Origin of the sequence: Bacillus cereus group sp. MYBKT14-1, assembly GCF_051915185.1 — a bacterium.
GTDB lineage: Bacteria > Bacillota > Bacilli > Bacillales > Bacillaceae_G > Bacillus_A > Bacillus_A cereus.
Window position 1 is genome coordinate 1 of record NZ_JBQAEF010000020.1, and the last position, 56,203, is coordinate 56,203.

The window sequence follows — 56,203 nt, forward strand, 5'->3', positions numbered from 1 at the left end:
ATGATTGTCCTTTTCTTGCCATAAAAAAATCCCCTCCAGATAAAACAGTATTGAGTCCATCATATCAGATGGACTCTTTTTTTACTGTCTACCTATAGGGGATAATACCAACTCCTTTTAAAAGGAGTCCTCTTTTTTATATTCACCTAACGGGAAAGTAACATATACTGGATGAAAGCCCTACCTCTCTCTCATCATTACGGTTCCACTGACCGCTCCTTGATTCACTAGTATACATATATAGCTTACAAATACAATTTATAGGGTTTGTTCACAAAAGTTGTTGATAAAATTACCCGATCTTTCGCAAACTTTTCGTATTGCATTCATAAGAGATATTTACTTTACACTAGCTGTAACCGAGACACGAATTAAAATTCTAACACCAATACAATAACTTGTCAATATTTTTCCGCAAATTAAAAACAGACATTAACGGTTTGTCTGTTTTAGAATGGAGCTTTTTCTTTTATTACATATACAACAAAGCCGCTTACTAACATAAATAAGCCAACTACTAAGTTTTTGATATTAATCATAAATTCCTCTCCCTTATTCCACACATCATATATATTTACATTTCAATTATTCCGATCATCCTAAAGCGCACTTTTTCTAATATATCATAATTCCTAAAAAATGCAAGTTCACTTTTGACGACCATTCACAAATTTATCTACAGTGCTTGGTACAGTATTTAAAGCCTTTTCAATTAAATGTGTACTGCTGTTGAGATGTAATACTTGCACTCCATTAGAACCAACTACTAAAAAAGCTACTGGACTAATGGAAACCCCAGCCCCGCTTCCTCCTCCAAATGGATGCCCTTGTTTGTTCTCTTTATGCTGATTTTGCCCACCGTTATGTTTTTCAGTAATAAAATCCCCTTTAAAATCACTTCCACCAGCTCCAAAACCAAAAGCCACTTGAGATACTGTTAATACTACATTTCCGTCAGCTGTTGAAACCGGGCTCCCAACAATTGTATTTACATCTACCATTTCTTTTAAATTTGTCATTGCCGTTTTCATTAAATTTTCAATTGGATGTTCCATTATGTATTGCACCCTTTCCTCATTATTCCTTTTTATATTTTCCAAAATAGAGGAAGTCATACTAACTTTTCCTATTTCAAGAAAACATTTTCCTCCTTTTAAAAGATACTACTCCCTGTACATGCTCCGGTATAGTGAAACTTTAATCAGTGGGATGTGTACGTAGCTCGACTCTCACAAATAGCGGGATAAAAAAGAAAAAGAGATACATACTACTATTGAACCTTGTTATGAAAGGAGTCATGACTTTGACTGAGAAATTTGATGATTATAAAAGAAAAGATAGAATAGATAGTGATTATAGTGACTATAAAGAAGAGTACGCCGCTGAGGTTGCACCACAACGCATTGATTATGATTACAATGATAAAGACGATAAAGATGTTGTAAAATCGTCCGCTGCTGGATCAACTGCTGGTTTTATTGCTCTTGCGCTATCTATCTTATCGCTATTTACATTTCCAACACTATTTGGTCTTGTTTCTGTTTTACTCGGTATTTACGCTTATAATCGCGGAGCTACTGTAACTGGCGGTATCGCTGCAGTTGTCGGTGGGATTGCTGCACTTATCGCAATTTTATTCCGAGTAGCACTTATTGGTCTATTGTTCTCCCTGTTCTAAAAAAGAAAAAGGTATCTCGCTTAACGCGGGATACCTTATCCTGTAAACACATCTTCCGATGGATATTTTATTTTTTGTTTTGCTGGTCGCGCTAAAGAGAACACAAGTGTTAATGGTCCGATTAATCCGCAGAACATAACAAACATAATAATACATTTTCCGAATGCCGATAGCTTTGCAGTAATTCCCATCGTTAATCCGACTGTGCCAAACGCTGATATTGTCTCAAATAATAATTGAATAAAGCTGAAGTTTTCTGTAAGCATTAATATAAATACCGCTGCAAAAATAAGTATTTGACTGGCAACAGCAATCGCTAAGGCCCTCGTTACTGTAGATATTTTAATTGTACGCTGAAATAAAACAATTTCCTCCTTTTTTCTAAAGAAAGAAAGGACAGATGTAATTAAGATAACAAACGTTGTTAATTTAATTCCTCCACCTGTCGATACACTTCCTGCACCAATAAACATTAAAATCATCGTAAACAATATAGATGATTCTTCCATACCTCCATAGTCAACCGTATTAAATCCAGCTGTCCGCGGGGTAATACCTTGAAAGAAGGAAGCCCATAGTTTTTCATTTAAAGATAAATTCCCTAACGTCTTCACATTATTATATTCCAATACAAAAATCACAATCATTGCTATAACATTTAGCACTACTGTTCCAATAATCATTATTTTTGAGTGAAGTGATAATTTTCGAAAACTGCGACTATACCATATATCAATTAATACGGTAAAACCGAGTCCACCTATTACAATTAAAGAGCAAATCCCGATATTAATAATGGGATCCCCTACATATCTTGTTAAATTATCTGGCCATAAAGCAAATCCTGCATTATTATAAGATGCAATTACATGAAAAATACTATAGTATAAACCTTTTCCAAAACCAAACTCTGGAATAAAGCGAAATGATAAAAAGATGACCCCAATAAGTTCAATACAAATCGAAAATATAAAGACACGTTTTACTAATTTTACAAGACCACCTATATTTGTTTGATTAAATGCTTCTCCAATTAACAAACGATGGCGTAATCCGATTTTTTTACCTAGTACCCAAACAATTAAAATGGCAATTGTCATAAGACCTAGACCACCTGTTTGAATTAAAAACATAATAACAATTTCGCCAAACATCGTAAATGTACTTGCTGTATCCACTACTCCCAAACCAGTTACGGTCGCTGCTGACGTTGCTGTAAAGAAAGCATCTACCCAACTAATATGTACTTTCGTTGCAAATGGTAATTTTAATAACAAACCGCCAACCACAATTAAGCAGAAAAATCCTAATGCTAATATTTGTGGTGGGTTTAATCGTATAAGACGATTATACAGCCCTTGTTTTTTTGTTACGTCCATATCACTAACTCCCTTATTAAAGTGAAGCTTTCCCCTCATAAATAAAAAGCTTTTTAAAAGCCCTTAAATAATTGGGACAAACCTTATATTCTCATAATATAGTTGAGCATAATCCTTTTTTTCATAGATTACAACTTTTATTTATATTCAGATTCCTTTTCATTTTATGCTGGAAAACTCTATACCCTAACTCAATATTGCTAGCAATAACAATTTCATATGTACTATTTTTCAAATCCCCATATCTTTCACTCTATGTTCACATAGAGGTCACATCCACCTTTTATAGTATATGTATCGAAGCTGTTCCTCCCTAATTTATAAGACATTCCCCAGTGTCTTTGAATAGCTTCCATCCCTAATTAAATTGACATAAATTGTCCCCTTCCCTTGACCATCTTATATATGATGGTCTTATTTTTTGTTTGCTCTATCTTTTATTCCGCTATTTGTGGGCAATAAACGCCCGATTGGTTAAGTTTAATAATTAACAGGGGATGAACAAAAAACACTCATTAAATTTTCATTTTATTTAAAACTCCCTCTCTCTTTCACTCTATATTCACACAGAGGTCACATCTACCTTTTATAGTATATGTATCGAAGTTGTTCCTCCCTAATTTATGAGACATTCCCCAGTGTCTTTGAACAGCTTCCATCCCTAATTAAATTGACATAAATTGTCCCCTTCCTTGACCATCTTATATATGATGGTCTTATTTTTTTGTCTTTCTATCTTTTATTTAAAACTTCCTCTCTCTTTCACCCTATGTTCACACAGAGGTCACATCTACCTTTTATAGTATATGTATCGAAGTTGTTCCTCCCTAATTTATAAGACATTCCCCAGTGTCTTTGAACAGCTTCCATCCCTAATTAAATTGACATAAATTGTCCCCTTCCTTGACCATCTTATAAATGATGGTCTTATTTTTTGTCTTTCTATCTTTTATTTAAAACTCCCTCTCTCTTTCACCCTATGTTCACATGAGAGTCACACCTATCTTTTATAGTATATGTATCGAAGTTGTTCCTCCCTAATTTATAAGACATTCCCCAGTGTCTTAAAGCAACTTCCATCCCTAATTAAATTGACATAAATTGTCCCCTTCCCTAGACCATCCTATGTGATGGTCTATTTTATTTTCCAAACACAAAATCAGTCTATCTACACTTAAACAAAAACGAAAAATTCAGAAAATATTGTCAAATCAGGTATTTTTTCGGTATAATTACTTTAGAAAGAAATTTCGCAAAAACAAAAGGGGGGATTTTATTGAAACAAACAAAAGCAATCTTAATCGCATTATTTCTAGGTCTAGTTGTTGGACTCACTCTAAATTTAGCTGCTCCATCTATCTTTGAGCCACTAAATCAATTTGTGTTCAACCCAATTGGTCAATTGTTTATTCGACTTATTAAAATGCTAGTTGTTCCTGTTGTGTTCATTTCTATCGTACTTGGTGCTGCCGGCCTTGGAGATCCGAAACAACTTGGAAGAATCGGTTTAAAATCAATTTCATTCTTTCTCGTAACAACTGCGGTTGCCATCTCTATAGCGGTTACATTTGCACTTATTATAAAACCAGGAGCTGGCGGTAATTTTAAAACAGAAGGTCTTAAGTATGAAGGTGCAAAAACTGAAACATCTTTCGTCGACACATTGCTAAATATCGTACCAGATAACCCAGCAAAAGCGATGGCTGACGGAAACATGTTACAAATCATTGCCTTTGCCGTATTGATTGGACTCGGTATAGCTATTTTAGGAAAACGAGTTCAAGGTATCCATTCATTACTTGAACAGGGCAACGAATTAATGATGTATCTTGTTAATCTCGTTATGAAATTAGCCCCAATTGGAACATTCGGTTTGCTCGCTTCATCCGTTGGTAAAATGGGGCTTGCAGGCGTCGCTGCGATGTTCAAGTATATGATTGTCGTTATGTTAGTACTCATTATTCACGGGGTCTTTGTATATGGCGGCTTATTAAAGGTATTAGCAAAAGAAAGTATTGTTCGTTTCTTTAAACATTTCGGACCAGTAATGGCAATTGGATTTAGTACATCTAGCTCTAATGCATCGCTTCCATTTGCAATGAAAACAGCACAAGATAAGCTTGGCGTTCCAAAAGCGATAAGCTCATTTGTACAACCACTAGGGGCAACTATTAATATGGATGGTACTGCCATTATGCAAGGGGTAGCCACTGTATTTATCGCTCAAGTATACGGAGTTGAACTTACATTACCGCAATTAGCTATGGTCGTATTAACTGCTGTACTAGCTAGTATCGGTACTGCTGGTGTACCTGGTGTTGGACTTGTAATGCTTACAATGGTTTTAAATCAAGTAAATCTACCAGTAGAAGGTATCGCTTTAATTATCGGTATTGACCGTATTTTAGATATGTCTAGAACGGCTGTAAACATTTCTGGTGATGCAATTTGCGCAATGATTGTCGCAAAATCAGAAGAAAAATATAATACGGATCAATCGGCAGCATCTTAAATCAAAAAAGGAGTGATGAATTTCACTCCTTTTTTGATTTACTCCCTTTTTTAGAACGATATTCTTTCCCTTTATTATCATTACCAGTTTCAAATTCAGTGCTAAATTCCTGATTAAACTGGCCGGACTTTGGTGATCCTTGATTACCGCTCCCTTTACTACCGTTACGATTCGTCATATTTCTCCCTCCCTTCCTTGTATTAGTAGTATGGCGCTCTATCTTTTTTCATACACATTTTATTTTTTAACATCTATTACACATGAAAGAAGACCTCCCATATATAAGGAAGATCTTCTATTTCATCACGTAAGCGTTTTCTTGTTTATAATCACTTAAATAAGTTTTTTGGAAATTGAAATCATTACATTCATTTCATCTTCTGAAAGTGCAGAGAATCTTTCTTGTAAATATTGTTTTTTCGCATCTTCCATTTTCGCAACTAAATCTTTCCCTTGTTCTGTAATCTCTAAATACACAACTCGGCGATCTGATGTAGAACGTGAACGAGTTACAAAACCTTTATTAATTAATTTTTCTGTAACAGCTGTAATATGACTATTCGACACATTTAATTCATTTGCTACACGCGATACCATTTCTTTATTCGTACGATTTAATATTCTCAGGACGATGAATTCATTCCACGGTATGTAACCACCAAATATTTTTCCGATATCGTTACGCAATGTGCGAAACATAGCAAACACATTTGTCGATAGTTCTTCCATTAATTGCTCTCGATTTTGAGACAACTTTGACAGCTCCTTTTATTTCATTTAGTTAAATAAAAACCTTATTAATAATTTTACATGAAATCTTACTTTTTGTCACCTTATTTTCCCATAATTCGTAGTTTTTTAATATGTATTTCATGATAAAATGAAGTTAACTTCCAGAAAAAGGGGGTATCTTAATGCATGAGGAGGAGAAATTCTCAGATCTCAGCCTAAAAGATAAAACGATTATCATTAGTATTATTGCTCTTTTTCTCATTATAATTTTTGCATTTATATTTTTTGTATATGTAGGAATCTTTCAAATTACAGGTATAGAGTATAGTTCACGTATTGCGTTACTTCTCTTTTTTTTATTAATCACTTTCTTAGACAGTATTACATTTTTCATCTTCAGTTTCTTCAAAGCGCTGCTATATCCACTGACACAAAACATGCCAAATTGGATTTCTATTACTCTTTTCTCATTCATTGAAATTACACTAGATTGGTTCGTCATTCATACTGCTGATGATTGGATAGAAAGCGTACAAATGTCCAACATAGCTGAATTATGTGTCGTACTATTCTTTTTCCTCTTAAATAAGTTATTAAGTGACGAGAAAGAGTAAGAATACAAGCTTTTCTATATAAAAATTGGTACAATGAAAGCAAATCTTACTAAAGAGGTGTTAATTATGAACTTACAACAATGGGCTGATAAAGGTATGTCCTTTGATACATATGTGAATGAAATGCAAGTAAACCAATACGAGCTACTACACATTTACAATAACTTTTTAATTCCAAATGAATTACTTCCTGTATTAGAAGAACGTCAAAATGACGGCTGGCGTGTTATCGTATTAACTGCTGATTGGTGTGGCGATGCTCTTTTATGCGTACCTGTTATGAAACGAATTTCTGAAGTTGCAAATATTGAAATGAGTTTATTAATTCGCGACGAAAACTTAGAATTAATGGATCAATATTTAACAAATGGAACAGCACGTGCGATTCCAATCTTTATTTTCATTGATAAAGATGGAAATGAACAAGCCGTCTTTGGACCACGCGCTCCAAAAGTACAAGAATTAGTAACTTCAATGCGCGCTACATTACCTGAAAAAGAAGATCCAACATTCGAAGAAAAACAAAAAGAAATGTATGCTAATTTCCGTGCTACATTAGCTGATGATACTTCTCTTTGGGAACATGTAATGGAAAATATGGTGGAAAAAATAGTAAAATAAAAAAACCTGCCGAGCTCGGCAGGTTTTTTTATTACATAATGAAGAAATAGAATACCGCAGCTAAAATGAAACGATAATAAGCAAACGGTGTTAGTTTCACACGAGATAATAATTTCAAGAATGAAACAATTGCAAGCATCGCAACAACGAATGCAGTTACAAATCCTGTTACAAATAGCGTTATATCTGCTGAGCTTAATACATCCCAGCTTTTAATTAAATCTAATCCACTTGCAGCTACCATCATCGGTACCGCTAAAATGAACGTATATTCAGCTGCCGCTGTATGCGACACGCGAGCTAATAAACCACCACTGATTGTAGAACCAGAACGAGAAAATCCTGGCCAAAGAGCTAAACATTGAAACATTCCAATTGTAAATGCCTGTTTATATGTGATTTCATCTAACGTTCTTGCTGTACTTGGTTTCGAAAACTTCTCAGCAACAATCATTAAAATACCACCGGCTACTAAGCTAATAACAACTGGTCCTGGACCAAATAAAACCTCTTTAATAGTGCTATGGAATAACACGCCAAATATCCCAGCAGGAATCATCCCGATAATAATATGTAATAAATTTAACGATGGTCCGTCTGTTACTTTACCTATTCCAACTAACGACCATAGACGCTTCCAAAATATAACAACAACTGCTAAAATCGATCCCAATTGGATAACAACTTCAAAAACTTTCGCTCTCTCATCGTCAAATCCAATTAAATGTCCTGTTAAAATCATATGTCCTGTTGATGATACTGGTAGAAACTCTGTTAACCCTTCAACAGCACCCATGATTAAACCAATTAACCAATCAGCCACAAGTAGTGCCTCCTTAATAACAAATAATATGTAATTTTTTCACACCTTATCATAATACCTTATCCCTTTTCAAAGTGCATCCTTTTTTTATTGGTTTCATATGTTATAGGCGCGTATTTCTTTTCTAATCTTTGATTAAATTGTATGATAGTAAGAGTTTGTTTTTTTATACGGAAAGGGGATTTTATGAAAGAAACTACTTCATTCTCACAAAAGTTAAAGCAATTTGTATTACTATTTTTTCCGATTTTCGTAACACAAATGTCATTATTTGCGATGAGTTTTTTTGATACAACGATGTCAGGACATGCAAGTCCAACTGATTTAGCAGGTGTTGCAATTGGAACAAGTATATGGATTCCAGTTAGTACGGGGTTAACAGGAATTTTAATGGCTACTACTCCCATTGTTGCACAGCTCGTTGGATCCAAGAAAAAAGAGGACGTTCCCCACGTTGTCATACAAGCAGTTTATTTAGCAATTTGTGCTAGCTTCGTTGTTATCCTCATCGGTTTTTTCGTCGTTTCACCTATTTTAAATGGCATGCGCTTAGAAGAACCTGTGGAACGTATTGCAGCGCAATTTTTAAGTATTATCGCAATAGGAATTATACCTTTATTCACTTACACTGTTTTACGTGGATTTATTGATGCATTAGGAAAAACTCGAACAACGATGATTATTACATTATTATCATTACCAATTAACGTAATATTAAATTACATATTAATTTTTGGTAACTTCGGTTTCCCAAAGCTTGGTGGTGTCGGAGCAGCAATTGCTTCCACTGCAACATATTGGTGCATTTTAATTATTACAGTCATTATTATTCAGACGAAAGAGCCTTTTGCCTCTTTCAACATTTTCAAACAATTATACCGACCTTCTCTTTCGAGTTGGAAAGCATTCTTAAAACTTGGCGTCCCTATCGGATTTGCTATCTTTTTTGAAACGAGTATTTTCGCTGCGGTAACGCTCATGATGAGTAATTTTAGTACGACAACTATTGCAGCTCACCAAGCAGCTATGAACTTTGCTTCCTTGTTATATATGACTCCGCTAAGTTTAGCAATGGCAATGACTATTGCGGTCGGATTCGAAGTTGGAGCAAAACGTTACGATAATGCAAAACAATACGGATTGATTGGAATTGGATTAGCCCTTGCCTTTGCTTTATTATATTCGATTCTTCTCTACTTCTTTGATGATCAAATTGCTTCTATTTATACGACAGATGCAAAAGTTCATCATTTAGCAAAAGAATTTCTTATCTTTGCAATTTTATTTCAAATTTCAGATGCAATTGCAACCCCTGTACAAGGAGCTTTGCGTGGTTATAAAGATGTAAATGTTGCTCTAATTATGACTTTAATTGCTTATTGGATAATAGGTCTACCACTAGGTTACATATTAGCGACGTATACAGAATGGGCCGCGAAAGGCTATTGGATCGGTCTTATTATCGGTCTAGCATTTGGCGCTGCCTTCCTACTTATCCGTCTCTTTCAAGTACAACGAAAATATACAACACAAAACAGCCGCTAATAATAAAGCGGCTGTTTTCTTTATGCATATTTTTTCTTGTAACGTATAATATAATGAAAAGAAAGGTGGGTACATATGGACGACAAAGAAAAAAAGCAATCATTCGATGAAGAATTTGCCCCTGAAATTTCACCTGGATATCGGCAAGATGTACATAAGCCACCTAAATATAAAAACACTTCGTTTTTAATGGGCATTACCATTTTCGCTGCTGTATTACTCATACTTATCATTTTCGTTTATTTTTGATGAAAGGTGGCCTATTATATGAAGAAACAAGATTCCAATCGTTCAAAAAGAACTGTTAAAACACAAAAAGGATATGCAGGAGATTCTGTTCATACTCTTAAACAAGTCGAGCAAGGGAATTTATATATTGCTCAAAAAGAACTTGGTCAACAAAATGAAAATCTGTAAAGGCCCTTTATTCCTTGAGGGCCTTTTTATTCCGCATTAAGTAATACACCCTCAAATGTTCTATTGAGCAATGAATTTCCTTTATTGTACGCGCTGCTTTTGTTCTAGCACCATAAAAATATTATTAACCTTTACAATTTTCACTTCATAATTCAATTTCATTTCGCTTCTCTTACCATTTTCAGTACCCTCAACGTACGCTACAGCTTGATAAAGAAAACTCTCATCGGTCTCTTCACGTATCTCCTCGCTTGTAAATTTATGCTCTAAATCTCGAAAACGATTTGGATAATAATTTTCCATTAATTGTTCATACCCTCTATTTAAAAATATTTCTTCACCTTTTCGTTTCACATCTTCTTTATTATTAAACTCAAACACTGATAGTTGTTCAGTCACAAAATGCTCTCCTACCTTTTTCATTTCATTATGAGTTAAATTTTCTATACTTTTGTTCTTTAATTCCTTATTTAACTCGTACTGATCAATCGGTTTAAAGGTAGCAAAAACCTCCTCTTTATATGACCAAAACAATACAAAAGCGATACATAGAGAAATGATTAACAGTCTTTTTTTCGTAATACTCCCGCCCTTCTTCATAATAATAGATATATTTTAACATATAGAAAGAAAATTCTGATATCATAAAATAGAATAACTTAACTCAGAAACGAGGAACAATTATGGACTCTTACAAACATTATATAAAAGAAGCTTTGCCTAATCTTTCTATACATTCATATAAACAAAATGAAGAAGGATGGGATAATGTAGCAGTTATAGTAAATGATGAGCTACTGTTTCGTTTCCCGCGAAAACAGGAATATGCGATGCGAATTCCGTTAGAAAAAGAACTATGCGCAATTCTCTCTTGTTCACTACATGAAATTAAAGTTCCAAAGTATCACCTATTCTATAAAAAGGAGACTGATGCTATTCCGCTTTGTAGTTACTATACTCTCATTCATGGTGAACCTTTAAAAACAGAAATAGTTACTACACTAGAAAAACAAGAACGAAAAGCACTTATTACACAATTAGCAACTTTCCTTGCTGCTCTACATAGTATTCCTCTAAAAAGTGTTACAGCGTTAGGATTCCCTATTGAAAAAACACTTACCTACTGGAAAGAGCTACAAACTAAATTAAATCAGTATGTTACTAACAATCTTACTTCGTTCCAGAAATCAGCCTTAAATCGTTTATTCGAGAATTTCTTTGCCTGTCTAGCCACATCTAAATTTCAAAATACAATCATTCACGCTGATTTTACACATCATCACATTTTATTTAACAAGCAGAACAAACGCATTTCAGGTGTTATCGATTTTGGTGATGCGCAAATTGGCGATCCTGCTTTTGATTTTGCAGGACTATATTATGATTTCGGAGATGAGTTTACTACATCTGTATATGAACAGTACAGTACACTTATTTCTCATCATGATCCATTACTCATGCATCGTATTACTACCTTTTATCAATACAGTCCTTTACTACATAATATTATTTATAACTTTGAGTCAGAGAATGAACTCGAATTCATTACAGGCACAGAACAGCTAAAAACGATATTACAGGGATGAGATTACATTCTCTCCCTATATACTCTCTCCTCATACATCATTAACTTTTTATCCATTTCAACAATAACTTTATACAATTGAAACGCCTGTAAAATTTGCAGTTGAATTTCAAAAGGAGCATTTTGTTCTTTTAACCATTGAAATACTTTTGTTTCATCTTTCATTGATTATTCCTCCCTTTATTCTGCTATTTGTGGGTAGCCCGATTAATGAGGGCTGATAATCAGTGGTTGATTGACAAAACCCCCACTGATTAAAGTTTCACTTTATTAAAATCTGCTACAAATATACCGTAAATGATGAAAAGCTTTTCATGTCAATAACAAAAAAGGATGCAAAGTTGCATCCTTTAATGAACTATATTTTTCTTCTGTTTCGCTTCTGTCTTTACTTCTTCCCCTTGGCATTCACTACGAAACGCACAACTTATACACTCAGAACGAAAATGACGCTCTGTATAATGCTCAGGTTGTTGCAACATTTCTTTCATTCTAGATAAATCAGCCATTCCAGTTATAATATCTTCCTGTTTCGGAATGTACTCATACTTAGTTCCTTCTATTAAATTAATAACTTCAATTTTTCCTGGAAAAACTCCGAAAGCTTTATAACTGAATACTGTCATTAGCTTCTGACAAAGAGCAAGCATTTCCTCATCTGCATCGACAACATACTTTTTAATTACAAACGACTCAGCACTCCACTCACCAACTTCAAATGTCAATGACATGTGGACACCTAACTCTTCCATATATGTTTGAAACTTCTCGTATAAAAACAATGGTGGTGTCTGACTATCATCCTTTTCAACGAACTGTAATAAGTGATCCGTTAGCTTCGCTAATACAATATAGTACTCCGTCTTCGAAGCAAACATATTAATCCTTACTTTTTTCCAATACTTTTCTATTAATATTAAAAGTACAATTTTCGTTTGTTGACCCGCAGGTAGCGTGTAATACTCGTTAATAATTTGATTGACAATCATTTGTGCTATTTGTTGCCATTCAAATGAAGAAGGTTCTCTTCTTTTTATGTGACGAAAATAAAATTTATGCGGACAACGCATAAAATCATACAAATGATAATCTGTCATCGTTTTGATTGAGATTTTCTCATGCACTTGCTCTTCATCTCCCTTCTGCCATTAAGAAAGGTGTTTTACAAATTCAGCTCCAAACTGTAAACATTTTTCTACATCTTCATCTTCTGGCGTTAATTCTACTTTTAGTCCTTCTAACACAACTGCTGCCCCGCGCTCTTGTAGCTTTTCTATTAAAATGTCAACTGCCACTCCGTATTTCGGATAAGCCGAATCACATGATCCGAATACTGCCGCTTTTTTCCCAGTTAAATCAATAGAATCCATTGCATCATAAAAATCTAAGAAATCATCAGGAAGATCGCCATCTCCCCAAGTGTATGCACCTAAAATAATTCCATCATACTGTTCTAATATAGAAGCTTCTGGTGAATCCATAATATCAATAACTTCAATTTCATTTTCTGTTTCACGAATTACGCCGGCAATATGGTCAGCCATTTCCTCTGTATTTCCACTCATACTTGCAAAAATCATTACTAACTTACTCAACTGAACCTCTCCCTTTACTTTGTATCTCTTTTTCTGTTTGAATGCTCTTCTTCTCATCTACATATTCAGACCGAATTACATTTCTTTGCCATTCCATATGCTGATCAACATCTTTATTTTTATCTTTTAATCCCCTCCGCAGAAGGTGAAAATTCTTTCTCATTAACATGTCGCATCCATCCTATTGATAATAATTATCAATTCCAACTATATTTAGATTAATTGACATTGATTATCAATGTCAATAACTATTTTTAAAAAAATGATTAAAATGTACAAGCTTGTCCGTTAGCTATTCATATACTATGAATGAGCATAGTTCTTTCTCAGCCCTCTCTGACGGAAAGAAATAAAAGCAACTGCAATAGAGTGCAGTTGCCTTTTTTTGTTTTTCTATGATTTTAGTAATCTTATAGTCGTCTCTAAAAATAGCTCCACTCCACAAATTAATGCTGATTCATCCAAGTCAAATTTCGGATGATGATGTGGATAACAAGTATATATATTTTCATTACCTGTTCCTAATTTAATGAAACAACCAGGTGCTTTTCTTAAATATGCTGAAAAATCTTCTCCACCCATAGAAGGTTCAAGCTTCACAACACGCTCATTTCCAAACAAATGTAGTGCACTTTCTTCTACTATTTTCGTAATATATTCATCATTAATAACCGGATCATATCCATATCGATACGTATATGTATACGATCCTCCATGTGCTTCTGTAATTCCTTTCACAATTTTCTCGATTTTCCCTTCTGCTTCCACCCTCAATGCTTGATTAAATGAACGAACAGTTCCCATTAAAGTTGCTGTACTAGGAATAATATTGTCAGCCGTTCCCCCATGAAATTGTGTAACTGAAACAACCCTTTGCATAAAAGCACTTGTATTTCTTGATACGATATGTTGTAGATTTGTAATAATCTGTGCTCCGATAGCAATAGGATCTATCGTTTCTTCTGGTCGCGCCGCATGTCCTCCTTTGCCTTGAATCTCAACTGTAAATACGTCTGGAGCTGCCATCATCGGTCCATATGCAATTCCTATCTTTCCACTCTCAAGTCCTGACATAACATGTAAACCTATTACATAATCAACACCGTCCATTACACCTGCCTCAACCATTTCTTGTCCCCCGCCTGGATACACCTCTTCTGCGTGCTGAAAGAATAGACGAATCTCACCTGCAAAATCTTCCTTTATATTTGATAACACCTCTGCTGTGCTTAATAAAATAGCTGCGTGAGCATCGTGCCCACATGCATGCATCATTCCTTTATTCACAGATGTATAAGATTTACTTGTCTCCTCTTGAATTGGCAAAGCGTCTATATCAGCTCGAATCGCAATTACTTTCCCTTGCTTCACACCTCTTTTAATTGCTAGTACACTATATTTCGTCGGTCTCGTTACTTCAAAAGAAGAAAATGAGCATAATGTATTATATATAAATTGCGAAGTTTCTTTTTCATGAAATGATAATTCCGGATACTTATGGAAATGCCTTCTCCATTTCACGATATTTTCTTCCGAAATTAGATTCTTCCACACTCTATTCATGATAATTTCCTCCTTTTCAAAAGAACTAGAAATTTAAAAGTTTACTCCGTCTTAAATGATTAATAAAAACAAACACTGTATTTTTACGTATTCTTATAGTCCACTTTTATGTATTCACACAATCCACTTTCTATTTACATGTCAAACCCATTACAAATTCATGCTGAATGTAATATAATTGCTAAGTTAGGGATTTTCTTTTTTAGTATTTAGTGCTAATATCAGAAAAGAGCCTTTTGACTTATTTTTACCTAAAATGTGGGATTTTGTTTTTTTCACAATAATGTAGGACATGATACCTACAAAGAGCTATTATTTCATTAAGAGAGGGAAAGACATGGAAAGATTAAAAGAGATATGGTCTCGACCACTCACACAATGGGTTGCAAAGACGGTTTATTATCTTGCAATTTTATTTGCATTACTTTGGTTGTATGGATTCCATGATACAAACACAAGTACATTTATTTACAATGAATTCTAGGGTGGGAACGTTATGAAGTTATTAGAACAAATTGAAAAGTGGGCTGCAGAAACGCCTGATCAAACCGCTTTTGTTTGGCGAGATGCGAAAATTACGTACAAACAATTAAAGGAAGATTCTGATGCGTTAGCACATTGGATTTCTTCTGAGTATCCAGACGATCGTTCACCAATTATGGTGTATGGCCATATGCAACCTGAAATGATTATTAACTTTTTAGGATGTGTAAAAGCTGGACATGCTTACATTCCTGTAGATTTATCTATCCCAGCTGATCGTGTACAACGTATTGCTGAAAATTCTGGTGCGAAATTACTTTTATCGGCAACAGCAGTAACTGTAACTGATTTACCAGTTCGCATCGTAAGTGAAGACAACTTAAAAGATATTTTCTTTACTCATAAAGGGAACACTCCAAATCCTGAACATGCGGTAAAAGGTGATGAGAATTTCTACATTATTTACACATCAGGAAGCACAGGTAATCCGAAAGGGGTTCAGATTACTTATAACTGCCTTGTTAGCTTTACAAAATGGGCTGTAGAAGATTTCAACTTACAAACAGGGCAAGTATTCTTAAACCAAGCACCTTTCTCATTCGATTTATCTGTAATGGATATTTACCCATCATTAGTAACAGGTGGTACACTTTGGGCAATCGATAAAGATATGATTGCGCGTCCAAAAGACTTGTTTGCTTCTTTAGAGCAATCGGATATTCAAGTATGGACTTCCACACCTTCTTTCGCTGAAATGTGTTTAATGGAAGCATCTTTCTCTGAGAGTATGCTACCGAACATGAAAACATTCTTATTCTGCGGTGAAGTGTTACCAAATGAAGTGGCTAGAAAATTAATTGAACGTTTCCCTAAAGCAACAATTATGAATACGTATGGTCCAACAGAAGCTACTGTCGCTGTAACAGGTATTCACGTTACAGAAGAAGTGCTTGATCAATACAAATCACTTCCAGTTGGCTATTGTAAATCAGACTGTCGCCTTCTTATTATGAAAGAAGATGGCACGATCGCACCTGATGGTGAAAAAGGTGAAATCGTAATTGTCGGTCCAAGCGTAAGCGTTGGATATTTAGGAAGCCCTGAATTAACAGAAAAAGCATTTACTATGATTGACGGTGAGCGCGCCTATAAAACAGGCGATGCTGGCTATGTTGAAAATGGTCTTCTATTCTATAATGGTCGTCTTGATTTCCAAATTAAGCTGCATGGTTATCGAATGGAATTAGAAGAAATTGAGCATCACCTTCGTGCGTGTTCTTACGTAGAAGGAGCAGTTATCGTTCCAATTAAAAAAGGTGAGAAATACGATTATTTATTAGCGGTTGTTGTTCCTGGAGAACATTCATTTGAAAAAGAATTCAAATTAACATCTGCAATCAAAAAAGAACTCAATGAGCGATTACCAAACTACATGATTCCACGTAAATTCATGTATCAATCTTCTATTCCAATGACACCAAATGGAAAGGTAGATCGCAAAAAATTATTGAGTGAGGTTACAGCATGACCGCATATGGATCATTTTATTTTTTCGCTATAGTGGGCATTTTATTAATACCTACTATCATAGCTGGATTAAAAGGTAAAATGTTGCGCAAATATAATGCCGTTTTAACATTAGTCATGATTGCTATTATCTTCTCAGATAAACCAAAGCAAGCAATGATGCTAGCTGCATTTATTATTTGGCAATATGTCCTTATTAAAGGCTATTTAATTTTAAGAAAACAAAATAATAGTACATTCACATTTTGCATAGCTGTTATTTTATCGATTTTGCCTCTTATTTTGGCAAAAATCGCGCCGTTTGCATCGTTTTTACCTGAGTTAAAACTTGTTGTTTTCCTAGGTATATCTTACGTAACATTCAGAGCAGTTCAAATGGTATTTGAAGTTCGTGATGGTTTAATTAAAGAGCTTTCTTTCTTTAACTTCTGGGAATTCGTTTTATTCTTCCCTGCGATTTCAACAGGACCTATCGATCGTTACCGAAGATTCCAAAAAGATATTCAAAAGCCACCTAGCGCTGAAGAATATCAAAATTTACTATATACAGGACTAAATCGTATTTTCCAAGGTTTCTTGTATAAATTTATTATTGCTTACTTAATAAAGCAATATTGTATGGATCCAGCATTCGCTCAACACGATACAATATTTTCAAATATGATTTACATGTATAGCTATAGCTTATATCTATTCTTTGATTTTGCTGGTTATAGCTCTTTTGTAATTGGTGTAAGTTATATGATGGGAATTAAAACGCCAGAAAACTTCAATAAGCCATTCCTTAGTCGTAATATTAAAGACTTCTGGAACCGCTGGCACATGAGTTTATCATTCTGGTTCCGTGATTTTATTTACATGCGTTTCGTCTTTTTTGCAACGAAGAAAAAGTTAATTAAGAACCGTTACACTATTTCGTATATCGGTGCATTTTTAAACTTCTTCATTATGGGAATTTGGCACATCCAAGGAAGCGCTGTTGCGCAGTATGTTATTTATGGTCTATACCATGCCGCACTGTTTATTTTATTCGATATTTTTGAACGAAAAAACAAGAAGCATAAGTTTTGGCCAAACAATAAATTTACACACATCCTTGCGATTGTAATTACGTTCCACGTTGTATGTTTCGGTTTCCTAATCTTCTCTGGACACCTTAACAGATACTTTTAATGCACCCTTCTTATTCCATTAAGAAGTTGCACATATAATATATTTCGGATATAAAGGAGATTTTAAAAATGGCAGAATTCAAAGAGCAAGTATTAGATATTTTAGAAGAAGTATGTGAAAACGATATTGTGAAAGAAAACTTAGATGTTCAATTATTTGAAGAAGGTATCCTTGATTCTTTCGCTGTAGTATCTTTATTAGTTGAATTCCAAGAGCGTTTAGATATTGAAGTTTCTATTTCTGATTTTGACCGTGACGAGTGGGCTACACCAAACATGGTTATTAAAAAGTTGGAAGAAATCCGATGAACAAAGCAAAATTTGGTCCGATGCTTTTAGCATTGGCCCTTTTTGCTGTATTCTTACTTATTCCAACGCGCTTCCTACTTCCACTTTTAAGTGATGAAAAAGTAGAACAAGCTGCTACTTCTTTAAAAGAAGAAAAAATTCAAAGTATGATTTTACAGCAAAAGATGTTAGCAGATCCAAAATATCTTCCGATGTACGGTTCATCGGAATTCGCACGTATGGATGCTTTCCATCCATCTAATTATTTTAAAGTAAAGCCTGAAGGATTTACGCCATTCCTTCTTGGACGCGGCGGAACACAAGACCTTGTACATGTATTAAACTTCGCATCTACAATGGATCAATTGAAAGATAAGAAAATGGTATTCGTTCTTTCTCCGCAATGGTTTGTACCACAAGGTATTGACGAAACGCACTTTGCACCTAACTTTTCAAAACAACAAGGTTACCACTTCATTTTCAACAATGATTTAAAACCTGAAATGAAAAAACAAATTGCAAAGCGTTTATTAAACTTTGAGATTGTAAAAAAAGAAACTTTATTAAAAATTTCGCTTGAAGGTATCGCTTATGATGATACGAAGTATAAAGTAAAAGCACTTGCTGCTAAACCTTTCGCTTATATTTATCGTAACATTTTAGATCGTAAAGATTTATTTACAGCTATGTTTAATATTAAACCGCACAAAGAGAAGCTCGATCCTTCATTAAAACAAATGAACTGGGAAGAGGCTCGTAAACATGCGGATCAAACAGGTGCAGCAGAATCTGGATCTAATGAATATGGTATCGAAGATGGTTACTTCAATAGCAAAATTAAGAAAAAATTAAAGCAACGTGAAGGTTACTTAAAAAATGATGCTTATGACCAATCGCCAGAATATGAAGATTTACAAATTGTACTTGATTTATTAAAACAATCTGGTGCAAAACCACTCTTCATTTCTGTTCCTGTCAAAGGTCCTTGGTACGACTACGCTGGCTTCCCGAAAGAACGCCGCGAAGCATACTATAAGAAAGTTCATGAGCAAATTGAAAAAGCTGGTTATCCAATTGCCGACTTCTCAAATCATGAATACGATAAATACTTCTTAAAAGATCATATGCACTTAGGTTGGAAAGGCTGGGTTTACATCGACGAAGCCATCCAACAATTTTATAAAGCAAACTAACGAAAAGACCGCTTGAATTACTCAAGTGGTCTTTTTGTATATATTTTGTAATTGTTCGATTGCATTCGCCGCTTCTTTCATAACTCGCTCCACTACATGCTGAGCTGATTCGATTCGTGCCAATGATGCTGCCTGTCCTGCCCAAAGTGACATATATTCTTCCTTATTTTGCTTCGCTGCCTCTTGGCGTATTTTAGTAGTTAATACGTTTTGCACTGGATATACCGGAAGCCCTTCTTCTTTTCCTTCATGTCTCTCTATAAATTCATTCCGAATACCGCGTGCATATTTCCCGGAAAACGCACGAGTTACAGTTGTGCTCGTATCTGTACTATGTAAAACCGCTTCTTTATACACATCGTGCGTAATACTCTCTTCACTTGTTAAAAAGGCTGATCCCATTTGAACACCTTCTGCTCCTAGTGCCAATGCCGCAACAAGCCCTTGTCCGTTCATTACACCACCTGCTGCGACAATTGGGATATGCGGAATAACCCCTACTAACTGAGGTATTAACGCAAAAGTACCAATCATAGCATCTCGTTCTTTCCCAATAAACGTTCCTCTATGCCCTCCTGCTTCGCTACCTTGCCCAATAATAATATCTACTCCTAGTTCAGCAAGTACTTTCGCTTCCTTCACATGGGTAGCTGTTCCGATAACTTTTATTCCACTTCTTTTTAAATCATTTATTTCTTCTTTTTCTAACGTTTGAAATGCAAAGCTAACGACCGGTACTTTTTCATCTAATAGCACTTGTAATTGTTCCTTATAGCTTTTTGGAAGCTTTAACGTTCCTTCTACTTCTATACCTAATTCTCTATTCACTCCGCTTAGTAATACTTTCGCCTCATTTACCTTCTCTTCTTCTATTTCTATCTCTTTCGTTACAAGTAAATTAACACCGAAAGGCTTATCTGTTAGTTCTCTTATTCTATAAATCGCTTCACGAATTTGTTCTGGGCTCATATAGCCGGCTCCAAGCGTCCCTAATCCTCCACTATTACTTACTGCTGCAACAAGTTCTGGCGTCGTAATCGCGCCTGCCATACCGGCTTGAACAACGGGATACTCAATTTTTAATATGTCTGTTACTCGACTTGTAAACATCATTTCCCCTCCTATTTCCTTTATATCTTCTTTATTTGATAAGCTTTCCCCTGCTTTTGCAAGGGTTGCACTTCATATGAAGCGAATATATTGAAAGAGAAGGAGGCTGAGCTTAATGATTTATCCAAATGCATTAAAACAAGGTGATACAGTAATGATTATTGCACCATCTGGTCCACCTACAATCGAAAGTGTATTAAAAGGTGTGAATGTATTACAAGAGATGGGGTTATCCGTAATAATCGGGAAGAGTGTTTACGAGAAATATGGATTTTTAGCCGGAAGTGATCAAGTTCGGCTTGACGATATACATGAAGCATTTACAAATAATGAAGTGAAGGCAATTTTTTGTGCACGAGGTGGTTATGGAAGTGCTCGTCTTCTTCCTCACATTCAATATGAAGTTATTAGGCAAAATCCAAAAATCTTTTGGGGATATAGCGATATTACAGCTTTACATACTGCTGTTTCACGTTATGCAAAGCTTATAACATTTCATGGTCCGATGATTGAAGAACTAGGAAAAGGTATTGATTCCCTATCTTTATCCTCTTTTAATCAGCTATTCCATCCGTATTCAACCATTTTATCTGCATCAGAATGTATCGTACCTAGCTCTCACAGTACAGTTACAAGTACGTTAGTTGGAGGAAATTTAGCTGTGTTAACAAGTATAATTGGCTCGCCCTACGAGATAATTACGAACAATACACTTTTATTACTTGAAGACATTGGTGAAGAACCGTACCGCATTGACCGTATGTTAAATCAGCTACTTTTATCTGGAAAGTTTAATGAATGCAGGGGCGTTATTTTCACAAGTTGTCACGACTGTACTCCTTCAAAGCCCTCTCAATCATTGCAAACAATATTATATGAATATTTCGCGCCATATCATATACCTGTCCTATTCGATTTACCAATTGGACATATAAGTCCAAACATCGGTATTCCACTTGGAGCTACAGCGACAATAAACACGAATAATAAAACAGTCTCTATTTCTTCTGGTATAGCCACTTCATATTCAAATTAAAAAGTAAAAGGAAAAGCGATTACGCTTTTCCTTTTACTTATAATAATTAAAAATTCGTCCAGATGCGATATCTGCAATTTCTTCTGGAATAAATGTTTTACTTATATCAGTGCCAACATTTAATACAGCTGTAGCATCTTTCTCAATGCTACCAAATAACTCTTTCCCACGTATCGTAATAAGGGGCGTTCCTTCTGGCAACACATCTTTTACAAATTCCATTTGTGTAAAGAACGGAACGATCCATCTACCTTCTCCTTGGAAATGACGCAAACGAAGTATTCCTTCTGTTGCCCCGTCCTCTGCTTCTAGTGAACCAGCAACATAAAACTCAGTAGATAAGAGCAATTCATAAAATTCCTTTTGCTTCTGTTTATCATCCCCTGCTACAACAAGTACCTCTTCTAATTTCTTTACTGAAATTTGCTCCATATGATGCCACCCCTATTTTCAAAATGATTGTACTTAGATTATACGAAATATTCTTATTTTTTTCTACATAATTCGCAATTATTTTCTTAAAATAACTTTAACACTTCTTTTGTCGTCACAATCGTAGCAAACTCTTCATGTAAATTTACAAGTGTCATATTGTGAATATCTTCTGCACTATACTCCTTACCATCTAAACCTTTACGGTTAAACGTAGCCGTTGCATCACTCACTAAATATGTTGTAAATCCTAAATTCCCTGCCATTCGTGTCGTAGTTTCCACGCAATGATTTGTCGTTAATCCTACAACCACTACTGCATTACATTTGTTCTTTCTTAATTGCTCTTCTAAATTTGTTCCAATGAACGCGCTGTTAACGAATTTCTGAATAACCACTTCATCAAGTAGTGGTTGCACTTCTTCTTTAAAGTTTACCGTTTCCGCTCTCTCATAAAACATTGACTGAGCATTTTCTTTATTTACATGTTGAATATGAAAAACTGGTCGTTCCCTTTTTCTCCATTCTTCTAACAAAATTCTCATGTTTTCTTCAGCAAAAATATTATTTCTCTCGCCCCAATCTGGTAATTGAAATGCCTTTTGTACATCGATTATGATAAGTGCTATTTGATTTGTCATCATTTCCCCCTTAATTTGGCTGTAATTGAAATAGAAAACCAAGTTGTTGTGACGCAGTAATAAAGCAAACATAGGCGCAAAGCTCTACAATTTCTTTTTCTGTCCAATATTGTTTTAATACGTGAAACATATTATCATCTATTGCTTTTCGGTCATGAACAAATGTATGCGCAAAAGTAACAGCTACACCAATCTCCTCTGCCTTTTGCACATCATCAGGTCTTCCCTTTGCCATACAGTACGGACATTCATTCCCATACGCTAATGTTCTTCTCACTTGCTCCTTCAACTCTGCTGAAAGAGTTCCTTTATTGTACAGTGTATCTTCTAACTTACTCCACGAGTGTAATATATCCGAATTATGCCCTAATAACTTTTGAAACTTTGTATCTCCTACATTTGATAATGAAATTCTCTCCATCATTTCCCCTCCTATTTCCTTCTGTTTTATTGTAAAATAAATAACGTTCACTTTACATTTCATATGAATCTTAATTTATATTTTTCCTTTACAAAAATCATTATTTTACTGGAGGTATATTTACAAATGCAACTAGACCGTGTTGATCGAAAAATTTTAAATGAATTATATAATGATAGTCGCCTTTCTATGCGTGAATTGGCGAAACGAGTAAACTTATCTGCTCCGTCTACTGCAGAACGTGTTCGTAAACTTGAAAGTGAAGGCGTTATTCAAAAATATACAATCGATATCGACTATAAAAAAGCAGGACTAGTTTTAGATTGTATTTTAGAAATCACTTTAAAAAATGGTGATACAACACGTATGCAACAGTTTATTCAGTCTTATCCATCTGCAAGTTTTTGTTACCGAGTAACAGGAAGCTTATGCTACATTGTAAAAATTTCTGTTCCTTCACTCGTTGAACTTGAAGAATTTATCAATGATGTTTCTTCATATGCAACGACAGTTTCTCATATCGTATTATCAGAAGTATCTCTTACTCCTGATATTGAACATATCTTCCCAGAAGATTAATTTATTTTTATTCATAAATTATAAAAAAACCCCTTACAATAAGAATAAAAATAATATATTATGTATTAAAATACATAATATTCGAGAAAGGGGCTTTACATTGAAAATCTGGTTTTATGAAAAAACGGCACAATTAGATGACTTGCTTGGTATTTGGGACAATGTTCCGACCATCCCGCGAATTGGTGAAAAAGTGGAGATTTTAAAGACAGTCCGCACTGTTACAGATATTAAATATGTAAAGAACGGTAATAATTTTCGTGTAGAAATTATTACAAATTAAAAAGTAGCTCCTAAGAGCTACTTTTTAATTATCTATTATGTGCTTTCTTTATAACGATTTTATCTTCTTCTACAGCTACTGTTACATAATCATTTTCTTCTAACCGAAGCTTATTTACAGCCTCATCTGGTAACTCTATGGCCATCAATCTATCGGTTACGATCACTTGACTATACACTTCATTTTCTTGTGATGAATTCACTACTTTTTGCTCATTTATAAAACGTACTGGTGGCACGCCAACTTCTTTTACTGTACGCCATTGTTTCCAAACATACGGAATTAACCATAGTAATCCAACAACTGTAAGACCGATACCAATCCATAAATTACTTTGCGCTTGTAATTCAGTAATTGAGATTGTACCACTTTCTTCTCCACCGAAAAATTGCATACTTGTTGCAATCAAATTATTTAGAGCGTGCACAGCTATATTCGTCCATATATTTTTTGTCTTTATGTATAAAAGACACATAACGACACCAAACATGAACGCACCAATAACATCAAAATGTCCTAGGCCAAAAATAATTGAAGATATAATTACAGCTTTTTTAATTCCCCATTTATGAGCCATTCGCTGTAAGAAAAATCCCCTAAAAATAACCTCTTCCATAATAGGTGCTAACACACATGCTGAAATGAAAGTAAATATCGTCATATATACGTTACTCGTATTAATAACATTTCCGTCTTCTAGCATAGTAACTAAGAAATTCGGTAACGTATGTGCTAATATGTAAAATTGAATCTGAGATATGCCAACTGAAAAAATCATCCCCATTATCGTTGCTAATACAATTAATCCCCAAGATAAATGTCCTGGCTTATCAAAAAAACTGTTAAATACAATATTATTTTTATTTGTTTTTACGTATAGCCAAAGTAACGGAAATACAAAAAATACAGTTATTTGTGAAACAACCTCCATCGTATTCTCAGAAACATTTGCTAGACCTAATGGTATCATTATAAGGAACACCCCTATAATCATCCATCCAAAAAAGCTACGTAGCCTTATACGTGAAAATGCATAGTGCATATAGAACACCTCCAAAGATAGTAAAAGTAAATGGTCGGATAACTACATTATAATATGAATATAGTTGAAACTCTTCCTATTTTTCTCAATTACTTTCAAACAACATAGCTCTTAAAATACCATATCGCTGTTCTTCAAGTTGCAATCCAAGTGAAATTTATGTAATAAAAATCCCCGTTTTTACAAGCGGGGATTTCTTTTATTATAATACGTCACGTTTTTGGAATAATGCACTTGATGCTACAAGTAACACAACAAAGTATGCAGCTACAAGTAATAATGAAGTTGTAAACGTAAATTCTGTAAATGTTGGTTCCATTCCACCATTGATTAATTTATTACTATCGTAAGCTCTTAAATCCAAATGGTTGAATACTACAAACTTCGCTACACCTTTTGCAAACATTATTAATACCATATTAATTGCACCTTGTAAGAAGAATAGGAACATCGTAATAATTAATGGTAATACAGATTTTCTAAAGACATTTGCTAGGAAAAATGCAAGTGTTGCAAAAAAGAACGGTGAAAGTAGTTGATATAAAGTGGACTTCATAACGATTCCTAATGTTAATTCTGTTTTACTACCATCCATTACAATACCGCCAATAATCATTGCAATTAGCATACCAGCTAATACGATAAATAACATTGCTAATAACACTGTAATATATTTAGAAAATAAAACTGCAAGTCTTTTTCTTGGACGGATTAACAATTGTTTAATTGTACCTTTTTGGAACTCATCAGTAAGAGTACGGGCAGCAAGTGTAATCCCAAAAATCGTTGTAAATAAAACAATTAAGCCAATCTCTGAGTTTGCATAATCTAAATATGATCCCTTAAACTCATCACCTTTTCCCCACTTCAACATTGCTAAAGTACCTAAAATTTCGAGTGCCGCAATGACACCCATTAAAATATACATACCTTTTTTCGCATGCAACTTTAAAAATTCATTTTGAATTAATTTAAACATTACGCTTTCACTCCCCCAGTAATCGCTAAGAACTCATCCTCTAACGTTTTATTTTGAACAGTAACTCCGTATACAAGCACATCAGCATGAACAAGTTTTTTTACAAGTTGCGGAATGTTGTCTTTTGTTACAGATGCTACAATTACATTCCCTTTTGCTTTACCTTTAATGATTTCATTTGCTTTCTGAACTTCATCTACTTCAAACGCTACAACGACTGCCTCATCATGTTTCACTTTTTCATGTAAGTTGTACTCTTGTACAAACTCACCTTGTTTAATAATAACGACGCGATCACACATTAATTCAATTTCACTCAATAAGTGACTTGATACGATTACAGCAATATTCTCTTCTTTCGCTAAACGTTGTAAATAATCACGAATTTGGCGAATACCAGCTGGATCTAATCCATTTGTCGGTTCATCTAAAATTAAGATTTTCGGCTGATGCAGTAATGCCTGTGCAATTCCTAAACGTTGTTTCATACCAAGTGAATATGTTTTCACCTTTTTATGAATCGCATGCTCTAACTCAACAAGCTTTACAATCTCAGCAATGCGCTCTTTACTAATTGGTGTAATGGCCATGTTCGCAAAATGCTTTAAGTTTTGCATTCCTGTCATATAATCATATAGTTCAGGATTTTCTACAATCGCTCCAATTTGCTCTAGTGCCTTTTCACGCTCCGAGCGAATACTATGTCCACAAATTGTAATATCGCCCTCTGTCATTGAAATAAGACCTGTCATCATACGGATTGTCGTCGTCTTACCGCTACCGTTCGGTCCAAGGAATCCGTATACTTCTCCTTCACGAACCTCAAATGATAAACCACGAATAATTTCCGTTCCACCAATCTTTTTTCGAACATTCTCTAACTTTACTACTACGTTTCCCAATGCTGATTCCTCCTTTAGACTTCTAGTTTTTTATCGACTATGTGACCTGTAACTACTAGTAATATAATTGTTAATAAACAATTAAAAAATAGATTTAAAATTGTAACCTCTGTACCAGAATAAAATGATGTATTTAAAAAACCATTTTGATCTATAAATCCAATATTATTTATAGCAAACACATACTTTTCTATTTGCTGAAAAATATACGTTATTCCTCCATTAAATGCGGTAAAAATGACGAATAAAACTAAACAAGCAACTTTATTCATAGATGATTTCACATTTAATAGTTTTACAATTACTATAATGAAATAAATAGAAACTAGCATATTAAGAAAATCTAGTCCCCATAAGAAAATAGATAACATATGATGTAATATTCCATAATTATATAAACTGTGTATTGCTTGCTGAATACCTAAATTAGTTTTTCCATTGTAAATATTTAAAGAAAAATAGTATAGAAAAATGATTCCTATTCCTAGCAAAATCATAAAGAGTAGTACACAGAATAAACTATTTGCACATATATACTTTTTTGCTGAAATAGAAGTATAACGTAGCATAGAGTTTTTTAACATTTTCCGAAAAGACGATATACCTGTTAAAAGAATTGCAAATCCATTTATACCTAGTACGATAAAGAATATAATAATAATTATATCTTGCCTACCTGAAATTCTAACTCCTGAAACTCCTTTCATATTAAATAAAAGAATTAATGAAACTGTAATAAAACCAAAGTAAATAATGGCTATCTTTCTCTTATTACAATTATATAGATAAAGAAAAAGCTGACTCATTTCTCATAGGCCTCCTTAAACAGCTCATGTACTGCTTTACCCTTTTGAAATCGTAGTTCTTCCACATTTTCATGCAATATTATTTCTCCATCTTTCAAAAAGATTACTTCATCGAATATATTTTCGATTTCTCTTATTAAATGAGTCGATATAAGTAGCGTACAATCTTCACGATAAAATTTAAGTATTAACTCAAGTACATGTTCTCTAGAAACAAGATCAATCCCGCCCAATGGCTCATCCAGTACATATAGCTTCGCTTTTCGAGAAAACGTTAAAATAATCTGCAGCTTCTCAACCATACCTTTTGACAATGCTGTAATTTTTTCTTCTAACGGTATTTTAAATTCTGCAATCGTATCTACCGCTTTTTGAATATCGAAGTCTTTATAAAAATCTCGGTAGAAAAATAAAGCGTCTTTTACAGTCATCCAATCATCAAAGATTGGCTTATCGGACATAAATGAAACAATTTCTTTCGTCTGTAACCCTACCTTTTTACCGTCTATTGTAATACTACCTTCAGAAGGGTGTTGCAAGCCTGCAATCATTTTCAATAACGTCGTTTTCCCGCTCCCGTTATCTCCAACAAGCCCAACGATTTTCCCTTCCGTAATCTCTATGTTTAATTCACGGATCACTGCTTTTAATCCGTATCTCTTCCATAAGTTTTCTATTTTCAATAGCTCTGTCATTGGCTCTCCTCCCTCTTATCATGTAATGAAGAACGAAGAATTGTAAGAATTTCTTCTTCTGAAAAACCTAAATTGTCCATTCCATCTATAAAAGAATGAAGTAATTCTTTCGCCATCTCTTTTCGCAGCTCCATAATTTTCTCCCCTTCATTCGTTACATACCGTCCCATTCCTCTACGTGTGACAACAACTCCATCCCGTTCTAGCTCTTGAAATGTACGCTGAATCGTATTTGGATTCACTTGTAATTCACTCGCTAATTCACGGACAGAGGGAATTTTATCACCAGGTAATAAATGTCCTGTTACGATCTCTTTTTTTATGTATTCCATTACCTGAATGTAAATTGGTGTATTTGGAGAAAACTCTATTTTCATTTCTTCCCTCCTTTTGTATCAGTGTACTAGTTAAATAATACACCGATACAAAAAGTTTGTAAATACCCATTTAATTACAAAAAAGTTCTATCCGTTAAACGAATAGAACTTCCCAAATATAAATCGCTATACAAAAATAATAGTGTTATGTAAACAAAATTATAAAGAAAAACTGTCTTATCAATGAATAAGACAGTTTTTCTTTATAATCCTATATTAAAAGTTAAACACGAAGTCATCGTCAGCTAACTTTTCAACGTTCGTTGCTTTTACGTAACCATTTCCTTTTACAGAGAAGAAATCATGGTTTTTCGTATCTGTACGTAAACCATTTAAAACGATTGGGTTAATTTCTTCTTCTTCAAACTTCGGCTCAAGTCCTAAGTTCATAAGCCCTTTATTCGCATTGTAACGAACGAAACGATTTACATCTTCTACAAGACCGATAGAAGTGTAAATTTCTTCTGTATAGGCCATTTCAATTTCATATAGTTCCATTAATAACTCTTGTGTTTCTTTTTGCACTTCTTGTTGCTCTTCTGCAGAAAGTTCTGCGAAGATTTGTTGTGCTAAAATACCGACGAATACGCCGTGAATTGACTCATCCTTTACCTTCACATAAGTTCGCTACTCCTATGCCGTTTATACAGCTTACAGTTTCCTGTAAGAAGAGACTATATCATCTACCTTCTCAGGTAGCCCTCCATTTCGATTTAAGGGATTCTCACCCACCGCTTGGCCCTACTCCTCTTGCGGAATTTCACCGCCATTGGGATAGTCGTTGAACGTTCCTTTATCTACGTATCGCACCCACCACTGTTTATACAGTTTTCGATGTCTGATACGGCTTCCTGTGCCGCTCGATAACCCATGTTTTCTTTCAATGGATGCATTAGATTCACCGGCTTGTAGCATCTGAACGATATCCAAAAACATTTCAAGAGTCACACGTCCCCTTGTTTTCAGTTGGTGTTCAGATTTAACCGGCATATAATTTTGCACTTTTCCCCAAAGATATTTATAACGTTTCTTATGTCGAATTAAAGATACATAATTAGGATGAAGATTATACATATCAGCAATTTCTGGATTTGTCTTTCCGCACTTTAGTAGTTCTACAATCTCAAAAAATTGTGCATCTGTAATTTTTGATTGTGGATTTTTTTCACCTATAACACGTTGCCTTTTCTTCTCTAATTGTTCTTCAGTGAATTTAATTCCACCCAATCCTTCTCCGCCTAACGTCAAGTTATAGCCATTATTATAAGAATCATACAGCCAAATATACTGTTGCTCAATCTCACTCAATTCTTCCAATGAACATTCTATTTCCTCTAGAATTCCATATTCTAAAGTGGATTCATATTTACAGTATACTGCTTGTAAATACCTATTATAATGTGTACCACTCTTTAACATCCACATATGTTCCCTAATTCGTTTTAAATTTGAAACGTTCACATCTTTACCAATATAATACTTCCCATTGATTTTTAAATAGTAAATTCCGTACATGTTATCGCTAGATAAAGGCTTCGCTGCTGATTGCCCTATCAGCTATTCTCCTTTCCATCTATTGATAGTTAGAGAATAACCTGAATGCATATATTCATCAATAATAATACAGATAAATTTACAATAGGGGGTCCCAGCAATTAAAAGGGTTTTTCAATTGGTATCTCTACCAAAAGCCGCCATAAGTTAACGGATAATAAGGTTAATAATTTCACCACTTGCCGTCAGTTTACCTTGACCAGCTAAGTAAAGTGGATAGAAAAATCCACTATAGAATAAGTAACTTTCTAAGAACACACTTGCTACCATTGCCATGTATAACTCTTTTTTCGTTACTTCAGGCTTTAATAAACGACGATAGTAACTAGTAATAATACCAGCTTTTTTCTCAAGTAACGGATGATTGTCTACCCAGTCAAAAATATCATCAATTTCTTCTTCTGTAGCTAATGTTGTGAAAATGTGACTATAACTTTTCGCATGTACTTCTTCCATAGCTCCCATGAAAGCTAATACACTTTTCGCTTGTAAATTTTCAAGATGAACAAGTACAAGTGGCATTCCTTCGCCACCTTGTTTCGTATCTAAAAGTGTTAAACCACCTAATACACGCTTATAAGCAATTTGCTCTTCTTTCGATAATTGCACCCAAGTATTTTTGTCAGAAGAAACCGCGATTTCTTCTTCTGTCCAAAACTGAGCGATGTTTTGCTTCCAAAACATTAAACTGAAATCATCTTCCTTTTTATTCCAGTTAACAGCGCGCATTGAATCACCCCTATATCTATTATTGTTCTACTGAACGGTTAAATTTCCATCTAACAATGAAAAGCTAACCGTTTAGTAGAACAAACCAAGTATGAGCAGGGTTCATAACCCTGCTCATACTATTGGGTTATTCATTTAGTATGGCAATATGCCATTAAACGGTACAAGCCACACACTCTTCCACGCTTAATTTACGTGTTCTCGTATAATACAGACTCTTTAAGCCTTTTTTATGTGCATAGATGTAGTAACGTGCTAATTCACGTGTTGAAATATCACTATTAACGTAAAGAATTGTACTAATTCCTTGGTCAATATGTTCTTGAATTTCTGCGATTAAATCAATTAATTTAAACTGATTCATATCGTAAGAAGATTTATAGTACCAGAACGTATCTTTTGATAAATACGGCATTGGATAATATGTTGTCGCATTCGCATATGTTCTTGATTCGATTTGACTTACGATCGGCATTACGCTTGAAGTTGCATTTTGAACGTAACTGATTGATTGTGTTGGAGCAATGGCAAGACGATATGAGTTGTATAAACCATTCTTCTGCACTTGCTCTTTTAAACTTGTCCAATCTTCTTTTGTTGGAATATGAATTCCTTCAAATAGTTGCTGAACTTTTTCAGTTACTGGGCTGTAATCTGTCGTTTCATACTTTTCGAAGTATGTGCCATTCGCATAATCAGATTTATCGAAGTCCTTAAATGTCTCGCCTTTTTCTGTAGCGATTTCCATACTTTTCTCAATAGAGTAGTAATTTAACATCATAAAGAATGTACGAGCGAATTCTTTCGCTTCTGCACTTTCATAAGCGATTTTATTTTTTGCTAAATATCCGTGTAAGTTCATTGCTCCAAGTCCAACTGAATGAAGCTCGTCATTTGCTTTTTTCACAGTTGGTGCATTCGGAATAATCGTCATATCAGAAACAGCTGTTAAAGCTTCCATTCCCGCATGAACTGCTTCACGAATTTCTTTATTTTCCATTACGTTTACGATATTTAACGATCCTAAGTTACAGTTAATATCACGACGGATAATGTCATCTGTACCGTAATCATTTATTTCTGAAGTTTCTTGAAGCTGGAAGATTTCTGTACATAAGTTCGACATCTTCACAGTTCCAATATCCTTCAATGGATGTTGATTATTTGCATTTGATTTAAACATTAAGTATGGGTAACCAGACTCAAGCTGAATCATAGCGATTTTAATAAGCATATCACGTGCACTAATATCTAGTGGCTTCTTCTTCACTTTCGGATTGCTCATTAATTCATCGTACATTTCATCGATATCAATGTCATCTAAATGCTTTCCGTATTCTTTATACACCGTGTAAGGCGCGAAAACATGGAAAGGTTCGTTTTTCTCAGCAAGCTCAAAGAACTTACTTGGAACGATAATGCCGATTGATAGAGACTGAATACGGCTCTTCTCATCGGCATTTATTTTTTTGGTCAACTCGTCTTCATATTTCTATGAAGGTTGGACTATATCATCAACCTGTAACTGGTTGCCTTGCACTTCGACTGGTACCTATTTCCAGCCTACTCTACTAGCTTTCGTCTAATGACGCGCGTTCGATAGTCTCTACACCTTCTTGAAAGTATTGATAATTAGGAAAGTTATTGGATAGTACTCTATATTTTATCGTATTAGCAGGTACATTAAACACTCGTCCGGCTTCTGCTAAAGACTCATAGTAAATGTCATTTATAACAATTTGCTTTTTTTGTTTTTCTCTACCTGAATTATATTGATTTTTTTGAGCTTTACTTATCTTCATACATGTTTCTTTTGTATGCTTTTTACCTTTACGAGATCTAGACATTTTTTCTTTTGTTTCATCAGTATGTTTTCTACCATGAAATCGTTTAGTAATCTTAGATCTCATATTCTCCATATGTTGAGGTTTATCATACCAATAATTATTAGGCCCAGTATTAATTTCAGAAAGAAACTTTTTTACTTCCTTTGAGTGGGTTTTCCCATACATATGGTTCTTTTCCTCACTCAACGCCCCACCTCTAGCGATAGGATGTCCGTTGTAGCAATACTGTTTCCCATAATATTGACTTAATAAACTTTGCTCTATCTTATGAAGAATGTCCTTATCATCTGGTAATTCAATTATCCCTTTAAACTCAAATTTATTCTCACCATATAAATTCCAGGCTGCTTGTAAATGTTTACTATGATCCGATTAGCATTCAATTGATTTCTATGAGTTTTAAATCGTACTTTAAAATTATTAGAACTACCAATATAAAACTTCCTGTTTTCCTTATTAATTATCAAATAAATTCCACAGTTCATGGAATCTCGCCTCCGGTGAATATAAGATTCCACTTCACCCAAGTAATATTTCTTTCAAGCTTGGCACGGTATTACCTGCTATCCACTTGCATGGACCGTAGGCTCTCTTAGTCAGCTTCTTCGCGGGTTCTTTTTCTTTTACCCCTTATTCAACTGATACCGTTAGCCGCTAATGCGACACCCTATTGGTTAGGTTCACAAGGTTTTCTCATACACATTACTGTGTAGAGGGACTACCAATTAATCCAGGAATTCAATAATATCCCAATGGAAAATGTTTAAATATACTGCACCGGCACCTTTTCGTTGGCCAAGCTGATTCGCATATGAAAACGAATCTTCAAGCAATTTCATAACAGGTACTACGCCACTTGCAGCGTTGTCGATACCTTTAATTTGCTCACCGCGTGCGCGTAGCTTAGATAAGTTTAAAGCTACTCCCCCGCCGATTTTCGATAATTGCATCGCAGTATTAATGTTAAAGCCGATCGAATTTAAGCTATCGTCCATCTCTAACAAGAAACAAGACACCATTTCTCCTCTTCTGCTTCTTCCCGCATTTAAAAAGGTTGGTGTCGCTGGTTGGTAGTTTTGTTTTACAATCATGCTTGCGAATTGTCTTGCCTTCGAAACATCACCGCGTCCTAAGTATAATGAAACAATTGCTACACGATCTTCATAGCTTTCTAAGTATTGTTTTTGATCATTCGTTTTTAACGCATAATCTTTGTAGAACTTAGATGCTGCCATATAAGATTGGAACTCGAAGTTTTCACCATAAGCGATGTTATATACTTCCTCTACTTCCTCCAAGCTATACTCGTCCAGAACGTTGTAATAGTAATCATGTTCTTTCATATACTCCATTCGCTCTGCCACGCTATTAAAAGGAACGGTATTCTCTCTAGCTTCTTCCATAAAGACTTCTAATGCCTCTTTATCTTTATGAAGCTGATAAAAACCGTCCTGCATTTGCGTGATTTCATTATTCAGTTCAATGTGTCGCAATCTCCCGCACCCTTTCCTTAAAATATTCTACATCGTTATTTGTTCCAGATAACTCAAATTTTGATACAATAGGCACTTCATATTTAGTAGAAATCTTGTCAGCACTTGCACCGAACATGTCTCCCCAGTTACGATTGCCGCTTGCAGATACGCCTTTTAATTTTTCATTATTGCGCTCTAAAAAGTCTAAAACACGTTCTGGTACATTGCCAAAACCTGTTGTATACGTAATAAGAATAAAGTCTTCATCTATTACTAGATCTTCATCAATTTGAACGGCCGGCATATTTAATTTGTGAATGAAACGCTTCACGTTTCCTGTCATAGAATCATATGCAACTAACATTTCCGACCCTCCCTCTCAAATCTATATTCTCTATATGTTGTTCTTGATTTCTCTATATATTGTATTACGTTTCAAAATAAGACACAAGATATATGTATAAATTCTTTCTTTTTTTAACTTTTACTTTTCGACATGATAGCCGTTTTTTTTCAATACAATGACTATGAAACAACATTCTAAAACTCATGTCAATAAAGTGCTTTTCAAAAAAGTTGTCAACGAATTTAACCTTATTTTTAAAAAAGTTAACAATATATTTTGTCATAAAACGTTAGATGCTGAAGAAATATATTTCTCCAGCATCACGCAAAAAAGAACAGATATGAAACTATAATCTGCTCTAAAAAACGATTACATTTATCAAATTTACCTTATTAAATATATTATACATATACTTTCGTTTCTCGTTACATACTAAAAGATAACTATTATAGAAAAAGATTATTATTATGGAACTTCAATTTATTTATGAAAAGTTTATTCAGAGTGCTCAATGCGCAAAATATCTTTTACAAATATATGATGCGGATTTTCATCTTTATCAATCATTGTACATACCGGAGCCTCTTCATCAAAGTATACAATCATTCCTTCTACGTACTGATATGTATGTCGAACTTGTACAGTTACTTTAATTTCTACTGCTTCTTCATATGCTCTTTTTATTTTCTGAAGCATTTTTGCTGAACATTTTCGTTTCTCTGGATACATAACCATTCCCATAAATCGATTGCCGGCTCTATCTTTCCACATATAATCCCAATGTGGTAAAATGCCTTGTTTAAAATCGCCCATAATTCCCCTCTCCTTTATCTTTTATTTATCCCGCATTAAACGTCCGATTGGTGAAAGGCTACTAATCAGTGAGAGATGCCCTGCTGATCAAAATTCCTCTTTATGAACGTGGCGTTTCTGAATATGTATAAATCACTTGCCCGCCTCGCTGTGCGTTACCAATGAAATGCTTAAAGTCTTCTCTATTTACAACAACTTCTCTGAACGTATAAAATACATCTTTCGTAACAACATACTCCTTTATTTCACCATTTTTTAGCTGATCTAAAATTGTATTTGCTAATTCTTTATCCATGTATTTCACCTCTCTGCAATATTTTATTTTATCGTATATTCTATAGGTCAACAACTGTAAATTTATCCCGCTATTTGCAGGTAGTGCGATTGGTGTTGACTACTAATCAGTCGTGGAATGAACAAAAAATCTTACTGATTAACGTTTCACTTTATCTCGTTGTTATGCCATGATTTTATTTTCGTTATTTCGCAAACAATATCGTTTTACTATATGTCCACTAAATATCATATACTAACATAGCTACTTCTCTATATCAAACATTTCGGCATTCAATTATGCAAAGTTCCATACCACTATGCTACAATATACAAATAGAACTAGGAGGGATACTATGATTCGGAAAGCAAAAAAGACAGATGCAATGGCAATAGCTCCTTTATTGTATAATGCTCTGCATGAAATTGCTGAAAAAATCACAGGTAGCACAGATGAAGCAGAAGTATTACTAGGACTTGAGACATGGTTCTCAAAAGAAAATAACCGTCTGAGCTACGAAAACTGTTTTGTCTATGAACAAGACGAGAGTGCAGTTGGAGTTATTGTCGCTTATCACGGTAGTGAAGCAACACAGCTTGACGCACCAATTGTACATCACTTAAGAGAATTACATAAAGATGAATCAATTACGTTAGAAAAAGAAGCTGAGCTTGATGAGTATTACATTGATACACTATCAGTTTCAAGTGCACACGGCGGAAAAGGTATCGGTTCTAAATTAATTGAAGCTGCCGAAATCTATGCAACTGAAAAAGGGCATGAAAAAATCGCTTTACTTGTTAATTTAGAAAACACACGCGCCTATTCACTATACGAAAAGTTAGGTTATAAAAAAGATGAAATTGTTATGCTAGTAGGCGAACCTTATGCTCATCTCGTAAAACCATTAAACGTCAAAATTTCTGTATCTTAAAAAGAAAGCACACGATTTATATAAATCGTGTGCTTTTATGTTAAATTCGTATTTAATATATTTCCATCCATCGCCTCGTGAAACGTATATGTTGTACATCCCCATGGCTTTCTATGCAAAATAGGCGAACCAGACCATCCCATTGCCCTCAGCTCCGTTCCAATCATCGAATTAAAATAATTATGACCTACAAGAGCAATACTTCCATGTACGAGAGCATAACGATGTAATACGTAAGCTGCTTGCCTTGCCCTCTCTCTTACTTCCTTATAAGATTCAACATTTTTATGGTAACCAAGTATCCATAATGCTCGTCCAATACACATCCATACGTTAAGTTTACACTTCAACCATTTTGGCGCATAAAAGCTCGCCGGAACTGCCGCTTCCCTAAAAAGAGAATTTTGTATAAAACATAAAGAATCCATTAATTCAGCTGCTGACTGTACAGCACACTTTTGATCACTCGTTACAATCAATTTCGCTACTTCAACCGCTTCTCTTGTTTCCAATGGTATAGGTTGTTTTTCTGTTATAGTATGTAAGTCATATCCTTTTATCCATTCATGAAAGGATGTAACCGTCATTGGTTCTATAGTACAATCTAAGCGACCATGACGAATAAAAGAAATCTTCATTCTTTTCACTCTCCATTCATCACTTATGAACTCTATTATGCACTAGTTCTAAACATCATACCACGCAAGAAAATAAAGTTATATACCTTTACATCTCCCCACCACTATCATGTGTTATCGAAGCATGGATACCATCCATCCCATCAAAATATGTACTCGTATCATATTGACGAATCTTTTTTAAATGCATATAAGAAAATAAAAATAAAATTAAAGCTATAACACTCCCCACAAATTCAAGCATCATTTTACCGCCTCTAATTTCTCCCACTTCAGCAGGTTATTCTACTTTTTCATTATACCTCGATATAAAGATTCTCGCATTTTTGCTATTTTTTTCAAAAAACATGGATTTTCTACATATTTTCTTACAAAAAGTGAATATTTTTCGAATTTTTACTTTGGAAACATTTACAAAGTAGGAAATATGGTTCAAAATAGGAGGAAATAAAAAAACCCAAATTTATTCTTTTTTTGGGAAAACTGTAACAAGGAGAGTTGCTTATGCAGATCGCAGAAACTGGAGATATCATCGAATTTAAAGGTGGAATGCAAGGCCGTGTTCAAAAAGTAAATCAAAACTCTGTTATTGTTGATATAACAATTATGAAGAATTTTAGAGAACTAGATATGGAACCTCTTACAGTTGTAAGTCATAAAAACTATACTGTCATTAATCAAAATGCATAATATAATAGAAAGAAAGGGCCTGTATACTATACAGGCCCTTTCTTTCTATTAACGATTATCAATTGTTTCCGGATATAGATCGTGGTTCATCATGCGGTAATCAGCCATTTGTTCATACTTCGTCCCTGGGCGCCCGTAGTTGCAGTATGGATCAATTGAAATGCCACCACGTGGTGTGAATTTCCCCCATACCTCAATATAACGTGGATCCATTAATTTAATTAAATCGTTCATAATAACGTTCATGCAATCTTCATGGAAATCACCATGATTGCGGAAACTAAATAAATACAACTTTAAAGATTTACTCTCTACCATTTTTTGCTCTGGAATATAGCTAATATAAATTGTTGCAAAATCTGGTTGTCCTGTTTTCGGGCATAAACTTGTAAATTCAGGACAATTGAATTTTACAAAATAATCACGGTTTGGATGATTATTATCAAATACCTCTAATATTTCTGGGCTATATTCAAATAAATATTTTGTATTTTGATTCCCTAGTAATGTTACATCTTTTAAATCTTCATCTAATCTTCCTGTCATTTTAAACATCCCTTCTCGTTATACGCCGCGCTTATTTCCCCATACTAACGCATGAAGCTGAGGCAATACTTTTGCATCATTCATCTCTTTACAATTTACAGCTTTATCAATCAGCCATTCATACTTATCTAATAATTTTTTTATAAGCATCGCATCATCCACTGTTTTTGTATCATCGTTTCCTACTTGTAAGAAAAATGGTACCTTTGGATAACGTTCGTGCATCTTAACTGCATATTCAAAATCATGATCATCGAATACTACTACTTTTAAACTAATATCTTTTCCTGCTAGTTTCTGAATAATAGCATCTAATCTCTGAAAATCTGTTTTCATCGTTGAACTTGGTGGTTTTGGAGAAATTGTTATCTCATCAATTTGAAGTAACCAATCTTGCCATTTACTCCCTTGCGTTTCAATTGCCGTTCGCATTCCATTTTCTTTTAATATAGAAAGAAGAAACTCAATATTTTTCAATAATGCCGGATTTCCACCTGAAATCGTAACATGAGAAAAATTTTCTCCTCCAATTGCAACAAGCTCATCCCAAATATCTTCTGGTGTCATCTGTCTAATTTGATCTTTAGCTGATCCATCCCACGTAAAAGCAGAATCACACCAAGCACAGCTATAATCACAACCAGCTGTACGGATAAACATTGTCTTTTGCCCTACAACCATTCCTTCACCTTGAATAGTCGGACCGAATATTTCTAAGACAGGGATTTTACTCATCAAGCATCCACTCCCGTCTTACTTCCGCATAACTAGTCGGCGTCTCAAATAAACGAACAAATTCAACGCGAGCTCCTTTATATTCGTTCACTCGATTCTCTTTTGTTAGTGCTTCTGCCATCTTTTCATAAATCCAAACGACCATATTTTCAGCAGTCGTATTCATTGCAGGTAACGTTTCGTTTAAATAACGATGATCTAGATAAATTTCTATTTCATTCTTCCAAATTTCTTTTATATCTCCAAAGTCAATTGCAAGACCTATTTCATTTACATATCCACTAATTCCAAATACAACTTTATATGTGTGACCATGTAAGTTTTTACATTTCCCTTCATAACAGTGTAAATGGTGTGCTGCATCAAATGTAAATTCCTTGCTGACCATTACTCTTTTATTATGGTATTTGAGTTGTTTACGCTGAATATCCTTGTCCATTTTTTGCAAATTCTCTACGATGCGAAATCCAAAAAAGTTATCCATTAGTTGTTCGCTCCTTCGCGTTCTTGTAGGTACGTATCTAATCCTGCTTTACGAAGTTGACATGCTGGACATTCACCGCAACCATCACCAATAATTCCGTTATAACATGTTAATGTTTTTTCTCGAACAAACTCAAATGCTCCAAGTTCATCTGATAATTTCCATGTTTCAGCCTTATCAATCCACATAAGTGGCGTGTGAATGACAAACGGGTAATCCATAGATAAATTTAAAGTAACATTTAACGATTTCACAAACACGTCACGGCAGTCTGGATAACCACTGAAATCAGTTTCACATACACCCGTTACAATATGACGTGCTCCAACTTGTTTTGCTAATACAGCAGCAAATGATAAGAAGAGTAAATTTCGTCCATCTACAAATGTCGATGGCAATTCACCTTCTTCATGTGTAATCTCCATATCCGTTCTCGTTAACGCATTTGGAGCAAGTTGATTTAATAGACTCATATCTAGTACCGTATGCTTTATTCCTAGTTCTTTTGCAATTTCCGCTGCACAATCAATTTCTAGCTTATGACGTTGATTGTAATTAAACGTTACAGCTTCTACCTCTGCAAACTGCTCTATTGCCCAAAATAAACATGTCGTACTATCTTGTCCTCCACTAAAAACAACAACTGCTTTTTCTTTTTTCATTTCACTCATTCTCCTTCTCTACTATAAATAAGAAGAAAGAACGTTCTTGAACTGTCACAATAAAAAAACAAAACAATACCTAAGGATATTGTTGTTTCCATAGTTTTTTATAGAGGGAGTTCGCGAACCTCTCCCGCGCGGTGCACGGAATTTCTTCTTTCATTGACATAGCTTATTGTAACATATTGTATACTAGCGTAAAAATTTCTGATTTTTCCGCTATTTATTATTTCATTTCTTTCATTTTATAGTATGATTAATTTAATATAAGAAGAGAGGAGGCATCCCACTGAAATCCTTTATTATTTATCTCTTTTTAAATATATTATTCATCCTGATTACAATGCTCGTATATCATTTATTTTGGAATCAAAAAGGGAAACGCTCTCCTAAATTAAATTCAGCTATATTCATTGTACTCTGTTGCCTCGCTACCGTACTCTGTATTACATTTGCAGCAAAAACAAATAATGGTTTTCAATTTGATATGCGCCATATTGTATTAATTGTCGGTACATTAACGGGAGGGCCTATTGCTGGTGGTTCTATCTTAGTTGTATTAAACATATATCGCTTATTATTAGGTGGGGTAGGTGTTTTCCCATCTCTTATCGGTTCTGTTCTTCTATTTATTGTTCTATTATTAACATATAAATTTTTCAATCGAACTTCTAATCGTATAAAAATAACACTTGCTATTATCTACAGTCTCACATACGGATTTAGTTGGATACCCTTCTTCCTTTCAAAGGTTACAAATAAGACTGATTATATACCGCATATTATTGTGTATGAATTATGTTCAATGCTTGGTACGATTCTAATTTTATATTTACTACACATATTACAAACTCAAGTTCGTCTCCAAAATGAACTTATAAATGCTGAAAAGTTTCATTTAATTGGTGAAATGGCAGCGTCTATCTCTCATGAAATTCGCAATCCATTAACTTCAACGAAAGGTTTTTTACAACTGTTACAATCAGATACATGCACTGAGCAGGAACGAAAATTATATATCGACATTGCCATTAATGGCATCGAACAAGCAAATCATGTTCTTACAGATTATTTAACCTTTGCTAAACCAAGCATTGAAAAAGAACAAATATTACAGTTAGAAGAAGAATTACTCCATGCATTGTCGCTAATTACACCGCTTGCTAATTTAACAAATGTACGTACTCATTATATAAAGCAAAGCACTTCTTTTTTTATCGCTGGAGAAAAGCAAAAACTAAATCAATGTTTATTAAATATTTTAAAAAATTGCATTGAGGCTATGCCAAAAGGCGGTGATCTTTATTTCACATTAGTTCCTGATCATAAGCATATTCAGTTATATATAAAAGATACAGGAGTCGGTATGGATTCAGAACAAGTAAAACGTCTTGGTTCGCCCTTTTATTCAACGAAAGAAAAAGGTACTGGACTTGGAATGATGGTCGTATTCAGTGTTGTTCAAGCTATGAATGGAAAAATTGATATTATAAGTGAAAAAGGAATCGGTACAACCTTTTTATTAACTTTTCCACTCATACAAAAAACGTGATGAAATACTCATCACGTTTTTTCTGTTCCTTCAACTAATTCAGCAAAAGCTTTCACTTTTCCGTGCGGTTGTTGATTTTTTTTACGTGCTTTCCAGGCGCGCTCTTCTTCTCGCTTCTTCTTAGACATGTTTTTTTCAACTCCTTCTTTTCTTTCTTATTTCTCCATGTAGTATTCCAAAATAAGAAAGAAAACTATGCACGTATCAAAAAAGAAGTGGTTTCCCACTTCTTCCACTTTAGCGTTGCAAAATTGCATGTTTCGCCTCTTTTAACTGCGTAAGATGTCTTTGTTCATGCAAATCAAGAAATTGAACCCATTGATACAAATTCAGATCATTAAAAACAGGATGCTTTAATCCATTTTCAAATAGATCTTTTTCATCTATAACACTATGAAGCGCGTGTAATAGTTCTTGGCGTGAATGTTCTAGCAATTGAATTCCTTGCTGTTTTTTCATTAAAGTTTCTGTTGGTTGCATTTGCTGAGGAGCTTCTCGTTTATGTGTGCGATCAAGCGTAAGTTGGAGGTCTTTAAATGGAGTCATGTTTCTTTCATTTTTTTGTAAAGCATATACAAGGGCAGACGTGACAGATTGTTCAACTAAATGCAAGTGGTGTAAAATTTGAATAATACTCCATTTATCACGGCGTGGCTTTACATTCACTTCTGTGTCATTTAACATTTCAATTTCTGATAATAGCGTGCTTCGAGTAGCCTGTAATGAGTTTACTAAACTTTCTAAACTTACATCCATATTAGATTGAAGCATACTTGTTCCCCCCTTTTGTTGGTGAAAAGAGGTGCTCCTTATTAGAAACACCCCTTTAGTATTCTGAATTTTCTTTTATTATCTCATCATTTTCCCATTATGTCGATGTTAAACATGTGAAAAAAAGCGCATGTTTTTTACAATTTTGTGTCGTCAATCGCATGTAACCATGCTTCAATTTCTGTAATAACACTTTTCACACAGCCTTCAGCAAATGGTGATGTTAAATTTGCAACCTCTACTAATTCTAAGAACGATTTACTTCCACCTTGTTGGCACAGATTCACATAATCTTCCCACGCCTCTTGTCTATTATCTCTTGCACGTTTCCAAAATTGTAGCGCACAAATTTGAGCAAGCGTGTAATCAATATAATAGAACGGTGAGCTATAAATATGCCCTTGACGTTGCCAAAAACCACCGCGCTCTAAATAATCATTCTCCTCATAATCACGATGTGGTAAATATTTCTTCTCTATGTTACGCCATGCTGTCTTACGCTCTTCAGGTGATGCTTCAGGATTTTCATATACATAATGTTGATATTCATCAACAGATACACCATAAGGTAAAAACAGAAGTGCTGAACTTAAGTGAGAGAAGTAATATTTATCTGCATCTTCTTCAAAGAATAGCTTCATCCATGGCCATGTAAAGAATTCCATACTCATAGAGTGGATTTCACACGCCTCATATGTTGGCCAATTATATTCTGGAATTTCAAATTTACGACTTTCATATACTTGGAAAGCATGACCTGCTTCATGTGTTAATACATCAATGTCACCAGATGTTCCATTGAAGTTTGAGAAAATAAATGGCGCTTTATAATTCTCAATATATGTACAATATCCGCCACCAGCTTTTCCTTTTTTCGCAACTAAATCTAATAAATCATTATCTAGCATGAAATTGAAAAATTCATCTGTTTCAGCCGATAACTCTTTATACATTGTCTTTCCATGATCAACAATCCAATCCGCATCTCCTTTTGGAGTTGGGTTACCTGTAGCAAACTCAAAGTTTTCGTCGTAATAAGCTAACTTCTCTACACCGATACGTGCTTGTTGTCGCTTTCTTAATTCCGTTGTAACGGGAACGATATAATCTAGCACTTGCTGACGGTAATTAGCCACCATCTCCGCATTATAATCTGTACGGTACATTCTTGCATATCCAAGTTCAACAAAGTTTTTGAAACCTAAAGATTTTGCGATTTTCGTTCTCACTTTAACAAGCTCATCATAAATACGATCTAGTTCTTCCTCATTTCCAGCTAAAAATCCGTAGTATGCTTCACTTGCTGCTTTACGTTCGCTTCTTTCTTTTCCTTGCATAAACGGAATCAGTTGCGATAACGTTCTTTCTTCTCCAGCAAAGTCAATTTTTGCAGATGCTAATAACTGTGTATATTGCGATGATAATTTATTTTCTAATTGTAAATCTTTCACGACTTCATCTGAATATGTTTTTAAATCACATTCTGCTAGAGCAAATAATTGTTTTCCATAATACGCCTCTAATTCTTCACGAAATGGAGAATTAATGAGTGCCTTATAATATTTTGTACCATATCCTTGTACAACTGGAGAGAATTCATCAAAGAAATCCTGCTCCTCCTTATAAAAAGTATCCGTCGTATCAACAGAATGGCGAATGTAACAAAGGTTTCCCATTGTACCAAAATCGTTGCGAATCTCATTAATTGAATGAATGACTTGTTTTTGTTCTTCTACAGTTTTTGCGTTATCAAACTTCTCTAAAGCAACAGTAAATTTCTCTTTTAACTCTTCAATATTTGGGCGTTTATATTCATAGTCTTTAAATGACATGAACGAGCCTCCTCTCCATTACATACCTTTATTATAATTCAATACGTATTCTTGAATTCCCTCTTAATTTTCAACAAATTTCGGCAGTGATTGCCCTGAGCTCATTACAAATAAAAAAGCCTTGGATTTATTTATCCAAAGCTCCTTTGGAACATATTATTTTTCATACTTCCCAATTTTTTTTAATAAATCAAGTAATTCATCTTTTTCATCTTTCGTTAACATTTCAAAAGACTGATGTATAACTTTCTCATGCCCCGGAAAAATAGAAGCAATAAAGTTCTCGCCAGACTCAGTTAATTGCGCGTAAATAACACGTCTGTCATTCGGACATGGAATTCTCTTTACTAATCCCTTTTTCTCCAGCTTATCTACAACATATGTAATGCTGCCACTAGCTATTAAAATACGCTCACCAATTTGCTGAAGTGGTTGACCGCCTTTATGATATAGCAGTTCTAATACAGCAAATTCAGTTGGATTTAACCCGTTACTTTGTATAGATTTATTTGTAGTATCCATAACAGAACGATGTACACGAGATAATGCAATAAATACTTTTAAAGATTGAGAAATATCTTCTCGTTCATTATTTGATGTCATACAAATTTCAACCCTTCACTTAAATTCTCAGCAATAAAAAGAAAATGCCAGTTCATACTTCCTGTGAATTCCGAATGAGCATTCACTCATCCATTTCCTCTCCCCTAATATATTAAGAATCATTCTTGAATAAAAACATGACAATTTTAACATAGTTTATATATAATGATAATAAAAAAAGAAGGAGTACCACATTTGAAAGTCAAATTCCAAAGCATAATTGTATATATATTGCTTGTTATCCTACCGACAATAGGGATTGGTGCTACATTTTATTCGTATCATACATATAAAATGAAACAGGAAAACAAATTATCTGCTCATACAGTTCTCTTTTTATATAGAGATTATTTGGATCATCATCTTGGTGAAGCAATTTCTGCTTTAGACATGCTTGCAAAAGTTGTAGGCACCGAGACTGGTAATATAAATGGTATTAAACAAATTGTACATGATACAGATGGAAACGATGCACGCTTTTCTGGTCTATATTACGCTACACCAGAAGGAGTCATTACAATCGCATCTGAAGATGAATCAAAGCCTATAGATGTTTCAGACCGTAAATATATTCAAGACGCGCTCCAAACTAAAAAAACCACTGTATCATCAGTCATTACTGATCGCGTTCTTGGACATAAAGCTATTATGATTGCTGCCCCCATATTTAATAAACAGAAGGAGCTCTCAGGATTATTATTAGCTAGTTTACGCTTTGATTACATTTCATCTTCTTTAAATGCCATTAAACCACAATACCATTTTGAGGTAACTGATAAACATGATGTAGTTTTTCTAACCGATGATAATAACGACACAAGTGATACGCATTCTAATATGCTTACTACCCCACTCCAAAGATTAAATTGGAAGGTCTCTGTTTCTCCATTACCTATTCATCAAAAAACCTTATACCAGTGGGTTGCAATAGAGTGTATAGCTACTTTATTTTTAATGTCTATTTTATTTTTACTTGCTCAATATATGTTGTTAAAACGTCAAACAAAAATTGAAAGGCAACAAAATGAACTACAAAAAATTGAATTAGTTGGAACTTTTGCAGCGAGTACAGCACACGAAATCCGTAATCCTCTTACTGGAATTAAAGGACTCGTCGCTCTATTAAAAGAGAAATATAAAGATGAGCAAGATCAGTTCTACTTTTCCGTAATTGAACAAGAAATAGAGCGAATCAATGAAATTGTAAGTGAATTTCTTATTCTCGGAAAGCCAACCGCCATCATCGAACAAACGTATGATGTAAGAAAAATTCTAAATGAGGTAGCATTAATTATTCAATCTGAGGCGAATTTACATAACATTGTATTCCATTTACATCTGCCAGACCATCCTGTTCATATCCGTTGTTCGAAAGACCATATGAAACAAGTGGTTTTAAACATTACAAAAAATGCAATTGAGGCCATGACTTCTAGTGATACACTAACCATTGTAGTAAAAAACAATGAAACACACGCACAATTGCAGATTATAGATACTGGAAAAGGGATTCCGCAACATATTCAAAAACACCTCTTTCATCCGTTCTTTACTAATAAAGATACTGGAACAGGTCTTGGACTTGTCATATGTAAACGAATTGTAGAGATGTATAATGGGCATATTTTTATTGACAGTACAGAAAACGAAGGAACAACAGTTCATATCGAAATTCCGTTACACATAGTATAATTATCCTTATCCCATAAGGGTAATTATACTTATTTCATAAAACCAGCCACAAGCATTCGCCAAAAATTATTTGATTTTCCTTCATACCCGATTTGGAAAATAGGTATTTTTATAATTGAAAACCATTTCGGTGTTTGTTTTTCTTTATAACATTGATATTGTAAAATAAGCTTGTCCAATTCTTGACTAACTTGAATTGTCTCCCTACTATTTAGCCCACTTGTTAATCCTAGTTGAATCATTTCTTCACGTTTCATATGAATATCACGTGAAAGCTTTTCTAATGTGTACTTCCTTTTTACAGTAAACATCCATATCCCCCTTATTATACTTCCATGCTCTTAACTTCACTTCTCCATTGACTTTTTTAACTACTTAATCATATGCAAATTTGAAGAATCAGAAATTTTAACATTTTCTCCCTGTAATTTACAAATCTTTACCCTCACTTTGAGAATTATTACAAATTATTCTATCTTTGTAAATACATTCGCAATAATAGACATTTTTTTCATCTTGTTTTTTTATAAATGCTACGTAAACCGTGGATTCTTAATTTTCCACCTACTTTTCTTCGACATTTTTTGTTTAATTTATATAAAAAAGCAAAACATAATGATGATTGATAAAGTGAAACTTTAATCAGTGTTTTTTGTTCAGCCCCCACTGATTATTAGCATTCACCAATCGGGTAGGCAGTGAATCTCCCACCTATCCAGCCCAATGTTGAGGTGGGAGTCTTACTCCCCACAAATAGCGGGATAACAATAGAAAGGAAATATTTATATGCGAAAATATACGATTGCATTATTCATCATTGTTTTGTTTTTACCGTCCTTCTTATTTCCTATTCAAGCAAATGCTCATACGAATAAAGTTGCTATTGTCATTGATGATTTCGGAAATAATATGAAGGGGACTAATCAAATGTTATCACTTCCCATTCCACTCACTGTTGCTGTTATGCCTTTTCTTCCTTCCACAAAAGAAGATGCAATAGCTGCCCATAAGAAAGGCCATGAAGTTATTATACATATGCCAATGGAACCTATAAAAGGTAAAAAAGAATGGCTTGGGCCGAAAGCAATTACAACTGATTTAAGCGATGAAGAAATAAACAACCGACTTGAACAAGCGATTCAAGAAGTACCGCATGCAATTGGAATGAACAATCATATGGGGTCAAAAGTAACAGCGGATGAAAGAATTGTTCGCCTTATACTTGCTGCTTGTAAAAAACACGGTTTATTTTACTTAGATAGTAAAACGAATCCTAATAGTGTCGTCCCAAAAATCGGAAAAGAATTAGGAGTTCCTATTATTGAAAACCAACTATTTTTTGATGATGTGTATACAGCAGGACATATTTCAAAACAAGCCCAATTACTCATCAAAAAAATTCAAGAAAAACCTATTATGGTAGCTATCGGGCATGTGGGCCCTCCAGGTGAAATTACATCACGCGTTATTGAAACTTCTATCCCTAAAATTCGTGAGCATGCAGACTTTATTTTCTTATCTGATCTAGCATTATCCCCGCCTCCTGTTTCAAAATAAAGTTCATTACTCACATAAAGTAAAACTTTAATCAGCCCTCACCAATTGGGCTTTTATGGGCAATCCGTCCCCCCACTTAACTTCTTTACTTGCGCTGAATTTTGAGGCGCGGATTTTACTGCCCACAAATGGCGGGACAAAAAAGTACCTATCTATATATAACAGATAGGTACTTTTTTTAACTTAAATATAATCTACATGACTCACTCTGAATCCTTTTTTCTCTATTTTTCCGATTAATTGCTTTAATCTTGTTTCATCTAACTCATCTGATATATTTACAATAACGCGGCGGATATATTGATCACCGTTATCTAACGTAAATAGGCCACCGATATTATATGCTTTTAACAATGTCCCAAGCTCTTTAATCGTTCCCTTACAATCTTGTGTTGCAATTGTTAATATATAACCACCTGTTCGCATACCAAATGAATCTTCAATAACATCAAATATATTCGAATGCGTTAACATACCGACAAATTCATTATAATCATTTAGCACGGCTAAAAACGGAAGCCGACGAATTACATAAAAAGCTCTGAAGAATGAATCCTTTTCAAAAATAAATGCATTGGAATCATCAAGCATATCCCCTGCACTTACATGCTCTAATCCGCTATTGCATTTTTTTTCTAATAAATCTACTTTATAAATAATCCCCGTGAATTCCTTCTCATCTTCTGCTAATACCGGGATGGCTCGAAATCCCGTTTCGTTCATCATTTGCAGTGCCTCTTCACCAGAATCATTTATCTTGCAAAATGTTACTTGCTGCTTTGGCAGAAAATGATATTTAACTCGCAAAATATGTTCCTCCTTACATGTCAACATGTAATCTATATATAATAAGGAGACCTATATTTTATGAGTGAAATTATTTTTAAAACGCTTTCATTTGTTTATTAACTTGTAGCCATATCACATCCATTTTTATATAACAGAGCTCCTTGCACCCTTAATCATTAATAACTTTACATGATAGTTCATTAAATATTCTATACCCTCTAGCCATTTTTTCGCTTCTTCTGGCGTTTTTCCCCACACAATCATGCCGTAATTATGAACAAGAACTACTCCTCCACCTTCAATGAAATTCGGAACATTGCTTTCTAATAAATCAGCGAATTTTTTTTCATCTTCTACAATTGGAATTGTCATTTCTGTTATACCTTCTTTTCCGAAAACACGCTCCACACTGCGTTTATCGAACGTTACTTCTCCTTCTTCCCCATATAACTCTGATATTAAATGACTATCTACAGTCTGCACTTGTAAAATACATCCTGCACTACTTTTTTTATAAATATCCGCATGCATAAATGACTCTGCAGCTGGTTTTTCTTCATTTTCAAATACTGACTCGCACATGCAATTTACGACAATAAAATCTTCTTCCGAAAATAGCCCTTTATCTCTTCCCTCAACATTTACTAAAAATGTTAACGGCTCTTTTGACGTACATAGCGATAAGCTAATTTTGGTACCATAAAACCAATCACGAAGTGCCAATTCAGATTTCACATCTTTTAATTCATTCCATTTCTTCAGAAAAAATAACATTTCGTCACCCCCGGCATAATATTCATATAAGGTTCGAATCCTTTCTATGTAAAAGGAATTTTTTGATTATTCTAAAAATTTAATTGAATTATCACATGAGAACGCTTTTTTGTCAATATAGTTTCGTGGTTCTTCTTTAAAATAGGCTATTCATATGTCTATACTCCTATCTATTTCATTTTGCACATAAAAAATACGCTATTCTTTAATTAAAGAATAGCGTATTTTCCTCATTTTTTATTCCGCATTAACGGGCAGCCCGATTGGTGAGGACTACTAATCAGTGGGGAATGAACAAAACCCCCACTGAATAAAGTTTCACTTTATTTCTTTATTGCATTATACAAAAACTGCGCGTATTGTTCACGTGTTACGAAATTATCTCCTAAAAAATTCCCTTCCCCGTCGCCTTTTGATATTTTATTATCCACTAAAGCTTTCACATATCCTTTCGCCCAATGGCCATTTGGTACATCTTTAAAATTCTCTGCACTATTTTCATTTTCTTTTAACTGAAATACTCTTTGTAGTACTACTGACATTTCATATCGAGTTAATACTCCATCCGGACGGAACATACCATTTCCATAGCCTGTCATAATTCCAGCTTGAACCACTGCATCAATAGCCGTTTCATACATATTTCCTTTCGTATCTGTAAATGCCGTTTTTTGTTCTAGATTATTTTCTAATTTTAAATACCTTTGTATTAGAAGTGCTACTTGTCCACGAGTAATGTTATCACCAAATCCAAATTCACCATTTCCATAGCCTATAAATAATTTTTCTTTCGCTAAGTAATTAATTGCTTCTTCTGACCAATGTCCCTTTGGTACATCTTTAAATTCTACCACTTCTGTTTTCTCATCTTCTTTAGATGTATTACCGTCTTTACTTTCTACTACATTTTGAATAACAGATCCTGTAAAGAAGATTCCTGTATCCGCGAATGGATCTTTCACACCAAATTCATATACTTTCTCACCTGGTGTACTCCATTTCACTACACCATTACTATACGTACCATTATCGCTCTTCAGACGGATTTTCGTAGAAATCTCACCATCTTTTTCATATATAGGTACTTTTACTTCTTTATTTACTTCTGTTTCCTCTAAAAATACTTTTTGATTTTGGACATTAATATAAGCCGTCTTACTTAGTTCTATAACTGGTCGGACATCACGGATTTCATTTGCAACAAAACTTAGAAATACTAATTTTTTTAAATTACTAACTGGTGATAAGTCTGAAATATAATTCGCTTCTAAATCAAGCTTTTGTAAGTTTACTAAACTTGATAATGGAGTAATATCCTTTAACTCATTGTTAGGTAAGTGTAATTGTTTTAACTGTGTCATCTTACTTAGAGGAGTAACATCTTTTATTTCATTTTTCCCGATCCACAATTCTTCTAATTGCTTCATTTGCTCAATGCCGGATAAATCTTTAACTTTATTACGTGTTAATACTAAGTCTGTTAAAGGTAATGAATATAACGCTTTAATATCTTCAATTTGATTACCTGCTAAAGTTAAGTATGTTACATTTTTCAAAGCGCTTAATGGAGCAACGTTCGTAATTTTATTATTTGCTAAATTCAAGTAATCTAGTTGTTCCATTTTCGCTAATGCTGTTACATCTTCTATTTGGTTGCCTGATAGAAATAAACTTTTTACATTTTTCATTTCAGTTAGTGGTGCAACGTTTGTAATTTTATTATTACTTAAATCAAGGGATTCTAAATTATCCATCTTAACAAGTGGCGTTACATCTGCAAATTCATTACCACGCAAAGCTAAATGATTTAATTGCTTTAAGTTCGCAAAGAACGACGGATCCTTTATCTTCGCATTCGCAACTGTTAAAGATTTTAAATTTGGCATATATTTTAATGCACTATAATCAAGTATCTCATTTGTATTTAAAAACAAATCCTTTACTTGTAATAAATCTTCTTTCGTAATTGGTGTATTTAAATCTTTTCTATTAAATACTTTTTTATTAACAAGCTCTCTTAATTTGTTATCTGTTATCATATTTTGATTATCAACTGGATTATCCGTTTCCGTATTTCCTGAATTAGAGTTATCATCTGGTTTCTCTGTTTCTTTGTTACCTACAGTTGGATCTTTAATTTCAAATTGAACTTGATATTTGTGATCATATCCAATAGCTGGAATAAGTATATGCATTTGCATATTGTGCTTCTTCTCAAACTCGCCAATTTCAAATTGGACTACTTTCGTTCCGTTCTTCCTCTTATCTTCTGACAAAACCTTCACATCATGAAATACACCAGGCTGGTTTCTATCTTCTATTCTAAGATATTGAAAATAATCGCTATCTTGCATTGTTACAGTGACAATTTTTTTACCAGCTGCAATCGTTACTTTAGGATCTTTTATATATTGAGAAACCATAGATGGCTCGTCTTTTTGGTCCTTATATATTTTAATTTCAGTATCATACGTGCGATCACTCGCTGCTGCTACCGATTGATTTGCTTCAACTTTTAATGCCGCTAATGCTGGAGTAGAATACGTAGCAAATGGAATTGCTAATGTTGTCGCTACTACTAGCGCCTTCATATAATTTTTTTTCAAAATAATATCCCCTATCATATACAATTTTTATAATTGATAACCCTTATCAATTACCCACAAATAAATGATAATGAATATCATTATCATTGTCAATGAGAATATTACATTAAATTTATATTTTTAAAGATAAAAAATAAAAAGCCCTTTATTCAAAGGGCTTTTTTACCTATCGTATGAAGAATTTCACTTTTTTCCTTCTCATTGATGACACCAATTTTTTGCAAAATATTCGCGTACAATACAAGTTTATTATATATTCGTTCTGACATGTTCTCCCTTCTTTCCTTCGACCAACTTTTTTTGTATTGGTAAATTATATGAAAGAGATGAGAAAATGTGTCCACTTTTTGCATAAATGCAAATCTTTTATTTTACGATTTGCAGACAATAAAACTCCCTCCTAAAAATTAGGCGGGAGTTTAGGTACTTTCACTTTATTTAACAAACTGTCCACTGAATATTATGCTTCATAAGTTCTTCTTCAAAACTATATGGCATTTTTTTATCACAAATTACATGTTGAATACGTGAAAATGCTGCTATACGATAATTCCCTTTCACGCCTACCTTCGTATGATCACATAAAATATATGTTTTCTCAGCTAATTTCATCATCGCCTCTGACAATTTCGCTTTCTCTAATTCAAAGCTGGAAACTCCAAAACTAGGTAATAACCCATCAATCGAAACGAACGCTTTATGAAAATGGAATTGCTGTATGACTTGCTGAGAAATAGACCCTGATACACGCGAATGCTTTGGAGATACTTTTCCACCTATAAATAAAACTTCACCGTGAAACATCTTTTTATTAATAGAAGAAATTAATTGTGTTGCGACTGGAAATGAACTTGTTACAATCGTTAAGTTTTTACGATGAACAAGGTATGAAACCATTTGAAGCGGTGTACTTCCATCATCAATTGCAATGACATCACCATCTTCTACAAATGTCGCTGCTTTATAACCAATTCTTTTCTTCTCTTCTATATGTAGCATTTCTCTTTCTAACATTGGCGCCTCTACCCCAGCGCCTGGAAGTTGAACAGCTCCACCATACACTTTTTTCAGCTTCTTTTCACGATCTAATTCTTCTAAATATCGACGAATCGTTTCTGTTGATACAGCAAATTCTCTCGCTAATTCTGAAACCTTTACTTTTCCTTTAAATTCTACCTTTTCAAGAATGGTTCGCTTTCTTTCTTCTCCTACTACAGACATAGATTCACCTCATTTATATCTCCCTCATAAGCTTCCTTGCTTATACAAAGTTATAATTTTCTTTGTAAGTAGAAACTTCTTCATGAATATGAATACCGCGCTTTGCTAGTTCATCAAAAATTAATTGTGGATTTTCAAAAGCTTCTTCAGGCGTAACAACACCCACCCTACTTACATTTCCAGTTGCAATTAACTCTGCAGCAATCCCAAATGGAATACCGACGTTTCTCGTATACGCCCTTAATTTTTCCCATCCTACAATAGAACCATCAGATAACGGATGTGTATGATATAACACATGTCTTTGCTTCTCATTATTTTTCATACCTATTACTTCTACATGAAGTGCATAACCATAAAGCTCTGTTTCTTGTCCTTCTTTCGATTGCAATAAATACTGCGAAATACAATCCATAATGCCTATTTCTTTCCCGTTTATTTCAATCTGATCATTACGCAATATGCCGTAATCATATAAAGCACGTACAAGTTGCATATTTTGCTTCGGCCAAGTTCCTCTCGTCTCTATCAGTTTGACACCTTTATTTTCTAGTGCCTTTGCTAACGTAATCGTTTCAGAATGCGGAATGATATACTGCGTTTCCTTACCATAAGGCGCTGGCAATTCTATTTCTCTCGGACGCGCAAACGGAAGTACTTGCTTAAATTCACCATCTTCATACACTGTACGCGATGGTAAATGTGGATCATATTCATATGTCGTTGTCTCTGTAATTGAAGCAGAAAAAGCAATCGGACGATACGAACCGTGACTTACGCGGACAGACTCTACAGTATCCAGTTGATTTGCTGCATGCATTGCCATCATTTGCGTTACACCTGGCGTCATGCCAAACCCAGGCAAACATGTTTTTTCATTTTGAACAAATATAGCATGCGATTCATTTTCTTCACCAAATCCATTTAAGTTCACACCGTGGCAGCCTGCTTCTGCAATACAGCGAGTCGACAATCCGTTTAGCTTTATCGTCGTACCATCCAATACAATGTCATAACCTTTCATTTTTGCAACCGTATCCTCGTGATTCGTTACATCTACTTTTACAAAATCAACACGAGGATCGTTGAGCCATTCTACTACTTTACGGCCTTCTTCCTCGTTAAAATCGGCTACAGTAATCGTCTCAAAAGATGAAAATTGAATTAAATCCAAAATAGCTTCACGACAAATTTTACCTGCTCCACCTAAACAAAATACTTTCACCCAATAACAGCTCCTTTAGCAATACTATCAACTAAGCGATTAATATCTTCTTCATGTACATCACCTATATTTCCAATCCGGAACGTATCTACTTTCGAAATTTTCCCAGGGTAAATAACAAATCCATAGCATTTTAATTCGTTATATAACTGTTGAAACTCGAACTCCCCTTTTGGATAAATGAAAGATGTAATAATAGGAGATTGATATTTCTCATCTACTAGTGGCTTAAATCCGATTTCTCCCATTCTATTCACTAGTAGTTTTTGATTGTTGTAATATCGATTGTAACGCGCTCTTACTCCACCCTCTTTTTCTAGTTCAAGTAGTGCTTGATAAAAAGCATGTACAACATGTGTAGGTGAAGTAAAACGCCATTTCCCATTTTGTTTTTCCATCGTTTCCCATTGATCATATAAATCAAGAGATAAAGAGCGTCCTTGCCCTTTACACTTCAATAATTCATCACGTTTTGCGATTACAAATCCGAATCCAGGAACCCCTTGAATACACTTATTCGCACTACTAATTAAAAAATCAATTTGTAAATCAGCAATGTCTATTTCAATCCCGCCGAAACTACTCATCGCATCAACAATTGTAACCTTTCCATACTGCTTTCCTAATTTACATACATCTACAATTGGATTTATAATGCCTGTCGTTGTTTCACAATGAACAACTGCAATATGCGTAATCTCTTTATCTTCTTCCAATAACTTTTCTACTTCTACAATATTAGTAGGTTCCCACTCTTCTGTTTGGCTGACCACTACATCAATCTGTAACATCTCTGCCATTTGTACAATGCGCTTACCGTACGC

64 protein-coding genes, 5 pseudogenes and 1 riboswitch (1 of these 70 cut by a window edge) are annotated in these 56,203 nt (G+C 34.3%); of the genes and pseudogenes, 21 read left to right on the forward strand and 48 right to left on the reverse strand.

Features of this window, described 5'->3' with window-relative positions:
- Nucleotides 1–449: 449 nt before the first annotated feature.
- Nucleotides 450–539: a hypothetical protein gene (locus tag ACTFO4_RS26735; RefSeq protein WP_000608227.1), complete on the reverse strand. Its 90-nt coding sequence runs from the start codon at nucleotides 537–539 to the stop codon at nucleotides 450–452.
- Nucleotides 540–647: 108 nt separating this feature from the next.
- The gene (gene ytfJ / locus ACTFO4_RS26740; RefSeq protein ID WP_000204234.1) at nucleotides 648–1,115 is read right to left on the reverse strand and encodes a GerW family sporulation protein; all 468 of its coding nucleotides are present in this window, start codon (nucleotides 1,113–1,115) and stop codon (nucleotides 648–650) included.
- A gap of 188 nt (nucleotides 1,116–1,303) precedes the next feature.
- On the opposite strand from ytfJ, the gene ACTFO4_RS26745 reads away from it, so the two are divergent.
- Nucleotides 1,304–1,678 (forward strand): hypothetical protein, encoded by a 375-nt coding sequence (locus ACTFO4_RS26745; protein WP_000136542.1) that lies wholly within the window; start codon nucleotides 1,304–1,306, stop codon nucleotides 1,676–1,678.
- 35 nt (nucleotides 1,679–1,713) lie between these two features.
- On the opposite strand, the gene ACTFO4_RS26750 is transcribed toward ACTFO4_RS26745, so the two are convergent.
- Nucleotides 1,714–3,057: a TrkH family potassium uptake protein gene (locus tag ACTFO4_RS26750; RefSeq protein WP_000383525.1), complete on the reverse strand. Its 1,344-nt coding sequence runs from the start codon at nucleotides 3,055–3,057 to the stop codon at nucleotides 1,714–1,716.
- 1,276 nt (nucleotides 3,058–4,333) lie between these two features.
- Between ACTFO4_RS26750 and ACTFO4_RS26755 the strand changes: the two genes are divergently transcribed.
- Entirely contained in the window at nucleotides 4,334–5,569 is a 1,236-nt protein-coding gene (locus ACTFO4_RS26755) for a dicarboxylate/amino acid:cation symporter (protein WP_000814802.1), read from the forward strand.
- 22 nt (nucleotides 5,570–5,591) lie between these two features.
- On the opposite strand, the gene ACTFO4_RS26760 is transcribed toward ACTFO4_RS26755, so the two are convergent.
- Both ACTFO4_RS26760 and ACTFO4_RS26765 read right to left on the reverse strand, forming a co-directional pair.
- Entirely contained in the window at nucleotides 5,592–5,747 is a 156-nt protein-coding gene (locus tag ACTFO4_RS26760; RefSeq protein ID WP_000184928.1) for a hypothetical protein, read from the reverse strand.
- A gap of 155 nt (nucleotides 5,748–5,902) precedes the next feature.
- The gene (locus ACTFO4_RS26765) at nucleotides 5,903–6,322 is read right to left on the reverse strand and encodes a MarR family winged helix-turn-helix transcriptional regulator (RefSeq protein WP_000081432.1); all 420 of its coding nucleotides are present in this window, start codon (nucleotides 6,320–6,322) and stop codon (nucleotides 5,903–5,905) included.
- Nucleotides 6,323–6,483: 161 nt separating this feature from the next.
- Between ACTFO4_RS26765 and ACTFO4_RS26770 the strand changes: the two genes are divergently transcribed.
- Together ACTFO4_RS26770 and ACTFO4_RS26775 are read left to right on the forward strand one after the other, a co-directional pair.
- Nucleotides 6,484–6,915, forward strand: coding sequence for a YrvL family regulatory protein (locus ACTFO4_RS26770; protein ID WP_061456955.1), 432 nt, complete (start codon nucleotides 6,484–6,486; stop codon nucleotides 6,913–6,915).
- Between the two features lie 33 nt (nucleotides 6,916–6,948).
- Nucleotides 6,949–7,536 (forward strand): thioredoxin family protein, encoded by a 588-nt coding sequence (locus ACTFO4_RS26775; RefSeq protein WP_002040836.1) that lies wholly within the window; start codon nucleotides 6,949–6,951, stop codon nucleotides 7,534–7,536.
- Between the two features lie 31 nt (nucleotides 7,537–7,567).
- On the opposite strand, the gene uppP is transcribed toward ACTFO4_RS26775, so the two are convergent.
- On the reverse strand, nucleotides 7,568–8,359 hold the full coding sequence (gene uppP / locus ACTFO4_RS26780; protein ID WP_061456954.1) for a bacitracin resistance undecaprenyl-diphosphatase: 792 nt from the start codon (nucleotides 8,357–8,359) through the stop codon (nucleotides 7,568–7,570).
- Between the two features lie 186 nt (nucleotides 8,360–8,545).
- On the opposite strand from uppP, the gene ACTFO4_RS26785 reads away from it, so the two are divergent.
- The 3 genes from ACTFO4_RS26785 (at nucleotide 8,546) to ACTFO4_RS26795 (ending at nucleotide 10,321) form a co-directional block, all read left to right on the forward strand.
- The gene (locus ACTFO4_RS26785; protein WP_061456953.1) at nucleotides 8,546–9,904 is read left to right on the forward strand and encodes an MATE family efflux transporter; all 1,359 of its coding nucleotides are present in this window, start codon (nucleotides 8,546–8,548) and stop codon (nucleotides 9,902–9,904) included.
- 75 nt (nucleotides 9,905–9,979) lie between these two features.
- On the forward strand, nucleotides 9,980–10,153 hold the full coding sequence (locus tag ACTFO4_RS26790; protein WP_000341062.1) for a hypothetical protein: 174 nt from the start codon (nucleotides 9,980–9,982) through the stop codon (nucleotides 10,151–10,153).
- An 18-nt stretch (nucleotides 10,154–10,171) separates the two neighbouring features.
- Entirely contained in the window at nucleotides 10,172–10,321 is a 150-nt protein-coding gene (locus ACTFO4_RS26795; RefSeq protein ID WP_000743742.1) for a hypothetical protein, read from the forward strand.
- A gap of 81 nt (nucleotides 10,322–10,402) precedes the next feature.
- Here ACTFO4_RS26795 and ACTFO4_RS26800 read toward each other — a convergent pair whose 3' ends face one another.
- Nucleotides 10,403–10,921 (reverse strand): hypothetical protein, encoded by a 519-nt coding sequence (locus tag ACTFO4_RS26800; protein WP_061456952.1) that lies wholly within the window; start codon nucleotides 10,919–10,921, stop codon nucleotides 10,403–10,405.
- A gap of 83 nt (nucleotides 10,922–11,004) precedes the next feature.
- Between ACTFO4_RS26800 and ACTFO4_RS26805 the strand changes: the two genes are divergently transcribed.
- Nucleotides 11,005–11,907 carry an aminoglycoside phosphotransferase family protein gene (locus tag ACTFO4_RS26805; protein WP_061456951.1) on the forward strand — a complete coding sequence of 301 codons (903 nt, stop codon included), beginning with the start codon at nucleotides 11,005–11,007 and terminating at the stop codon, nucleotides 11,905–11,907.
- Nucleotides 11,908–11,909: 2 nt separating this feature from the next.
- Here the strand turns inward: ACTFO4_RS26805 and ACTFO4_RS26810 are convergent, their stop codons facing one another.
- The 5 genes from ACTFO4_RS26810 to amaA form a co-directional block, all read right to left on the reverse strand.
- Nucleotides 11,910–12,071: a hypothetical protein gene (locus ACTFO4_RS26810; RefSeq protein WP_000651086.1), complete on the reverse strand. Its 162-nt coding sequence runs from the start codon at nucleotides 12,069–12,071 to the stop codon at nucleotides 11,910–11,912.
- Nucleotides 12,072–12,256: 185 nt separating this feature from the next.
- Nucleotides 12,257–13,030 carry a hypothetical protein gene (locus ACTFO4_RS26815; RefSeq protein WP_061456950.1) on the reverse strand — a complete coding sequence of 258 codons (774 nt, stop codon included), beginning with the start codon at nucleotides 13,028–13,030 and terminating at the stop codon, nucleotides 12,257–12,259.
- Nucleotides 13,031–13,054: 24 nt separating this feature from the next.
- Complete coding sequence (locus ACTFO4_RS26820; RefSeq protein ID WP_000041153.1) at nucleotides 13,055–13,501, reverse strand: flavodoxin; 447 nt, start codon at nucleotides 13,499–13,501, stop codon at nucleotides 13,055–13,057.
- A complete protein-coding gene (locus ACTFO4_RS26825) occupies nucleotides 13,494–13,670 on the reverse strand; it encodes a hypothetical protein (RefSeq protein ID WP_000929023.1) in 177 nt (58 codons plus the stop codon). The genes ACTFO4_RS26820 and ACTFO4_RS26825 overlap by 8 nt, the downstream gene beginning before the upstream one ends.
- A gap of 224 nt (nucleotides 13,671–13,894) precedes the next feature.
- Complete coding sequence (amaA, locus tag ACTFO4_RS26830) at nucleotides 13,895–15,064, reverse strand: N-acyl-aliphatic-L-amino acid amidohydrolase (protein WP_061456949.1); 1,170 nt, start codon at nucleotides 15,062–15,064, stop codon at nucleotides 13,895–13,897.
- A 337-nt stretch (nucleotides 15,065–15,401) separates the two neighbouring features.
- Between amaA and ACTFO4_RS26835 the strand changes: the two genes are divergently transcribed.
- The 5 genes from ACTFO4_RS26835 (at nucleotide 15,402) to dltD (ending at nucleotide 19,727) form a co-directional block, all read left to right on the forward strand.
- Nucleotides 15,402–15,548 (forward strand): teichoic acid D-Ala incorporation-associated protein DltX, encoded by a 147-nt coding sequence (locus ACTFO4_RS26835; protein ID WP_000440293.1) that lies wholly within the window; start codon nucleotides 15,402–15,404, stop codon nucleotides 15,546–15,548.
- A gap of 12 nt (nucleotides 15,549–15,560) precedes the next feature.
- A complete protein-coding gene (gene dltA / locus ACTFO4_RS26840) occupies nucleotides 15,561–17,075 on the forward strand; it encodes a D-alanine--poly(phosphoribitol) ligase subunit DltA (RefSeq protein WP_000770505.1) in 1,515 nt (504 codons plus the stop codon).
- Complete coding sequence (gene dltB, locus ACTFO4_RS26845; RefSeq protein ID WP_000127933.1) at nucleotides 17,072–18,247, forward strand: D-alanyl-lipoteichoic acid biosynthesis protein DltB; 1,176 nt, start codon at nucleotides 17,072–17,074, stop codon at nucleotides 18,245–18,247. The genes dltA and dltB overlap by 4 nt, the downstream gene beginning before the upstream one ends.
- 68 nt (nucleotides 18,248–18,315) lie before the next feature.
- Nucleotides 18,316–18,555, forward strand: a complete 240-nt coding sequence (gene dltC, locus ACTFO4_RS26850; protein WP_000807310.1) for a D-alanine--poly(phosphoribitol) ligase subunit DltC — start codon at nucleotides 18,316–18,318, stop codon at nucleotides 18,553–18,555.
- A complete protein-coding gene (dltD, locus tag ACTFO4_RS26855) occupies nucleotides 18,552–19,727 on the forward strand; it encodes a D-alanyl-lipoteichoic acid biosynthesis protein DltD (protein ID WP_001030268.1) in 1,176 nt (391 codons plus the stop codon). The genes dltC and dltD overlap by 4 nt, the downstream gene beginning before the upstream one ends.
- Before the next feature lie 21 nt (nucleotides 19,728–19,748).
- Here the strand turns inward: dltD and ACTFO4_RS26860 are convergent, their stop codons facing one another.
- Nucleotides 19,749–20,837 carry an NAD(P)H-dependent flavin oxidoreductase gene (locus tag ACTFO4_RS26860; RefSeq protein ID WP_440014521.1) on the reverse strand — a complete coding sequence of 363 codons (1,089 nt, stop codon included), beginning with the start codon at nucleotides 20,835–20,837 and terminating at the stop codon, nucleotides 19,749–19,751.
- A gap of 115 nt (nucleotides 20,838–20,952) precedes the next feature.
- Between ACTFO4_RS26860 and ACTFO4_RS26865 the strand changes: the two genes are divergently transcribed.
- On the forward strand, nucleotides 20,953–21,873 hold the full coding sequence (locus tag ACTFO4_RS26865) for a S66 peptidase family protein (RefSeq protein WP_000640079.1): 921 nt from the start codon (nucleotides 20,953–20,955) through the stop codon (nucleotides 21,871–21,873).
- A 33-nt stretch (nucleotides 21,874–21,906) separates the two neighbouring features.
- On the opposite strand, the gene ACTFO4_RS26870 is transcribed toward ACTFO4_RS26865, so the two are convergent.
- The 3 genes from ACTFO4_RS26870 to ACTFO4_RS26880 form a co-directional block, all read right to left on the reverse strand.
- Nucleotides 21,907–22,305 carry an SseB family protein gene (locus tag ACTFO4_RS26870; RefSeq protein ID WP_000435265.1) on the reverse strand — a complete coding sequence of 133 codons (399 nt, stop codon included), beginning with the start codon at nucleotides 22,303–22,305 and terminating at the stop codon, nucleotides 21,907–21,909.
- Nucleotides 22,306–22,391: 86 nt separating this feature from the next.
- The gene (locus ACTFO4_RS26875) at nucleotides 22,392–22,946 is read right to left on the reverse strand and encodes a cysteine hydrolase family protein (protein WP_000184427.1); all 555 of its coding nucleotides are present in this window, start codon (nucleotides 22,944–22,946) and stop codon (nucleotides 22,392–22,394) included.
- 10 nt (nucleotides 22,947–22,956) lie between these two features.
- Complete coding sequence (locus tag ACTFO4_RS26880; protein WP_128809297.1) at nucleotides 22,957–23,370, reverse strand: carboxymuconolactone decarboxylase family protein; 414 nt, start codon at nucleotides 23,368–23,370, stop codon at nucleotides 22,957–22,959.
- Nucleotides 23,371–23,493: 123 nt separating this feature from the next.
- On the opposite strand from ACTFO4_RS26880, the gene ACTFO4_RS26885 reads away from it, so the two are divergent.
- Both ACTFO4_RS26885 and ACTFO4_RS26890 read left to right on the forward strand, forming a co-directional pair.
- On the forward strand, nucleotides 23,494–23,946 hold the full coding sequence (locus tag ACTFO4_RS26885; RefSeq protein WP_001175498.1) for an Lrp/AsnC family transcriptional regulator: 453 nt from the start codon (nucleotides 23,494–23,496) through the stop codon (nucleotides 23,944–23,946).
- Between the two features lie 100 nt (nucleotides 23,947–24,046).
- On the forward strand, nucleotides 24,047–24,229 hold the full coding sequence (locus ACTFO4_RS26890; protein WP_000707107.1) for a DUF3913 family protein: 183 nt from the start codon (nucleotides 24,047–24,049) through the stop codon (nucleotides 24,227–24,229).
- A 28-nt stretch (nucleotides 24,230–24,257) separates the two neighbouring features.
- Here the strand turns inward: ACTFO4_RS26890 and ACTFO4_RS26895 are convergent, their stop codons facing one another.
- From ACTFO4_RS26895 to ACTFO4_RS26965, 15 genes and pseudogenes are all read right to left on the reverse strand, one after another.
- Nucleotides 24,258–25,271, reverse strand: coding sequence for a CPBP family intramembrane glutamic endopeptidase (locus ACTFO4_RS26895; RefSeq protein ID WP_061456947.1), 1,014 nt, complete (start codon nucleotides 25,269–25,271; stop codon nucleotides 24,258–24,260).
- A 202-nt stretch (nucleotides 25,272–25,473) separates the two neighbouring features.
- Nucleotides 25,474–26,250 (reverse strand): ABC transporter permease, encoded by a 777-nt coding sequence (locus ACTFO4_RS26900; protein ID WP_000475456.1) that lies wholly within the window; start codon nucleotides 26,248–26,250, stop codon nucleotides 25,474–25,476.
- A complete protein-coding gene (locus ACTFO4_RS26905; RefSeq protein ID WP_000528788.1) occupies nucleotides 26,250–27,152 on the reverse strand; it encodes an ABC transporter ATP-binding protein in 903 nt (300 codons plus the stop codon). The genes ACTFO4_RS26900 and ACTFO4_RS26905 overlap by 1 nt, the downstream gene beginning before the upstream one ends.
- 14 nt (nucleotides 27,153–27,166) lie before the next feature.
- Nucleotides 27,167–27,958, reverse strand: coding sequence for an ABC transporter permease (locus ACTFO4_RS26910; RefSeq protein ID WP_000080432.1), 792 nt, complete (start codon nucleotides 27,956–27,958; stop codon nucleotides 27,167–27,169).
- On the reverse strand, nucleotides 27,955–28,653 hold the full coding sequence (locus ACTFO4_RS26915; RefSeq protein WP_000137738.1) for an ABC transporter ATP-binding protein: 699 nt from the start codon (nucleotides 28,651–28,653) through the stop codon (nucleotides 27,955–27,957). Before ACTFO4_RS26915 ends, ACTFO4_RS26910 begins: the two co-directional genes overlap by 4 nt.
- A complete protein-coding gene (locus ACTFO4_RS26920; RefSeq protein WP_000687512.1) occupies nucleotides 28,650–29,030 on the reverse strand; it encodes a GntR family transcriptional regulator in 381 nt (126 codons plus the stop codon). The genes ACTFO4_RS26915 and ACTFO4_RS26920 overlap by 4 nt, the downstream gene beginning before the upstream one ends.
- Before the next feature lie 216 nt (nucleotides 29,031–29,246).
- Nucleotides 29,247–29,642, reverse strand: a pseudogene (locus tag ACTFO4_RS26925) (ribonucleotide-diphosphate reductase subunit beta); the annotation flags it as partial.
- Nucleotides 29,643–29,771: 129 nt separating this feature from the next.
- Nucleotides 29,772–30,545 (reverse strand): GIY-YIG nuclease family protein, encoded by a 774-nt coding sequence (locus ACTFO4_RS26930; protein ID WP_000274263.1) that lies wholly within the window; start codon nucleotides 30,543–30,545, stop codon nucleotides 29,772–29,774.
- Nucleotides 30,546–30,734: 189 nt separating this feature from the next.
- Nucleotides 30,735–31,313: pseudogene (locus ACTFO4_RS26935) on the reverse strand (ribonucleotide-diphosphate reductase subunit beta); the annotation flags it as partial.
- Nucleotides 31,314–31,467: 154 nt separating this feature from the next.
- Nucleotides 31,468–32,787, reverse strand: a pseudogene (locus ACTFO4_RS26940) (ribonucleoside-diphosphate reductase subunit alpha); the annotation flags it as partial.
- 97 nt (nucleotides 32,788–32,884) lie between these two features.
- A pseudogene (locus tag ACTFO4_RS26945) lies at nucleotides 32,885–33,645 on the reverse strand (group I intron GIY-YIG endonuclease).
- Between the two features lie 243 nt (nucleotides 33,646–33,888).
- A pseudogene (locus ACTFO4_RS26950) lies at nucleotides 33,889–34,653 on the reverse strand (ribonucleotide reductase N-terminal alpha domain-containing protein); the annotation flags it as partial.
- Nucleotides 34,640–34,999, reverse strand: coding sequence for a class Ib ribonucleoside-diphosphate reductase assembly flavoprotein NrdI (gene nrdI / locus ACTFO4_RS26955; protein WP_000959447.1), 360 nt, complete (start codon nucleotides 34,997–34,999; stop codon nucleotides 34,640–34,642). The gene nrdI and the pseudogene ACTFO4_RS26950, both read right to left, overlap by 14 nt.
- Nucleotides 35,000–35,476: 477 nt before the next feature.
- On the reverse strand, nucleotides 35,477–35,794 hold the full coding sequence (locus ACTFO4_RS26960) for a hypothetical protein (protein WP_000502205.1): 318 nt from the start codon (nucleotides 35,792–35,794) through the stop codon (nucleotides 35,477–35,479).
- 100 nt (nucleotides 35,795–35,894) lie between these two features.
- Nucleotides 35,895–36,089, reverse strand: a complete 195-nt coding sequence (locus ACTFO4_RS26965; RefSeq protein ID WP_000356684.1) for a hypothetical protein — start codon at nucleotides 36,087–36,089, stop codon at nucleotides 35,895–35,897.
- A gap of 334 nt (nucleotides 36,090–36,423) precedes the next feature.
- On the opposite strand from ACTFO4_RS26965, the gene ACTFO4_RS26970 reads away from it, so the two are divergent.
- Nucleotides 36,424–37,002: a GNAT family N-acetyltransferase gene (locus ACTFO4_RS26970; protein ID WP_000619542.1), complete on the forward strand. Its 579-nt coding sequence runs from the start codon at nucleotides 36,424–36,426 to the stop codon at nucleotides 37,000–37,002.
- Between the two features lie 35 nt (nucleotides 37,003–37,037).
- Here ACTFO4_RS26970 and ACTFO4_RS26975 read toward each other — a convergent pair whose 3' ends face one another.
- The gene (locus ACTFO4_RS26975) at nucleotides 37,038–37,640 is read right to left on the reverse strand and encodes a hypothetical protein (RefSeq protein ID WP_000703101.1); all 603 of its coding nucleotides are present in this window, start codon (nucleotides 37,638–37,640) and stop codon (nucleotides 37,038–37,040) included.
- Nucleotides 37,641–37,728: 88 nt separating this feature from the next.
- Entirely contained in the window at nucleotides 37,729–37,884 is a 156-nt protein-coding gene (locus ACTFO4_RS26980; RefSeq protein WP_326234689.1) for a hypothetical protein, read from the reverse strand.
- A gap of 260 nt (nucleotides 37,885–38,144) precedes the next feature.
- On the opposite strand from ACTFO4_RS26980, the gene ACTFO4_RS26985 reads away from it, so the two are divergent.
- Nucleotides 38,145–38,330 (forward strand): YkvS family protein, encoded by a 186-nt coding sequence (locus ACTFO4_RS26985; protein WP_001165082.1) that lies wholly within the window; start codon nucleotides 38,145–38,147, stop codon nucleotides 38,328–38,330.
- Between the two features lie 48 nt (nucleotides 38,331–38,378).
- Here the strand turns inward: ACTFO4_RS26985 and queF are convergent, their stop codons facing one another.
- The 4 genes from queF to queC are packed head-to-tail and all read right to left on the reverse strand — an operon-like array spanning nucleotide 38,379 to nucleotide 40,757.
- Nucleotides 38,379–38,876, reverse strand: coding sequence for a preQ(1) synthase (gene queF, locus ACTFO4_RS26990; protein ID WP_001986050.1), 498 nt, complete (start codon nucleotides 38,874–38,876; stop codon nucleotides 38,379–38,381).
- An 18-nt stretch (nucleotides 38,877–38,894) separates the two neighbouring features.
- Nucleotides 38,895–39,611, reverse strand: a complete 717-nt coding sequence (gene queE / locus ACTFO4_RS26995) for a 7-carboxy-7-deazaguanine synthase QueE (RefSeq protein ID WP_000036294.1) — start codon at nucleotides 39,609–39,611, stop codon at nucleotides 38,895–38,897.
- Complete coding sequence (gene queD / locus ACTFO4_RS27000) at nucleotides 39,604–40,095, reverse strand: 6-carboxytetrahydropterin synthase QueD (RefSeq protein ID WP_000368414.1); 492 nt, start codon at nucleotides 40,093–40,095, stop codon at nucleotides 39,604–39,606. The genes queE and queD overlap by 8 nt, the downstream gene beginning before the upstream one ends.
- Entirely contained in the window at nucleotides 40,095–40,757 is a 663-nt protein-coding gene (gene queC / locus ACTFO4_RS27005; protein WP_000711595.1) for a 7-cyano-7-deazaguanine synthase QueC, read from the reverse strand. Before queC ends, queD begins: the two co-directional genes overlap by 1 nt.
- A 93-nt stretch (nucleotides 40,758–40,850) precedes the next feature.
- Nucleotides 40,851–40,894: riboswitch (PreQ1 riboswitch) on the reverse strand.
- A gap of 206 nt (nucleotides 40,895–41,100) precedes the next feature.
- Here queC and kinB point away from each other — a divergent pair.
- The gene (kinB, locus tag ACTFO4_RS27010; RefSeq protein ID WP_000964154.1) at nucleotides 41,101–42,309 is read left to right on the forward strand and encodes a sporulation sensor histidine kinase KinB; all 1,209 of its coding nucleotides are present in this window, start codon (nucleotides 41,101–41,103) and stop codon (nucleotides 42,307–42,309) included.
- An 11-nt stretch (nucleotides 42,310–42,320) separates the two neighbouring features.
- On the opposite strand, the gene ACTFO4_RS27015 is transcribed toward kinB, so the two are convergent.
- The 4 genes from ACTFO4_RS27015 to ACTFO4_RS27030 form a co-directional block, all read right to left on the reverse strand.
- Entirely contained in the window at nucleotides 42,321–42,437 is a 117-nt protein-coding gene (locus tag ACTFO4_RS27015; RefSeq protein WP_000038356.1) for a DUF6254 family protein, read from the reverse strand.
- A gap of 109 nt (nucleotides 42,438–42,546) precedes the next feature.
- The gene (locus tag ACTFO4_RS27020; RefSeq protein WP_000941961.1) at nucleotides 42,547–43,080 is read right to left on the reverse strand and encodes a DinB family protein; all 534 of its coding nucleotides are present in this window, start codon (nucleotides 43,078–43,080) and stop codon (nucleotides 42,547–42,549) included.
- 137 nt (nucleotides 43,081–43,217) lie between these two features.
- Nucleotides 43,218–44,912 carry a M3 family oligoendopeptidase gene (locus ACTFO4_RS27025; protein ID WP_000008577.1) on the reverse strand — a complete coding sequence of 565 codons (1,695 nt, stop codon included), beginning with the start codon at nucleotides 44,910–44,912 and terminating at the stop codon, nucleotides 43,218–43,220.
- A gap of 156 nt (nucleotides 44,913–45,068) precedes the next feature.
- The gene (locus tag ACTFO4_RS27030) at nucleotides 45,069–45,515 is read right to left on the reverse strand and encodes a MarR family winged helix-turn-helix transcriptional regulator (RefSeq protein ID WP_000203336.1); all 447 of its coding nucleotides are present in this window, start codon (nucleotides 45,513–45,515) and stop codon (nucleotides 45,069–45,071) included.
- 195 nt (nucleotides 45,516–45,710) lie between these two features.
- Here ACTFO4_RS27030 and ACTFO4_RS27035 point away from each other — a divergent pair, with 195 nt between their 5' ends.
- Nucleotides 45,711–47,207, forward strand: a complete 1,497-nt coding sequence (locus tag ACTFO4_RS27035) for a DUF3149 domain-containing protein (RefSeq protein WP_000865068.1) — start codon at nucleotides 45,711–45,713, stop codon at nucleotides 47,205–47,207.
- A 29-nt stretch (nucleotides 47,208–47,236) separates the two neighbouring features.
- On the opposite strand, the gene ACTFO4_RS27040 is transcribed toward ACTFO4_RS27035, so the two are convergent.
- A complete protein-coding gene (locus ACTFO4_RS27040; protein ID WP_000495536.1) occupies nucleotides 47,237–47,518 on the reverse strand; it encodes an aspartyl-phosphate phosphatase Spo0E family protein in 282 nt (93 codons plus the stop codon).
- A 475-nt stretch (nucleotides 47,519–47,993) separates the two neighbouring features.
- Here ACTFO4_RS27040 and ACTFO4_RS27045 point away from each other — a divergent pair, with 475 nt between their 5' ends.
- Complete coding sequence (locus ACTFO4_RS27045) at nucleotides 47,994–48,764, forward strand: divergent polysaccharide deacetylase family protein (RefSeq protein ID WP_001234107.1); 771 nt, start codon at nucleotides 47,994–47,996, stop codon at nucleotides 48,762–48,764.
- A 183-nt stretch (nucleotides 48,765–48,947) separates the two neighbouring features.
- Here the strand turns inward: ACTFO4_RS27045 and cbpA are convergent, their stop codons facing one another.
- The 6 genes from cbpA to phnW form a co-directional block, all read right to left on the reverse strand.
- Nucleotides 48,948–49,571, reverse strand: coding sequence for a cyclic di-AMP binding protein CbpA (gene cbpA / locus ACTFO4_RS27050; protein ID WP_061456945.1), 624 nt, complete (start codon nucleotides 49,569–49,571; stop codon nucleotides 48,948–48,950).
- A gap of 126 nt (nucleotides 49,572–49,697) precedes the next feature.
- Nucleotides 49,698–50,327 carry a class II aldolase/adducin family protein gene (locus ACTFO4_RS27055; RefSeq protein ID WP_000896006.1) on the reverse strand — a complete coding sequence of 210 codons (630 nt, stop codon included), beginning with the start codon at nucleotides 50,325–50,327 and terminating at the stop codon, nucleotides 49,698–49,700.
- A 323-nt stretch (nucleotides 50,328–50,650) separates the two neighbouring features.
- Complete coding sequence (locus ACTFO4_RS27060) at nucleotides 50,651–52,951, reverse strand: NEAT domain-containing leucine-rich repeat protein (protein WP_375035518.1); 2,301 nt, start codon at nucleotides 52,949–52,951, stop codon at nucleotides 50,651–50,653.
- A gap of 420 nt (nucleotides 52,952–53,371) precedes the next feature.
- Nucleotides 53,372–54,154 (reverse strand): DeoR/GlpR family DNA-binding transcription regulator, encoded by a 783-nt coding sequence (locus ACTFO4_RS27065; protein WP_440014522.1) that lies wholly within the window; start codon nucleotides 54,152–54,154, stop codon nucleotides 53,372–53,374.
- Nucleotides 54,155–54,194: 40 nt separating this feature from the next.
- Nucleotides 54,195–55,379 carry a saccharopine dehydrogenase family protein gene (locus ACTFO4_RS27070; RefSeq protein ID WP_000862127.1) on the reverse strand — a complete coding sequence of 395 codons (1,185 nt, stop codon included), beginning with the start codon at nucleotides 55,377–55,379 and terminating at the stop codon, nucleotides 54,195–54,197.
- Nucleotides 55,376–56,203, reverse strand: the 3' portion of a protein-coding gene (gene phnW / locus ACTFO4_RS27075) for a 2-aminoethylphosphonate--pyruvate transaminase (protein ID WP_001004784.1). 270 nt of this gene lie beyond the right edge of the window; the window shows 828 of its 1,098 coding nt (coding positions 271–1,098); its start codon lies off the right edge, out of view; its stop codon occupies nucleotides 55,376–55,378. Before phnW ends, ACTFO4_RS27070 begins: the two co-directional genes overlap by 4 nt.

Bases quoted from the DNA above. Each gene is read 5' to 3' on its own strand.
- ACTFO4_RS26975 (WP_000703101.1), bottom strand. From the start codon at position 37,640: ATGAAGATTTCTTTTATTCGTCATGGTCGCTTAGATTGTACTATAGAA.
- queE (WP_000036294.1), bottom strand. From the start codon at position 39,611: ATGAGTAAAATCCCTGTCTTAGAAATATTCGGTCCGACTATTCAAGGT.
- ACTFO4_RS26960 (WP_000502205.1), bottom strand. From the start codon at position 35,794: ATGGGCGATTTTAAACAAGGCATTTTACCACATTGGGATTATATGTGG.
- queF (WP_001986050.1), bottom strand. From the start codon at position 38,876: ATGACAGGAAGATTAGATGAAGATTTAAAAGATGTAACATTACTAGGG.
- ytfJ (WP_000204234.1), bottom strand. From the start codon at position 1,115: ATGACTTCCTCTATTTTGGAAAATATAAAAAGGAATAATGAGGAAAGG.
- ACTFO4_RS26910 (WP_000080432.1), bottom strand. From the start codon at position 27,958: ATGAGTCAGCTTTTTCTTTATCTATATAATTGTAATAAGAGAAAGATA.
- ACTFO4_RS26835 (WP_000440293.1), top strand. From the start codon at position 15,402: ATGGAAAGATTAAAAGAGATATGGTCTCGACCACTCACACAATGGGTT.
- dltA (WP_000770505.1), top strand. From the start codon at position 15,561: ATGAAGTTATTAGAACAAATTGAAAAGTGGGCTGCAGAAACGCCTGAT.
- ACTFO4_RS26880 (WP_128809297.1), bottom strand. From the start codon at position 23,370: ATGATGGAGAGAATTTCATTATCAAATGTAGGAGATACAAAGTTTCAA.
- amaA (WP_061456949.1), bottom strand. From the start codon at position 15,064: ATGAATAGAGTGTGGAAGAATCTAATTTCGGAAGAAAATATCGTGAAA.
- ACTFO4_RS26805 (WP_061456951.1), top strand. From the start codon at position 11,005: ATGGACTCTTACAAACATTATATAAAAGAAGCTTTGCCTAATCTTTCT.
- ACTFO4_RS26795 (WP_000743742.1), top strand. From the start codon at position 10,172: ATGAAGAAACAAGATTCCAATCGTTCAAAAAGAACTGTTAAAACACAA.
- ACTFO4_RS26970 (WP_000619542.1), top strand. From the start codon at position 36,424: ATGATTCGGAAAGCAAAAAAGACAGATGCAATGGCAATAGCTCCTTTA.
- ACTFO4_RS26920 (WP_000687512.1), bottom strand. From the start codon at position 29,030: ATGAAAATAGAGTTTTCTCCAAATACACCAATTTACATTCAGGTAATG.
- queD (WP_000368414.1), bottom strand. From the start codon at position 40,095: ATGGATAACTTTTTTGGATTTCGCATCGTAGAGAATTTGCAAAAAATG.
- ACTFO4_RS27025 (WP_000008577.1), bottom strand. From the start codon at position 44,912: ATGTCATTTAAAGACTATGAATATAAACGCCCAAATATTGAAGAGTTA.
- ACTFO4_RS27060 (WP_375035518.1), bottom strand. From the start codon at position 52,951: ATGATAGGGGATATTATTTTGAAAAAAAATTATATGAAGGCGCTAGTA.
- ACTFO4_RS26785 (WP_061456953.1), top strand. From the start codon at position 8,546: ATGAAAGAAACTACTTCATTCTCACAAAAGTTAAAGCAATTTGTATTA.
- ACTFO4_RS26810 (WP_000651086.1), bottom strand. From the start codon at position 12,071: ATGAAAGATGAAACAAAAGTATTTCAATGGTTAAAAGAACAAAATGCT.
- dltC (WP_000807310.1), top strand. From the start codon at position 18,316: ATGGCAGAATTCAAAGAGCAAGTATTAGATATTTTAGAAGAAGTATGT.
- ACTFO4_RS27040 (WP_000495536.1), bottom strand. From the start codon at position 47,518: ATGTTTACTGTAAAAAGGAAGTACACATTAGAAAAGCTTTCACGTGAT.
- ACTFO4_RS26860 (WP_440014521.1), bottom strand. From the start codon at position 20,837: ATGTTTACAAGTCGAGTAACAGACATATTAAAAATTGAGTATCCCGTT.
- ACTFO4_RS27055 (WP_000896006.1), bottom strand. From the start codon at position 50,327: ATGTTATTTTTTCTGAAGAAATGGAATGAATTAAAAGATGTGAAATCT.
- ACTFO4_RS27020 (WP_000941961.1), bottom strand. From the start codon at position 43,080: ATGCTTCAATCTAATATGGATGTAAGTTTAGAAAGTTTAGTAAACTCA.
- ACTFO4_RS26735 (WP_000608227.1), bottom strand. From the start codon at position 539: ATGATTAATATCAAAAACTTAGTAGTTGGCTTATTTATGTTAGTAAGC.
- nrdI (WP_000959447.1), bottom strand. From the start codon at position 34,999: ATGTTAGTTGCATATGATTCTATGACAGGAAACGTGAAGCGTTTCATT.
- ACTFO4_RS26775 (WP_002040836.1), top strand. From the start codon at position 6,949: ATGAAAGCAAATCTTACTAAAGAGGTGTTAATTATGAACTTACAACAA.
- ACTFO4_RS26985 (WP_001165082.1), top strand. From the start codon at position 38,145: ATGCAGATCGCAGAAACTGGAGATATCATCGAATTTAAAGGTGGAATG.
- ACTFO4_RS26895 (WP_061456947.1), bottom strand. From the start codon at position 25,271: ATGCACTATGCATTTTCACGTATAAGGCTACGTAGCTTTTTTGGATGG.
- ACTFO4_RS27030 (WP_000203336.1), bottom strand. From the start codon at position 45,515: ATGACATCAAATAATGAACGAGAAGATATTTCTCAATCTTTAAAAGTA.
- ACTFO4_RS27015 (WP_000038356.1), bottom strand. From the start codon at position 42,437: ATGTCTAAGAAGAAGCGAGAAGAAGAGCGCGCCTGGAAAGCACGTAAA.
- ACTFO4_RS26930 (WP_000274263.1), bottom strand. From the start codon at position 30,545: ATGTACGGAATTTACTATTTAAAAATCAATGGGAAGTATTATATTGGT.
- kinB (WP_000964154.1), top strand. From the start codon at position 41,101: ATGCTCGTATATCATTTATTTTGGAATCAAAAAGGGAAACGCTCTCCT.
- ACTFO4_RS26980 (WP_326234689.1), bottom strand. From the start codon at position 37,884: ATGCTTGAATTTGTGGGGAGTGTTATAGCTTTAATTTTATTTTTATTT.
- ACTFO4_RS26870 (WP_000435265.1), bottom strand. From the start codon at position 22,305: ATGGAGCAAATTTCAGTAAAGAAATTAGAAGAGGTACTTGTTGTAGCA.
- ACTFO4_RS26865 (WP_000640079.1), top strand. From the start codon at position 20,953: ATGATTTATCCAAATGCATTAAAACAAGGTGATACAGTAATGATTATT.
- ACTFO4_RS26885 (WP_001175498.1), top strand. From the start codon at position 23,494: ATGCAACTAGACCGTGTTGATCGAAAAATTTTAAATGAATTATATAAT.
- ACTFO4_RS27065 (WP_440014522.1), bottom strand. From the start codon at position 54,154: ATGTCTGTAGTAGGAGAAGAAAGAAAGCGAACCATTCTTGAAAAGGTA.
- ACTFO4_RS26800 (WP_061456952.1), bottom strand. From the start codon at position 10,921: ATGAAGAAGGGCGGGAGTATTACGAAAAAAAGACTGTTAATCATTTCT.
- dltB (WP_000127933.1), top strand. From the start codon at position 17,072: ATGACCGCATATGGATCATTTTATTTTTTCGCTATAGTGGGCATTTTA.
- ACTFO4_RS26965 (WP_000356684.1), bottom strand. From the start codon at position 36,089: ATGGATAAAGAATTAGCAAATACAATTTTAGATCAGCTAAAAAATGGT.
- ACTFO4_RS27045 (WP_001234107.1), top strand. From the start codon at position 47,994: ATGCGAAAATATACGATTGCATTATTCATCATTGTTTTGTTTTTACCG.
- ACTFO4_RS26770 (WP_061456955.1), top strand. From the start codon at position 6,484: ATGCATGAGGAGGAGAAATTCTCAGATCTCAGCCTAAAAGATAAAACG.
- queC (WP_000711595.1), bottom strand. From the start codon at position 40,757: ATGAAAAAAGAAAAAGCAGTTGTTGTTTTTAGTGGAGGACAAGATAGT.
- ACTFO4_RS26900 (WP_000475456.1), bottom strand. From the start codon at position 26,250: ATGTTTAAATTAATTCAAAATGAATTTTTAAAGTTGCATGCGAAAAAA.
- ACTFO4_RS26825 (WP_000929023.1), bottom strand. From the start codon at position 13,670: ATGTTAATGAGAAAGAATTTTCACCTTCTGCGGAGGGGATTAAAAGAT.
- ACTFO4_RS26875 (WP_000184427.1), bottom strand. From the start codon at position 22,946: ATGACAAATCAAATAGCACTTATCATAATCGATGTACAAAAGGCATTT.
- ACTFO4_RS26760 (WP_000184928.1), bottom strand. From the start codon at position 5,747: ATGACGAATCGTAACGGTAGTAAAGGGAGCGGTAATCAAGGATCACCA.
- dltD (WP_001030268.1), top strand. From the start codon at position 18,552: ATGAACAAAGCAAAATTTGGTCCGATGCTTTTAGCATTGGCCCTTTTT.
- ACTFO4_RS26915 (WP_000137738.1), bottom strand. From the start codon at position 28,653: ATGACAGAGCTATTGAAAATAGAAAACTTATGGAAGAGATACGGATTA.
- ACTFO4_RS26790 (WP_000341062.1), top strand. From the start codon at position 9,980: ATGGACGACAAAGAAAAAAAGCAATCATTCGATGAAGAATTTGCCCCT.
- ACTFO4_RS26750 (WP_000383525.1), bottom strand. From the start codon at position 3,057: ATGGACGTAACAAAAAAACAAGGGCTGTATAATCGTCTTATACGATTA.